This window comes from Actinomadura sp. SCN-SB, assembly GCF_043906805.1.
Lineage (GTDB): Bacteria > Actinomycetota > Actinomycetes > Streptosporangiales > Streptosporangiaceae > Spirillospora.
Map to the genome: position 1 here is coordinate 1 of NZ_JBIMPP010000043.1, position 57424 is coordinate 57424.

Consider the following 57424-nt stretch of genomic DNA (forward strand, 5'->3'; position numbering starts at 1 on the left):
CAGCAGTTGTTCGGCGGCGCCGAGCGGGGCCGGGCGTTCGGCGCGCTGGGCACCACGATCGGGCTGGCGATGGCGGTGGGCCCGCTGCTGGGCGGCGCGCTGATCGCCCTGGGCGGGCAGGAGCACGGCTGGCGGTGGATCTTCTATGTGAACGTCCCGGTGGGCCTGGCCGCGCTGCCGCTGGCCTGGCGGCTGCTGCCCCCGCCGGTGCCCGCCGACCGGCGGAGGCGGGAGAGCCTGGACCCGGTGGGCGTGGTGCTGCTCGGCCTCGGCGTCGTCGCGATCATGCTGCCGTTCCTCCAGGAACGGCAGTGGCACGGCCCCCTGAAATGGGCGCTGGTCCCGGCGGGCGCGGCGGTGCTGGCCGGCTGGGTGGCGTGGGAGCGCCGCCACCCCTCACCGATGGCCGACGTGCGGCTGTTCCGGTTCCGCTCGTACGCGCTGGGCTCCTCGATCGGGCTGCTCTACTTCGCCGGGTTCACCGCGATCTTCTTCATCTTCACCCTCTACCTGCAGAACGGGCTGGACTACAGCGCGCTGGAGGCGGGGCTGGCGATCACGCCGTTCGCGCTGGGCTCGGCGGTGGCGGCCGCGGCGGGCGGGCGGCTGGTGTCGCGCTGGGGCCGCCAGCTGGTCGCCGCGGGACTGGTGGTGGTCCTGGCCGGGCTCGGCGCCGCGTGGCTGGCGGTGGAGGCGCACCCGGGCCGGGGCGTGGCCTGGTACATCGCGGCGCCGCTGCTCCTCGCCGGGGTGGGCAGCGGGTTCGTGATCTCGCCCAACCAGACGATCACGCTGTCGCAGGTGCCGCCCGGCGGGGGCGGCAGCGCGGGCGGCGTGCTCCAGACGGGCCAGCGGATCGGCACCGCCTGCGGCATCGCCGCGGTCGGCGCGATGTTCTTCGCGACCGTCGCCAACAGCGGCGGCGACTGGGCGCTGGCGTTCCGGCACGGCCTGGTGGTCATCCTGGCGTTCGTGCTGTCGGCGCTGGGCGCCGCCGTGGCCGACCTCACGGCCGGGCACCGCCGGAGCCGCGTCACCGGCTCCGGCGGGAGCGGCGGCACAGCGCCCGCCCGAGCAGGGCCGCCGCGCTCCCCGCGATGAGGGTGAGCGCCCCGGCCACCGCCGCGAGGATCAGGTTCTGCTTGCGGACCCTGGCCGGGATCCGCGCGTACGGGACGGTCGTGAACGACACCAGCTCGTACCGGGAGACGTACCGTCCGGCCAGACCGCGCTCCAGGGCGTGCTGCGCGGCGTGGGCGACCTTGTAGACCGGCGAGGAGACCCGGTCGCGCATCTCCACGAAGTTGTCCAGCGCCATCTCGGCGATCGCGTCGGTGTTGGGCTTGCGGCGGTCCTGGTAGAGCGCCAGCGCCAGGTCCCAGCGCCCGCCGGTCTCGGTCAGGCACCGGTCGATCTCGATGCAGTCCTCGAACGCGCAGTTGGCGCCCTGCCCGAAGAACGGCACGATCGCGTGGGCCGCGTCGCCGAGTAACGCGACCAGGGTGCCGTCCACCTCCCGCACCCAGGGCCGGCAACGCACCGTGACCAGCGAGCCGACGGGGTTGTGCTCGAAGTCGTCGGTGAGCGCGGGCATCAGCCCGGCCACGTCCGGATAGTGCCTGGCGAAGTGGGCGCGGACCTTGCCGGGCGTGTCGAGCGCGGCGAAGTCGTCGCGCGGCCAGAACAGCGTGCAGGTGAACGAGCGGTCCAGGTTCGGCAGCGCGATCATCATCGAGTCCCCGCGCGGCCAGATGTGCAGCGCGTCCGGGTCCAGCGCGAACTCGCCATCGCGCGGCGGGACGGTCAGCTCCTTGTAGCCGTGCTCCAGGAAGTCCTGGCCCGCCTCGATGCCGTCCAGCGACCCGCGCACCGCGCTGTAGGCGCCGTCCCCGGCCAGGACCACGTCCGCGGCGTCGCCCGGGACGCCGTCGATCATCAGCCGCCCGCCCGCGACCCCGGTGACCCGCCGGGAGAACCGCAGCGTCACCCCGGGCGTGGACTCGGCGGCGTCCAGCAGCGCGGCGTTCAGCTCGGCCCGGCTGATCGAGTTGATCGCGCGCCTGCCGTCCGCGCTGTACGGCTGGAAGTCCGGTGCCGCGTGCCGTCCGCCCGCCCGGGGGTGCACCATCCGGCCGTGCATCGGCAGCGCCCGCTCCAGGGCCTGCTCACGCAGGCCCACCTCCTCCAGCGCCGCCAGGCCCCGCGCCGAGATCGCCAGGTTGATGGAGCGCCCGCGCTCGGCCCCGGCGATCCGCGGGTCGGGGCGCCGCTCGTACACCGTCACCTCGACGCCGCGCCGTCCCAGCAGCGTGGCCAGCAGGCAGCCGGCCAGCCCCGCGCCGACGACCGCCACCCGCCGCGCGCGAGGCGCCTCAGTCCCGCTCATCGGTCCCGCTCATCCTGGATCACCGTCTCCTCGATCTGCGAGCGGACCTCCCACAGGTCGGGGAACGCGGGCCTGAACAGGGTGGAGCGCAGGTAGTCCGCCCCGGCGGAGCCCCCCGTGCCGATCTTGGCGCCGATCGTCCGCTCGACCATCTTGACGTGCCGGTACCGCCATTCCTGAATGCCCTCGTCCACGTCCACCAGCGCCTCGCACACCTCGGCCGCCGGGCCGCTCTCGTCGGCGTACACCTCCAGCAGCGCGCGCTGGACGCGCGGATCGGGCTCCCACGGCCGCGAGGGGTCACGGTCGAGCGCCGACCGGGGCACCGGGTAGCCGTGCCCGTCCAGGTAGCGCAGCAGCGAGTCGAACATCGACCTGCGCCGCGCCGCCGCCCGCAGCCGCGGGTCGTCGCGCAGGTCCGAGGCGGGGAACCGGCGCCGCCCCAGCACGGCCTCCAGCTCGCGGAACTGGTACGACTCGAAGCCGCTCGACGTGCCGAGCGCGTCCCGGAAGGCGGCGAACTGCCGGGGCGTCATCGTCTCCAGGATGTCCAGCTGCCCGACCACCGTCTTGAGGATCTTGGCGATCCGCCGCGCGGTGTGCAGCGCCCTGGCGCTGCCGCCCTCCTCCAGCAGCCGCTGGAGCAGCGCGGCCTCATGGAGGATCTGCTTGAACCACAGCTCGTACACCTGGTGGATGATCACGAACAGCAGCTCGTCATGCGCCCCGGTGCGCGGCCGCTGGCAGTCCAGCAGCCGGTCGAGCCGGAGATAGCTCCCGTAGGTGAGGGATGCCTCGTCGTCGTGCATTGCCGCGCCCCTGCCGACCCGTCACCGGCACCCCGTCGTGCCGGCCGATCTCCGCAGACTAACCGGACGCGTGGGCGTCCACCAGAAGGGTCTGCAGGCCGCTGCCGAACCAGCCGGAGGGGTCGGCGAGCTCGGCCTCGGCCATGGCGCAGCCGCCCGGATCGGTGTGCACCCGCGCCCGCATGAAGATCCACTCGCCCTCGGGATCGCGGTGCAGCGCCACGGTGAGGTCGGTGTTGATGATCAGCCATTTGGCGAAGTCGAGCTGGCTGCCCACGCCGGACATGCTGTCGGCCAGGGTGAGCGCGCGCACCAGGGGCGTGTCGTCCTCCCCGGCGACCAGCGGGAGCCGCGACCGCGCCCACACCGCCGCCGGTCCCGGGCGGGCGAACGAGCCCTCGACGACCCGCCATTCGATGCACGACAGGTACCCGGCCATGTTCGCGCCGGGCCAGGCGGTGCCGAGGACGGTCGGGACGGCGGGCACCGGGGGAGGGACCGGGGTGTGGGCGGTCGGCTCCAGGTGCGCGGGCGCGGCGGCGATCCGCCAGGCGGTGGCGCGGGCGACGGGACCGTCCTCGGCCGACAGCTCGGCCTCCAGGAGGTTGATCCGGCGTCCCGGCCGCACGGTCCGCACGGTCACCTCCAGCGGCGCCACGGGCACCGGGCGGAGGATCTCCATCGTCAGCCGCGCCACCCGCAGGCCGGGGGACGGCTCGTGCCGTTCGAAGGCGCGGCCGAGCAGCGCCGAGACCGGCCCGGCGTGCTGGAAGCCGCGCGACCAGGGCCCGGCGGTGGCGGCGGTGCTGGCGAAACGCCCGTCGCCGAGCGGTTCGTAGAACGAGGCCGCGACAAGCGGCGGCAGATCCTTGTCCAGGTCCTTGCTCACGGGGGCGCTCACCCGGCTAGGTTACAGAACGACGTTCGGTGAAGGAGGGCCGGGGTGACCGCGATCACGAGGGAGTTCGTCGGCCTGCCGTCCCCGCTGGTCGGACGCGCGGGCGCGGGCGGCCATCCCTGCCAGGGCGTCTACCATCGCCCGGCCGGCGGGCCACCGCCGCGCACCGCCTTCATCGCCACCCACTACAACGTCGACTTCTCCGAGCACTACCTGGCCTCCCATCTGGCCGAGCGCGGGTACGGCTTCCTCGGCTGGAACACCCGGTTCCGCGGCAACGAGGCGTACTTCCTGCTCGACCACGCGCTCGCCGAGATCGGTGTGGGCGTCCGGTGGCTGCGCGAGGAGGCGGGGGCGGAGCGGATCGTCCTGCTCGGCAACTCCGGCGGCGGCTCGCTGATGGCGGCCTACCAGTCGCAGGCCGCCGAGCCCAGCGTCCGCCCGGTCGCGGGCATGCGGCCGGTCGAGGCGATCGAGGACCTGCCCGCGGGCGATCTGTTCGTCGCGCTCGCCGCCCACTCGGGACGTCCCGAGGTCCTGACGGCCTGGATGGACCCTTCGGTGGTCGACGAGAACGACGTGCTGTCGGCCGACCCGGACCTGGACCCGTTCGACCCCGCCAACGGCCCGCCGTTCGGCGCCGACTTCCAGGCCCGGTACAGGCAGGCGCAGCGCGAGCGCAACGAACGCATCACCGACTGGGTGCTCGCCCAGCTCGACGCGCTCGCCGGCACCCGGGCACGCGCCCGCGACAGGCTGTTCAACGTGCACCGGACATGGGCGGACCTGCGGATGATCGACCCGGCGATCGAGCCGTCCGACCGGGTGCCGAACCGCTGCTACCTCGGTGATCCCGCGACCGCCAACTACGGTGTCTTCGGCATCGGCTCGGTGTGCACGCTGCGCACCTGGCTGTCGATGTGGAGCCTGCGGACGTCCCAGTGCGCCGCCGCGCCGCACCTGGCGCGGATCACCGTCCCGTCCCTGGTGGTGCACGCGACCGCCGACACCGGCGTGTACGAGAGCGACGCCCGCGCGATCCACGGCGCCCTCGCCGCCGAGGACAAGCGGCTGGAGTTCATCAAGGACGACCACTACCTGCCCGCGTCCCGTCCCCAGGCCGCCGACCTCATCGACGCCTGGGTGCGCGAGCGCGGCTAGCCCGCCGCGTTCCCTGGCCCGGCACGTTCCTCAGCCCGGCACGTCCCCGGCCGAGACGCGGACGGCGTGCAGGGCGGCGGTGATGGCGGCGGCGTCCTCGGAGCCGAGGCCGGGCAGCCCGAAGTCCGCCTCGTGCAGCGCGGCGGTCGACTCCTCGGCCAGCTCGCGGCCCGCCGGGGTGATCGTGGCCAGCACCACCCGCCGGTCGTCCGGTGACGGGCGCCGCTCGACGAGGCCGCGCCGCTCCAGCCGCCCGATCACGTTGGTGACCGAGGCCGGATGCACCATCAGCCGGGTGCCGATCTTGCCCATCGGCAGCGTGCCGGTGCGGGCGAAGGCCAGCAGCCGCAGCGCCTCGTAGGCGGCGAAGGTCAGCCCGTACGGCTTCAGCGCCGCCTCGATCACGCTGAGCAGCAGCTGCTGGGCCCGCATGACGGAGGTCACGGCCGCCATGCGGTCGGCGTGCTCCGGCCACCGGGCGCTCCACTGGCGGTGCGCCTCGGCGATCGGGTCGAGGGGTTTGACGGGCTCGGTCATGGAAACTATTTTAGCTTCCAAATATTGGATGACAAAGGGCCTGGGAGGGCGGGGGATCGGCATGCACGTTCCCGAGCATCCGGTGCGGTTCGTCACGGCGGCGGCCCTGTTCGACGGGCACGACGCGGCCATCAACATCATGCGGCGCATCCTCCAGTCGCAGGGCGCCGAGGTCGTCCACCTCGGCCACGACCGCTCCGTCCGCGAGGTCGTGGACGCGGTGCTCGAAGAGGACGCCCAGGGCGTGGCGATCTCGTCCTACCAGGGCGGGCACATCGAGTATTTCGAGTTCCTGGCGCGGTCCCTGGCCGAGGCCGGCGCGGGCCACGTGAAGGTCTTCGGCGGGGGCGGCGGCGTGATCGTCGCCGAGGAGATCGAGCGGCTGGCGCGCGCCGGGGTGCGGATCTTCTCCCCGGAGGACGGCCAGCGGCTCGGCCTGCCCGGAATGATCAACGAGCTGGTCCGCGACTGCGACGTGGACCTGGCGGCCGAGCCCGTCCCGGTCGAGGCGGTCCTGGCGGGGGAGCGGCGGGCGCTGGCCCGGGCGATCACCTGCCTCCAGGCCGGCCGGCTCCCCGACGGCGACCGGCGCGCGATCGCGGAGGCCGCGGCGCGCAGGTCCGTTCCCGTGCTCGGCATCACCGGGACCGGCGGCTCGGGCAAGTCGTCCCTCACCGACGAGCTGGTCCGGCGGCTGCGCGTCGACCGGCAGGACAAGCTGCGCGTCGCCGTCCTGGCCGTGGACCCGACCCGGCGCCGCGGCGGCGGCGCCCTCCTCGGCGACCGCATCCGGATGAACTCCCTGGACGGCGACCACGTCTTCTTCCGGTCCCTGGCCACCCGCGGGGCGCGCGAGCTGCCCGAGGGCATCGACGGCGTGATCGAGGCGTGCAAGGCCGCCGGATACGACCTGGTGATCCTGGAGACCCCCGGCATCGGGCAGGGCGACGCGGCGATCGTGCCGCTGGCCGACGTGTCCCTGTACGTGATGACGCCCGAGTTCGGCGCCGCGTCCCAGCTCGAGAAGATCGACATGCTGGACTTCGCCGACGTGGTGGCGATCAACAAGTTCGAGCGGCGGGGCGCGGCCGACGCGCTGCGCGACGTGTCCCGGCAGATGCTGCGCAACCGCGAGGAGTTCAGCCGGTCGCCCGAGGAGATGCCGGTCTTCGGCACCAGCGCCGCCACCTTCAACGACGACGGCGTCACCGCGCTCTACCAGCATCTGACCGGCCTGCTGGGGATCGAGCGCGGCGTGCTGCCCCGGGTGGACACCAGGGTCTCCACGGGCGCCGCGCAGATCGTCCCGCCGAACCGGGTCCGCTACCTGTCGGAGATCGCCGAGACGGTGCGCGGCTACCACGCCGAGACGCAGCGGCAGATCGCGGCGGTACGGCGCGTCCAGCGGCTGGAGCAGGTGCGCGCCGAGCTCTCCGAGACCGGCGCGGGGGACGCCGCGAAGGAGGTCGGCGCGCTGCTGGAGCGGGCGCGCCGGGAGGTGACCCCCGAGTGCGCCGAGCTGATCGCCACCTGGCCCGCCGTCGTCGAGTCGTACTCCGGGGACGAGCAGGTCGTCAGGATCCGCGACAAGGAGCTGCACACGCCGCTGACCCGTGAGTCGCTGTCGGGCACCCGCATCCCGCGCGTCGCGCTGCCCCGCTACGAGGACCACGGCGAGCTGCTGCGCTTCCTGCGCAATGAGAACCTGCCCGGCAGGTTCCCCTTCACCGGCGGCGTGTTCCCGTTCAAGCGCGACAACGAGGACCCGGCCAGGATGTTCGCGGGCGAGGGCGACCCGTTCCGCACCAACCGGCGCTTCAAGCTGCTGTCGGAGGGACAGCCCGCGACCCGCCTGTCCACCGCGTTCGACTCGGTCACCCTGTACGGGCGCGACCCCGGCGAACGTCCCGACGTGTACGGCAAGGTCGGCACGTCCGGCGTGTCGATCGCCACGCTGGACGACATGAAGGCGCTGTACGACGGGTTCGACCTGTCGGCCCCCACCACCTCGGTGTCGATGACGATCAACGGGCCGGCGCCGACCATCCTGGCGTTCTTCCTCAACACCGCGATCGACCAGAGGCTGGACGCCTTCCGCGAGGAGAACGGCCGCGAACCGTCCCCCGAGGAGGCCGAGGAGATCAGGAGGCGGGTGCTGACCACGGTGCGCGGCACCGTCCAGGCCGACATCCTCAAGGAGGACCAGGGCCAGAACACCTGCATCTTCTCCACCGAGTTCTCGCTGCGGATGATGGGCGACATCCAGCAGTGGTTCATCGACAACGGCGTCCGCAACTTCTACTCGGTGTCGATCTCCGGCTACCACATCGCCGAGGCCGGGGCCAACCCCATCAGCCAACTGGCCTTCACCCTGGCCAACGGGTTCACCTACGTGGAGTCCTACCTGGCCAGGGGCATGGACGTGGACGACTTCGCGCCCAACCTGTCCTTCTTCTTCTCCAACGGCATGGACCCCGAGTACTCGGTCCTGGGCCGTGTCGCGCGCCGCATCTGGGCGGTGGCGATGAGGGAGCGGTACGGCGCGGGCGAGCGCAGCCAGAAGCTGAAGTACCACATCCAGACCTCGGGCCGGTCCCTGCACGCCCAGGAGATGCACTTCAACGACATCCGCACCACGTTGCAGGCGCTCATCGCCATCTACGACAACTGCAACAGCCTCCACACCAACGCCTACGACGAGGCCGTGACCACGCCCACCGCCGAGTCGGTGCGCCGCGCCCTGGCCATCCAGATGATCATCAACCGGGAGTGGGGCCTGGCGATGAACGAGAACCCCATGCAGGGCTCGTTCATCACCGACGAGCTGACCGACCTGGTCGAGGAGGCGGTGCTGGCCGAGTTCGACCGGATCAGCGAGCGCGGCGGGGTGCTGGGCGCGATGGAGACCGGCTACCAGCGCGGCCGCATCCAGGACGAGTCGATGCTGTACGAGCGGCGCAAGCACGACGGCTCGCTGCCGATCATCGGGGTCAACACCTTCCGCCCGCCGGAGGGCGCCGGGGACGAGGGCGGCGGCAAGCCGCTGGAGCTCGCCCGCGCGACCGAGGAGGAGAAGAGGTCGCAGCTTGAGCGGGTCCGGGACTTCCAGGCCCGCCACCGCGACGAGGCGCCGGCGGCCCTGGAGGCGCTGAAGGAGGCGGCCCGTTCCGGCGAGAACGTCTTCGCCGTCCTGATGGACGCGGCGCGGGTGTGCAGCCTGCAGCAGATCACCGAGGCGTTCTTCGAGGTGGGCGGCCAGTACCGGCGCAATGTCTGAGCGGTCTCCCCGGGACGACACCGGCGCCGCGGTCCCGCTGCCCGGCCGGGTGCGCCGCGTGGTCTCGCTGGTGCCCTCGCTCACCGAGACGATCGCCGTGTCCGCGCCGGGGCTGCTGGCCGGCGCGACCGACTGGTGCTCGCATCCGCCCGGCCTGGACGTCCCGAGGGTGCGCGGCACCAAGAACCCCGACCTGGAACGGATCGCCGGGCTGCGTCCCGACCTGGTCGTGGGCAACACCGAGGAGAACCGCCCCGCCGACGTCGAGGCGCTGCGGGAGCGCGGGATCCCGGTCTGGATGACCGAGATCCGCACCGTGGACGAGGCGCTCGTGTCGCTGCGGCGGATGCTCACCGAGGCGTGCGGCGTCCCGGCCCCCGCCTGGCTGGACGAGGCCGCGCGCGCCTGGTCGCGGCCCCCCGTGCTCGAACCGCGCCGGAAGGCCGTCATCCCGATCTGGCGGCGTCCCTGGATGGTGGTGGGACGCGCCACCTTCACCGGTGACGTGCTGGACCGGCTCGGGGTCGCCAACGTCCACGCCGGCCACCCCGAGCGCTACCCGAAGATCCCGATCGAGGAGCTGAACGCGGCGGGCGCCGACCTGGTCGTGCTTCCGGACGAGCCGTACCGGTTCACCGCCGGCGACGGGCCGGAGAGCTTCCCCGGCCTTCCGTGCGCCCTGGTCGACGGCCGCCACCTGACCTGGTACGGCCCGTCCCTCGTCGACGCGCCGCGGGTGCTGGCGGGCCGGCTGTCACATCCCCTGCCGCCCGCCGGCCGGCCTCACGCCTTGGGACCGCCCGCGACGTAGATGACCTGCCCCGACACGAACGAGGACTCCTCACCGGCGAAGAACGAGACCATCGCGGCGATGTCCTCGGGCCGGCCGACCCTGCGCACCGGGATCTCCTTGGCCGCGGCCTGCTGGAACACCTCGAAGTCCACGCCGACCCGCTCGGCGGTCGCGGCGGTCATGTCGGTCACGATGAACCCGGGCGCGATCGCGTTCACGGTGACGCCGAACTTGCCGAGCTCGATCGCCAGGGTCTTGGTGAACCCCTGCATGCCGGCCTTGGCCGCCGAGTAGTTCGCCTGACCCCGGTTGCCCAGCGCCGAGGTGGACGACAGGTTCACGATCCGGCCCCAGCCCGCCTTGGTCATGTACGCCTGCGCGGCCCGGCTCATCAGGAAGGCGCCGCGCAGGTGCACCGCCAGGACCGCGTCCCAGTCGTCCTCGGTCATCTTGAACAGCAGGTTGTCGCGGATGATCCCGGCGTTGTTGACCAGCACCAGCGGCGGGCCCAGCTCCGCGGCGACCCGCTCCACCGCCGCCGACACCTTCGCGGAGTCGGCGACGTCCACCCCCACGGCCAGCGCCCGCCCGCCGTCCTTCTCGATGGCCTCCACCGTCCCGGCGCAGGCGGCCTCGTCGAGGTCGCAGACGGCGACCGCGAACCCGTCGCGGGCCAGCCGCACCGCCGTGGCCGCTCCGATCCCGCGCGCCGCGCCCGTGACGATGGCGACCTTGCTCTCGCTCATGGCGTTTCCTCTTTCGTTGCTGCCGTGCGGTCCGTCCGTGCCGTGGTCCCGGCTCAGACCCGCAGGTCCTTGGCGATGATGGTCTTCATGACCTCGTTGGTCCCCCCGTAGATCCGGGTGACCCTGGCGTCGGTGTACAGGCGCGCGATCGGGTACTCCAGGATGTAGCCGTAGCCGCCGTGCAGTTGCAGGCACTTGTCGATGACACGGCCCTCGACCTCGGTGCAGAACAGCTTGCACTTGGCGGCGTCGGCCGGGGTCAGCTCACCGGCGTCCAGCGCCTCCACGCAGCGGTCCACGAGCGCCTGCGCGGCCTCCACCTCGGTGGCGCACTCGGCCAGGACGAACTTGGTGTTCTGGAACGACGACACGGGCTTGCCGAAGACGGTGCGCTCCTGGACGTACCTCTTGGCGAACTCGATCGCCGCCGCGGCGGACGAGTAGGAGGACACGGCGATGCCCAGGCGCTCCTCGGCCAGGTTGTGGGTGAGGTACTCGAACCCGCGGCCCTCTTCGCCCAGCAGGTCCTCGACCGGGACGCGCACGTCGGTGAAGGACAGCTCGGCGGTGTCGGAGGCGCGCAGCCCGATCTTCTCCAGCTTGCGGCCGACCGTGTAGCCCTCGCTCTTGGTGTCGACGGCGAGGATGGACAGGCCTGCGCGGCGGTTCTCGGGGGTGGCGGGGGAGGTGCGGGCCACCACCAGCACGCGGTCGGCCAGCACGCCGCCGGTGATGAAGGTCTTGGCGCCGTTGAGGATGTAGTGGTCGCCGTCCCGCCTGGCGGTGGTCTGGATGCCCGCGAGGTCCGAGCCGGTCCCGGGCTCGGTCATCGCGATGGCCATCATCATGTCGCCGGAGATGAAGTCGGGCAGCCAGCGCTTCTTCTGGTCCTCGCTCGCGTACTTCAGCAGGTACGGGAGCACCAGGTTGACGTGCACGCCGTAGCCGCCGAAGCCCACCGCGGCCCTGGCGCACTCCTCGGAGATCACGAGCTGGTACTTGAAGCTGGTCTCGCCCGCGCCGCCGTACTCCTCGGGGACCTGGATGCCGAACACGCCGAGCTCGCCCAGCTTGTTGTAGAAGTCGCGGGGCGGGTGCCCGGCCTTCTCCCACTCGTCGTAGACGGGAGCCACCTCGGCGGCGATGAAGTCCCGGATCATCGTCCGGAACGCCTCATGGTCCTTGTTGAACACGGTTCGGCGCACGGCCCCGCTCCTCGATCCCGAATGTCCCTTATCTACTGGAACGCCAAGCTACGTTGAACGGGATTCTAGAATCAACCCGGGAACGTCCGGAACGCGGGGTGCGCTCCGGCGGCGGGAACGGGCGCCGTGCCTCTGGTAGCGGGGCGTCTAGCAGGAGGGGGCGCAGATGCGGCGCGAGAGGGACTGCAGGAACAGCTTGCGCACCTCCCCCGGAGTCTGGGCCACCACCACGTCGCCGCGGGTCGCCTGGGTGATCCGGCGGAGCTCGTCGACGTCCACGTCCTTGCCATAGCCGAACATGAACACCTGGACCGGGCGCGCGGGATCGTAGGAGCGGCGCAGCGTGTCCAAGGTCTCCTTCAAGGACGCCCCCTCCCTGTCCAGGTTGCGGCCGTCGGTCCACAGCAGCACCGAGTGGACGAACTCGGGCTTGTAGGTCCGCTGCATGTAGTCGAACGCGGCCAGGGTCGTGTCGTACAGGCCCGTGCCGCCGTTGCGTTTGGCCCGGATCTGGCTGAAGGCCGACAGGATCAGCTGCCGCCGGGTGGAGGAGCCCAGCCGCTCGCCCAGTGGCCCCACGCTGACCAGCTCCCGCCAGTCCTGCTCGCCGACCAGCTCGGTGGAGAACACCCACTGGCCCAGCTCGCTGTCGTCGGGCAGCAGCGACAGCCCGGCCTGGGCGGCCCGCACCGTGGACTGCAACCGGGTGACGCCCGGCTCCACCTCCTCGTTCATCGAGCCGGAGATGTCGATCACGCTGAGCATCCGGATGCCCAGCGACAGCCGCGCCCAGGACTGCATGATCCGCTGCACGTCCGCCGGGGAAGGGGGGCTCAGCAGGCGGGGCGGGCGCGGGTCCAGCCCGGCGCGGTCGCCGAACGACTCGGGCGCGGCGCCCGACGGCGCCCGGAATCCGCGCTCCATCAGGTCATCGCGGGTGTCGTCGCCGGTCAGCTCCTTCTCCAGCAGGCGCGCGGCGGCGGCCTTGGCGGCGGCGTCCCGGTCCCCGGCGCGCCCGACCACGGTGATCCGGTAGTCCATCGCGAGCGTGCCCTCGGACGGGTACACCGCGACGGCCTGCTCCTCCGGCCCGCCCCCGTTGTAGGCGTACACCGCCTGCTCCGGCGCCAGCGCGATCGGGTGGCGGCCCTGGCGGTCCTGCCGGAACGAGGCGAACTCCGCCTGCACCGAGGGCGTCACGGCCTCCCGCAGCGTCCGCACGGCGCCGGTGAACTGCGCGCTGCCCTCGTCCTGCCGTCCCAGCAGGATGTTGGCCAGCATCAGCGCGGCCATCCCGGTCGCGGTGCGGTTGGGGTCGGGGACCCTCAGCTTCACCGAGCCGGGAGGGATCGCGGACCCCGTACCCGGGCCCGTGCCCGCGCCGGCTCCGGCCGCCACGAGAAGGGCCTGCCAGGACGGCCGGGCGCCGCCCCGGCCCTGGAGCCGCCGCGCGACCCCGGCGGGCGTGGCCACCACGACCGGGGTGGACGCGATCGACCGCAGGGTGGTGATCGTGCCGGTGCCCTGCCGGCCACCGGACGCGGTGGACGGCGCACGCGCGAGAACGGTCCACAGCGAGGAGTCGGGGATCCACACGTCCGGCTTCTCGGTGACCCCGGCCACGCCCCGTCCCGACAGCAGGGTGGACACCGCCACCGGGTCGGCGGCGCGCACGCTGACGCGGACGCAGCGGTCCCCGACCTCGTTCCGGTCGTCGTTGAAGCGCCCGGCGGCCTTGGTGACGGCCGGCGCGATCTCGGGCGCCGCCGCCAGGTTCAGCTGGAGCGCGTCCGCCCCCGTACAGGGCCCTCCGGAGGCCAGCGCGTACACGCCCAGGCCCGCCAGGAGGGTCAGGACGGCGGCGCCGGCCATCGGGCCCCAGAACGCGGTGCCGCGCGGAAGGGAGCGGCCCGGGGCGACATGCCGTCCGGGACCGGTGGCGCCCGGCCTGGACGGGACGGTCGGCGACGCCAGGCGGTGGCCGGACGGTCCCGCCTCGCCGAGCGGCGGCCGCGAGGGCCCGCCGCCTTCGGGCGGGTTCCCGGGCGGGTTCTCGGACGACCGGAACCGGGGGACGGCGCCTCCGGCGTCGGAGGCGCCCATGAAACCGCCGTAGCCGCGCGGCGGCCTCGGCTCGGGCGGAGGATCCTGTCCCCGCGGGGGATCCGGAAGCCACTCGGGGACGTCGTCGTGGCCGTTCATGGCCGGTTACCCGTGATCATCACGACTGCCACCTTCGCGGGGCCGATGGGGCGGATCATGAGACACAAACTAGATATGTCTCGACCTGGGGGTAGTGATGCTCACCCCTTCCCGAGCGCTCGTCAAGCGGTATGCGGCAGCGGTTCCATCCAGGGGTACGCAGACGGCGCCCGCCAGGATCGATGGGATTCTCCGACGGGCTTCACACGGTGCGGATCCGCCTCGGATCCGCCTCGGAGGCGGTGCGGTTCCGGGCCGTGGCCGGACAAGGCCAGCGTTGGGCCTTGTCGGCCTGGGATCAGGCGCTAAGTGAGGAGGAGCGGCCCGGCGGGGTGCCCCGCGCGCAAAGTAAAAGCGACGCCGGGTGGATACGGGGGCAATCCACCCGGCGTCGCGTCATCGGTGTTCCGACGGGGGCCCGGAACACCGGCACGGGCGCTCCGACGGGGGACCAGAGCGCCGGTACAAATCGTACACCGAACCCCCCCGCCCTTAGTCAAGAGAAAGTCACGACCCGATTTCCGGACGCCGACCGGAAATACCCTTGTGGTGCGGGCCGCCGACGCCATCAGGCTCGCCGAACCGGGGCTTCGGCTGCGGCTCCCGGCCGCCGTTGGCGTAGATCACACTGAGGTACGGCAGGAACACCGCCCCCACGATCAGCACGCCCGCCACCCACACCGGGGCCCCGGCCGCCGCGGTGATCACCGCGGCGATGAAACAGCCGGTGCGCACCCCCATCGAGATCAGGTACCGCCGCTGCCGGTAGCGGATGTCCTCCGACATCGGCTTCGGCGCGTTGGTCACGGTGTAGACCTCTGGGCCACGGCGGGGAATGAGCTTCACGGTTCCACGGTATGCCCTGGGGCAGACGCACGCGATATGGGGAGGGCCTATGACCGACCGCACCTACCGGGTGACCGAGATCGTCGGCACCTCGCCGGTCTCCGTCGACGAGGCCGTGCGCAACGGGATCAGGCGTGCCGGGCGGACGCTGCGCCATCTGGACTGGTTCGAGGTGACCGAGGTGCGGGGGCAGATCGTGGACGGGGAGGTGGCGCACTACCAGGTCGGCCTGAAGGTCGGCTTCCGCCTTGAGGACGCCTGAACACCCCGAGGGACGCGCGAGGGCCCCGGCTCCCTCCCTTTCACGGCGGGACGGGGCCGGGGCCTCTCCGCGGCGGTCTCAGGACGCCTGCGAGACCGTCGACATGTTGTAGTCGGCGACCCTCAGCGCGGGCATCGCGGCGCGGGTGAAGTAGTCCGACCACTCGCGCGGCAGGGTCGGCACGGTCGCGCCCGCCTCGGTGACACGGCCGAGCAGGTCCACCGGGCTCTCGTTGAACCGGAAGTTGTTCACCGCGCCGACCACCTCCCCGCCCTCCACGAGGTAGACGCCGTCGCGGGTGAGGCCGGTCAGCAGCAGCCGCTGCGGGTCGACCTCCCGGATGTACCACAGGCAGGTCAGCAGCAGCCCCCGCTCCGTGCGCGCCACCATGTCGTCCAGGGACGCGGACGTGTCCCGCCCCGACATCGTCAGGTTGTCGATCACGGGGGTGAGGGGCAGCCCGGTGCGCTCCGCCGACCGCCGGGTCTGGATGAGCGCGTTGAGCGTCCCGCCGGAGATCCACTCGGTGGCGGCCAGCCCCAGCCCGTTGTCGAACACCGACGTGTCCCGGCCGGAGGCGTGCGCGATCACGAACGGGCCGGCCTCCAGCCCCGGCGCCCGGGGATCGCTGGATAGCGTGAGCGGCACCTCGGTCAGCCGCTCGCCCACCCGGGTGCCGCCGCCCGGCGCGCTGAACACCGTCCGCCCGTCGTAGGCGTCCTGCGCGCCCGCCGACCAGTACAGGTAGATCATGAGGTCGGCGACCGCGCTGGGCGGCAGGATCGTCTCGTACCGGCCGGCGGGCAGCTCGACGCGGCGCTCGCCCCACTCCAGCCTGCGCGCCAGCCCGGCGGCCAGGCCCGGCACGTCCACGTCGGTGAAGTCGCGGGTGCCCACGCCCGCCCACGTCGAGCCGCCCGCGCCCTTGGCGTTCAGCTCCAGCAGCCCGGTCGGCTGGTCGTGCCGCAACCGCAGCCCCGCCGACGACCCCAGGAAGGTCGAGGTCAGCACGTGGTTGGCGAACCCGTACAGCTTCCGCCCGCCCGCCTCGGCCTCCTCGAACGCCGCGCCCAGCGCGGGAGCAAACCCCTCGTAGACCCCGATCCCGGTCTCGGCGGGCGGGTCGTCCCACGCGCCCGCGCCCGGCACCGGCTCGCCGAGCAGCGGCGCGGCGTCCTCGGCCGGCTCGTTCCCGGCCGCGTCCGCCTCGGCCGCGCGCACCAGGTCCTCCAGGTCGTCCGCGCCCACGGCGGTGCGCGACACCACCCCGGCCGCGACCCGGTCCCCCTTGCCGCGCAGCGCGATCACGGTGAGCCGGTTGGACCGGGTCACCCCGTTGGTGGTCAGCGTGTTGCCGGCCCAGCGCAGGTTGGCGGTGCTGGACTCGTCGGCGATCACGATGCAGTCGTCGGCGCGGGACAGCTCCAGCACCCGCTCGACGGCCTCCTGCGGGCGCAGCACGCTCACTGGCCGGCCTCCTTCAGCGCGTTGAGGATGTTGACGCCGCGGAACAGCGCGGACGGGCAGCCGTGGCTGACCGGGGCGACCTGCCCCGGCTGGCCCTTGCCGCAGTTGAACGCGCCGCCCAGCACGTAGGTCTGCGGGCCGCCCACCGCCTCCATCGAGTTCCAGAAGTCGGTGGTGGTGGCCTGGTAGGCCACGTCCCGCAGCTGCCCGGCCAGCCGGCCGTTCTCGATCCGGTAGAAGCGCTGGCCGGTGAACTGGAAGTTGTACCGCTGCATGTCGATCGACCAGCTCTTGTCGCCGACGATGTAGATCCCGCGGTCCACCCCGGAGATCAGCTCGTCGGTGGACGGGCCGCCGGGCAGCGGCTGCAGCGACACGTTCGCCATCCGCTGCAGCGGCATGCTGGACGCCGAGTCGGCGAACGCGCACCCGTTGGAGCGGTCGGCGCCGGTGAGCCGGGCGATCCGGCGGTCGAGCTGGTAGCCGGTGAACATCCCGGCGCTGATGATCTCGAACGCCTGGGTCTGCACGCCCTCGTCGTCGAAGCCGATGGTCGCCAGGCCGTGCTCCGCGGTGCGGTCGCCGGTGACGTTCATGACCTTCGAGCCGTACTGCAGCGTGCCCAGCTTGTCGGGCGTGGCGAACGAGGTGCCCGCGTACGCCGCCTCGTACCCCAGGGCGCGGTCCAGCTCGGTGGCGTGCCCGATCGACTCGTGGATGGTCAGCCACAGGTTGGACGGGTCGATGACCACGTCGTAGGACCCGGGCTCCACCGACGGCGCGGCCAGCTTCTCGGCCAGCAGCTCGGGGATGCGGGCCAGCTCGCCCTCCCAGTCCCAGTGGGAGCCGGTCAGCCACTCCCAGCCGCGGCCGACGGGCGGCGCGAGGGTGCGCATCGTCTCGAAGCCGTTCTCACCGATCGCGACCGAGTTCAGCACCGAGTGCAGGCGCACCCGCTGCTGCGTGGTGACCGTCCCGGCCAGGTCGGCGAAGAACTTGTTCTCCTTGACCTGGAGCAGCGTGGCGTCGGCGTGGTCGACGCGGTCGTCGTCCAGCAGCAGCCGGCTGCGCTCGGCGAGCAGGGCGACCTTCTCGGCGGTCGGCACGGTGAACGGGTCGACCTCGTACTCGGAGACCCAGACGCGCTCGCCGTGCATCGGCTCGGGCGCCAGCTCGATCGGCTCGCGGTTGACCGCGGCGGCGACCGCGGCGACCTCGACGGCCTGCGCGGCGACACGCGCGGCCCCGTCCGGCGTCAGGTCGATTCCGGCGGCGAACCCCCAGGTGCCGTTCTTCACGACGCGGACCGACAGGCCCACGTCGTCGGCGTCCAGCGCCGTCTCCAGCGCGGCGTCGTGCAGCCGCAGCGTCTGGCTGCGGATCCGTTCGAGCCGGAAGTCGGCGTGCTCGGCGCCCAGCTCCCTGGCCTTGCTCAGCGCCGCGTCGGCGAGCGCGCGCAGCGGCAGCGCGGTGAATGCGGGATCGATGTCATGCACCCTTCGCAACCTACCCCGCGGCGCCTCCCTCAGGTGCTCTCAGGCGGGCGTGCCCGGGGAACAAAGCCCGGTCGGCGGATCTTGTCGGAACGGCACATCTGGTTACCACCGCGTAGGCCGTTACGCTCCTCGTCAGTTGCGGGGGGCCCGGGCAGCGCGTCCCCGCGGTCAGTCACAGCGGAACGGCACGACGAGGGGTACGACGATGAGTCGCTCAGTCCTGGTGACCGGCGGTAACCGGGGCATCGGCCTCGCCATCGCCCGCGAGCTCGCGGAGGCGGGCGACGCGGTCGCGGTCACCTACCGTTCGGGGGAGCCGCCCGAGGGCCTGTTCGGCGTCCGCTGCGACGTGACCAGCGCCGAGGACGTGGACGCCGCGTTCGGCAAGGTCGAGGCCGAGCAGGGCCCGGTGGAGGTGGTGGTGGCCAACGCCGGCATCACCAAGGACACGCTCCTGGCCATCATGAAGGAGGAGGAGTTCACCTCCGTCCTCGACACCAACCTCACCGGGTCGTTCCGCGTCGCCAAGCGCGCCGTGAAGGGCATGATGCGCAAGCGCACCGGCCGGATCGTCCTGGTGTCGTCGGTGGTGGGGCTGCTCGGCTCGCCCGGCCAGTCCAACTACGCCGCGTCGAAGGCGGGCATGGTCGGCTTCGCCCGGTCGCTGGCCCGCGAGCTGGCCTCCCGCAACATCACCGTGAACGTGGTGGCGCCCGGGTTCGTGGACACCGAGATGACGCGGGTGCTCACCGAGGACCAGCAGGCCGCGATCCGGAAGCAGATCCCGCTGGGCCGGGTGGCGCGTCCCGAGGAGGTCGCCAAGGCCGTGCGGTTCCTGGCGAGCGAGGACGCCGCCTACATCACCGGGGCCGTGATCCCGGTGGACGGCGGACTGGGCATGGGGCACTGAGGGGGCGTGGCGATGGGAATCCTGGAAGGCAAGCGGATCCTGGTCACCGGCGTCCTGACCGACGCCTCGATCGGCTTCCACGTCGCGCGGGTCGCGCAGCAGGAGGGCGCCGAGGTCGCCCTGACCGCCTACCCGCGGCCGACGCTGACCGCCCGCACCGCCAAGCGCCTGCCGTCCGGCCCGGACGACCCGCCGCCGGTGCTGCCGCTGGACGTGACCAGCACCGAGCAACTGGACGGCCTGGCCGACGCCCTGCGCGACGTCGGGTTCGACAGCCTGGACGGGGTGATGCACGCGATCGCCTTCGCGCCGCAGACCGCGCTGGGCGGGACCTTCCTGGAGACGCCGTGGGAGGACGTGGCGACCGCCGTGCACGCCTCGGCGTACTCGCTGAAGTCCCTCACCATGGCGTGCCTGCCGCTCATGAAGGGCGGCGGCTCGGTGGTCGGCCTCGACTTCGACGCGTCCGTGGCATGGCCGGTCTACGACTGGATGGGCGTGGCCAAGGCCGGTCTGGAGTCGTGCTCCCGCTACCTGGCCAAGTACCTGGGCCCGCAGGGCATCCGCGTCAACCTGGTCTCCGCCGGCCCGCTGGCGACCATGGCGGCCAAGAGCATCCCCGGCTTCGAGGGCATGACCGAGATGTGGCCGCAGGCCGCCCCGCTCGGATGGGACATCAAGGACAGCGAGCCCACCGCGCGCGCCTGTGTCGCCCTCCTGTCCGACTGGTTCCCCGCCACCACGGGCGAGATCGTCCACGTGGACGGCGGCCTCCACGCCATCGGCGCTCCCAGCACCACCTGAGCCGCTACTGGACCACCAGGCGGGCCAGTCGGGTCCGCCGTGGGGGCGCTTGGCGTTCGCGGACGGCCCTCGCCAGCGCCGGGCCCGCCCCTTGAACGACCGACAGGTGGTCCAGGGCGAGTCCGAAGGCGGTCGCGACCAGGGGCCGTGACAGGGCGGCGGCGTCGTCGGGCCCGCCGGGCGGGAAGACGGCGACGACGGCCCGGCTGCGCGTTCCGCGTCCCAGCGCGGGCGTGACCGCCCAGCCGGGACGCAGGCGCGCGGTGAGAGCGGGCGGGATCACGGCGTCCCCTCCGGCGAACCGCACGTGCAGACCGGTGGCGTCGGCGCCGGTGACGGTGCCGTTCTCGCCCACCGCGGCCTGGGGGAGCGGGGCGGCGACCAGGACCCGGTCGCCGGGGTCGAAGCCGCCGAACCGGCCCGGACCGGGGTTGAGGCGTTCCTTCAGCGCGGAGTTGAGCGCCGCCGCCCCCGCCTCGCCCGCCGCCGACGGCACCACGACCCGCACGTCGTCCACCGGGATCTCCAGGGCGCGCGGGATCGAGTCGGTGACCAGTTGCACGGTCCGGTGCACGGCCTCGCCGGGGCTCGCCGCCGGGACGATCACGACCTCCTTGCCGGGCGCCTCGACCGCCACCAGCTCCCCGCCCCGCACGGCCGCGGTGAGCGCCGCCAGGGGACCCGTCCCGGACGGCTCCAGCGCGATCACCGGGACGGTCTCGGACGCCTCCAGGTCGTCCAGGACGCGGCCGGGACCGGCGGGCGGCAGCGCGCCGGGCTCCCCGCACAGCACCAGGTGCGCGCCGTCCGGGCAGGCTTCGACGAGGACGGCGGCCAGCTCGACGTCCAGGCCCGCCGCGTCGGTGACGATCACCAGGTCCAGGTCGAGGGGACGCCGCTCGCCGCGTCCGTACACGACGGTGCCCGGAGGCGCCCCGGGGGCGGGCTCGGCGTCCGGCCGGGGCTCCAGCAGCGCGTGCAGGCCGCCGATCGGATACGCGGCGCCCGCGCCCCGCAGACGGGCCGCCGCGCGGTCGGTCGGGGCCGCGACGGCCGCGCGGACACCGTGGGCCGAGGCGGCCCCGGCGATCGCGCGGGCCGCGTCCTCCAGGTCGTCCGCCGCGCCCCGCAGGACGGTCACCCCGGTACGGAGCGCGGCGGTCAGGGCCAGCGAGCGGTCCTGCGGCAGCCCGGACCGCAGCGTTCTGATCGTCGCGTCGTCCAGCAGCGGCCCGGCGGTGGCCGTCAGCCGGGCCAGGCCCTCGGCGGCGGCCTCCTCGGCCATCGCCCAGCGCGCCAGGCCCAGCGTCTCCTCGGGCTCGGGCAGGTCGCCGTCCTCAAGCGCGGCCTCGTCGAAGTCGGGCTCCTCGGTGAGCGCGATGACCTCGGCGGTGTCGAGCGCGTCCTCCACCGCCCGGCGCGCATCGGGGACGCGCAGCCGTTCCAGGGCGGTCAGCACATCGGCGGGCGGGGTGACGGTGTGACCCTGCCGGGCCGCCTCGTCCAGCAGGTAGCCGACCAGGGACCGGCCGCGGCGGCGGTCGTCCGGGCGCGCCCGCTCGCCCAGCACCTCGCGGGCGAAGTGGTCGGCCTGCCTCGGCCCCACGCCGGGGACGCGCAGCAGCCGCCACGGGTCCTCGCGCAGCCGCGCGCCCGCGTCGGGTCCGAGCCGGGCCAGCGCCCTGGTCACCATGGACGGCGGGACGCCCGTCTCGGCGAACAGCGCGGCGAGATCTCCCGGCGGGGCCTTGGGACGAGTATCGGTCACGGGCTCCGGATCGTAGCCGATGAGGCGGGGGACGCCCCCCGCGTCACGCCGACCCGGAGGTCATGTCGGACACGTCGTCCAGCGCGGCGCGGATCTCCTGCGGCAGGGTGAGGTCCTCGCTGAGCAGCGCCTGCCCGAGCTGAGCGGCCGTGCGGGCCCCGACGATCGGCGCCGTGACGCCGGGCCTGTCGCGCACCCAGGCCAGTGCCACGCTCAGCGGGGTCACGCCCAGTCCCTCGGCGGCGGTCACCACGGACTCCACGATCCGCGCGCACTCCTCGTCCAGGTACGGCTGGACGAAGTCGGCGAAGTGCGGCGCGGCGGCGCGCGACCCGGCCGGGATGCCGCTCCGGTACTTGCCGGTCAGCACCCCGCGGCCCAGCGGGGACGAGGCGAGCAGGCCGATGCCGGCGTCCTGCGCGGCGGGCGCCGCCTCCCGCTCGACGTCACGGCTCAGCAGCGAGTACTCCATCTGCGCCGAGATGATCGGCTCCCGTCCCGGCCAGGCCCGCTGCCACGCGCCCGCCTTGGCGATCTGCCAGCCGGCGTAGTTGGACACGCCGACATAGCGGGTCCGGCCCGAGGCGACCGCCTCGTCCAGCGCCGAGAGCGTCTCCTCAAGGGGCGTGGACGGGTCGTAGGCGTGTAGCTGCCACAGGTCCACGTACTCCAGTCCCAGGCGCTCCAGGGAGCCGTCCAGGGCGGCGAGCAGGTGCCTCCGGGAGGCGTCGTAGCGGCCGTTGGACCGGATCGCGGCCTTGGTGGCGATGACCAGTCCGTCCCGGTCGGCCACCTCGTGCAGGAGATGGCCGAGGATGCGCTCGCTGCGGCCGTCGGCGTAGACGTCGGCGGTGTCCACGAGGGTGCCCCCGGCGTCCACGAACGCCCGTAGCTGCGCGGCCGCCTCATCGGGGTCGGTGTCCTGCCCCCAGGTCATCGTGCCCAGCCCCAGCCGGGAGACCGTCAGGCCGCTCCGCCCGAGGTGACGCTCTTCCATGGGCGGAACAGTAGCGGGACGTGCCGCCGGACCGGTCCGGTGAGGTCGCCTCGGGTCACGCCCGATGGCGGTGCGCCACCGGCCTCCGGGGAGCCGTCAAGCGCGGAACGACGGAGCGTAACTCCCGGAGTAATGCCTATCGCTCGTACTTTTCTGGCACTACCCACCAAACAGACCAGAGGTCAGAGAACCCACTGATCATCATGAATGGTCGCGCCGATCAAGAACGCACAACACTGTGATCGTGCGATAACGACCCGCCGCCGCCGTTTGGTTGCGGCCCGGGGGAGTCGTTGTTCTTGGCCTCCAAAACCACGCGAGGGCAATTGAAGACGGCGGCGAGTTTGTTGAGCATCGCGTCGGTCGCGTTGCGGGTGCCCTTCTCGATCTCGCTGATCAGGCTGAAGGCGACCCCGCATTGCTCGGCGACCTGGGCCTGGGTCAGTCCCGCCTGTTTGCGTGCGTATCTGATCGCCGCGGGCTCGTGATTGAGCCGCCGGGGAGGTCTGCGCGGTGGCATGACCAGGACGGTAACGCGCAGTGTAGCGAAGTGCAAGGAGAAAAGAAATTGCACTGCGCAGCACTTCGCGAATTGCCACCCGAAAGGCGCGGCTAATCTGCAGAAAGGCAACGCAGTGTTGCGCAGTCATGCGAAGCTGTTGCGCATGGACGATGACCCCATGGACGAGAGGCCACCGCAACAGCCCGAGGGCAAGCTGATCGAACAGACCCTTAGGCAAGCGGGACTCACCCGCCGCAAGGCCGCTGAAATCATCAACCGCAGTGAGTCGCACCTACGACAGGTCATCAACGGCTACACGACGCCACGCGCGGGCCGCCACATCCCCGTGCGAGCCCGCGCCGACGCCCTGGCATGGATCGCCTGGAACCTGGAGATCGCCCCCGGCGAGCTGGAGGAGGCCGGTCGTCCCGACGCCGCGGCGCTGTTGCGGGAGTACCGCGGGAAGCCGCCGCTCCGCGCGACCGCAGCCGCCGCCGGGGACCCGCCCGGACCGGCCTGGGACATCGCCGAGGTCCGCGCCGACCTGCTGGAGATCGCCGAGGACTTCGAGCGGGTCGGCGCGCGGATGCAGCAGATGGTCAGGCGCCTGGAAGAGCTCGAACGGCTGGCGGGAGGCGGGACGGTGTCACCGGGCTAGAGCCAGTGGTTCTTGTGCAGGCGCCGGTAGAGGACCACGCACAGCGTCACCATCACCACGAGGACCAGCCCGTATCCGTAGCGCCATCGCAGCTCGGGCATGTGCTGGAAGTTCATGCCGTAGATCCCGGCCAGGGCCGTGGGGACGGCGATGATGGCCGCCCATGAGGAGATCTTGCGCATGTCCTCGTTCTGCTGCTTGCCCATCAGCGCCAGGTGCGCGGTCAGGACGCTGTTGAGCAGCTCGTTGTGCGCGTCCACCTGACCGTCCACGCGCAGCAGGTGGTCCAGGATGTCGCGGAAGTACTCGCGGGCCCCGGCGAACTCGGGCACCCGCCCGCGGACGATCTCCTGAAGCACGGGCACCAGCGGGTCCTGCGCGCTGCGGAACTCCAGCACCTCGCGCTTGAGGGAGTAGATGCTCTCGGTCACGTCGGGGCCGCCGGGCCGGAACACGGCCCGCTCCAGCTCGATGATGTCGACCTCGACCTCGTGCGACACCACGCCGTAGTGGTCGACGACCTCGTCGCACACCGCGTACAGGACACCCGCGGGCCCGTGGTCGAGCAGCGCGGGATCGCTCTCCAGCCGCTTGCGGACGGGCCCGAGCGGGTTGCCCTCCCCGTGCCGGACGGTCACCACGAAGTCGGGGCCGACGAACATCATGATCTCACCGACCTCGATGTCGGAGGTGCCGTCCTTGTAGACCAGGGTCTTCAGGACGATGAACAGCGTGTCGTCGTACCGTTCGAGCTTGGGCCGCTGGTGCGCGGACACGGCGTCCTCGGCGGCCAGGGGATGCAGGCCCAGCTCGTCGCGGACGAGGCCGAACTCCTCCACGGTGGGCTCGTGCAGCCCGATCCACACGAAGCAGCCGCCCGGCTCGCCGGCCGCGCCGGTCCTGGCGGCCTCGGCGCGGGCGGCGTCGAACGCGTCGCTGATGTCACCCTCGATGGTGTGCCGGACCCCACGCGAGTAGATGGCCTTGTCAACGATCACGGTTCGTCATCCTTGCGCATTATGCCGAGCTTAGAGCGATACCTGCGATCGTGAGGTGGTCCCGGTCATCTCGTAGAGTGCCAGGCGTGACGACGCTTCTGCTGGTGCGGCACGGCCTCACCGCGATGACGGGCCCGGTGCTGGCCGGGTGGACGCCGGGCGTGGATCTGGACGAGCGGGGCCGGGCCCAGGTCCGCGATCTGGGGGCGCGGCTGGCGCCGGTCCCGGTGGCGGCGGTGGTGTCCAGCCCCCTGGACCGCTGCGTGCGGACCGCCGAGGCCGTGGCGGCGGGACGGCCGGGCACGGCCGGGAAGGTGGAGCTGGACGAGCGGTTCGGCGAGGTCAGGTACGGCGACTGGACGGGCAGGCCGCTGAAGGAACTGGCCGAGGAACCGCTGTGGAAGGTCGTCCAGGCCCATCCGAGCGCGGCCCGGTTCCCCGGCGAGGACGGCGAGGCCCTGGCCGACGCCGCGCACCGCGCCGTCACCGCCGTCCGGGACTGGAACGCCAGGATCGCCGCCGAGCACGGGAAGGACGCCGCCTACGTGGTGTGCAGCCACGGCGACATCATCAAGGCGATCGTGGCCGACGCGATGGGCCTGCACCTGGACCAGTTCCAGCGCATCCAGGTGGCGCCCGCGTCCCTCACGGTGATCCGCTACACGGAGCTGCGCCCGTTCCTGTCCCGCCTGAACGACATCGGCGGGAACGTCCAGGACCTGCTGCCGCCCCCGCCCGAGGAGAAGGACGGGGACGACGGGGACGCGGCCATCGGCGGCGGCGCGTAGGGTCGTTGTCATGCCGGTCATCTCCTATGAACTTCCCGAAAGGTTCGTCGCCGGGGCGGTGGGCCAGCCGGGGGATCGTGCCTTCTACCTGCAGGCCCGTTCGGGCCGCAGGGTCACCAGCGTGGGGTTGGAGAAGTTCCAGGTGACGTTGCTGGCGGAACGCCTGGAGGAGCTGCTGGACGAGGTGCTGCGCCGCAGCGGCGGCGACGCGCCCGTACCCGCCGTGACCCCCGCCGAGCTGCGCGACGACGGCCCGCTGGAGCAGCCGGTGGAGGAGGAGTTCCGGGTCGGCACGATGGCGCTGGCCTGGGACCCCGAGGACGAGCAGGTCGTGATCGAGGCCCAGGAGGTCACCGAGGGCGAGGAGGACGCCGAGGTCGGCGAGGACGACCCGGCCATCGCGGTGCTGCGGGTGCGCATCACCGCGGCGCAGGCCCGCGCGTTCGCCGAGCGCGCGCTGAAGGTGGTGGCGGCGGGCCGGCCGCCGTGCCCGCTGTGCGGGTTGCCTTTGAACGCGGCCGGGCATGTCTGTCCACGCCAGAACGGGTATCTGGGCTAGGGACGAGGGACCCAGGGGAACGGGAGTGACTTGGATCATGGACGGGGCGGCCGGAAGAATGAACGCATGACGCAGTCCTCCCGGGATCGCACCCCCGCGGGCGACGGGCCCGTGGTCTCCCCCCGAGACACCGAGACCGCCGAGCGGCTGCTGAGCCTCGGGCGGCTCACCGTCGAGGGCCGGCTCGTCCAGGCGTCCAACGCCACGCTGTACTGCTCCATCGAGTGGGAGGGCCTGACCGCCGCCTGCGTCTACAAGCCGGTGGCGGGGGAGCGCCCGCTGTGGGACTTCCCCGACGGCACGCTGGCCGAGCGCGAGGTCGCCGCGTACGCGGTATCGGAGACGATGGGCCTGCGGGTGGTGCCGCCCACGGTGCACCGCGACGGCCCGTACGGTCCCGGCATGGTGCAGCTGTGGGTGGAGCCCGACCCGGAGGTCGACCTGGTCGCGCTGTCACGCTCCGAGGACGAGGCGATCCGCCGCATGGCGGTGTTCGACGCCGTGGTCAACAACGCCGACCGCAAGATCGGGCACCTGCTGCCCGTGAGCGACGGCCACGTGTACGGCTGCGACCACGGGGTGTGCTTCTCCGCCGAGTACAAGCTGCGCACCGTCCTGTGGCAGTGGCGCGGCCAGCGCCTGACCGCCGAGGCCGTGGAGGCCCTGCGCCGCGTCGACAAGGCCCTGAGGAACGGTCCGCTGCGCGAGAACCTGCTGCGCCTCCTGACGGCCGAGGAGGTCGAGGCCACCGTCCGCCGGGTCGAGCTGATGCTCAAGCACAAGATCCACCCGTTCCCCCCAGAAGACTGGCCCGCCATCCCCTGGCCCCCCATGTGACAACCACGACGACCCAGCCCCGAACGGCCCCCAGACGCCGCGATCGCGCCCAGAGGCAGATTCGAGCGAAGCAAGAATCTGATCGCGCAGTCGAGCCGCCAAGGCGAGTCGCAGCGATCGCACACGGTACCGGAACACACACGGCAACGACCTCAGCCCCCAACCCCAGCCCCGAACGGTCGCCCAGGCGTTGCGATCGCGTCCGAAGGCAGGTCCGAGCCTGCGAGGACCTGATCGCGTAGCGAGCCCTGGGCGAGTCGGAGCGATGCAGCGATCGCCGCGAGCACGACAAGCGAGGAGCGCCAGCGACGAGCGCAGCTCGTGCTCGCAATAAACACGGCGTTGCGATCGCGTCCGAAGGCAGGTCCGAGCCTGCGAGGACCTGATCGCGTAGCGAGCCCCCTAGGGCGAGTCGGAGCGATGCAGCGATCGCCGCGAGCACGACAAGCGAGGAGCGCCAGCGACGAGCGCAGCTCGTGCTCGCAATAAACACGGCGTTGCGATCGCGTCCGAAGGCAGGTCCGAGCTTGCGAGGACCTGATCGCGTAGCGAGCCCCCTAGGGCGAGTCGGAGCGATGCAGCGATCGCCGCAAGCACGACAAGCGAGGAGCGCCAGCGACGAGCGCAGCTCGTGCTTGCAATAGTAGACAGATGTGCACGGCGATCTTGAGTGTGGATCCCGCCTCCCCGGTGCCGGTTCTTCTGGTGGGTGTGCGTGACGAGTTCGTGGAGCGGCCTTGGGCGCCGCCGGGGCGGCATTGGCCTGATCGGCCTGGTCTGATCGGCGGTCTTGATCTGCGTGCCGGGGGTACGTGGCTGGCGGCCGACACGGATGCGCCGCGTGTTTCGACTGTGCTGAACGCGCGTGGTGTGATGGCGCCGGAGGATGGCCGGTTGTCGCGTGGTGAGCTTCCGTTGCGTGTCGCCGCCGAGGGCAAGCTGGCGCCGGAGGATCTGGAGCTGCCGCGGTACGACCCCTTCCTGCTGATCGGTGCCGAGCCGGATCGTGTGCGGTTGTGGCATTGGAACGGGGTGGACCTGGACGAGCGCGATCTGGGGCCTGGCCTGCACATGGTCCTGAACAGTGGGCTTGAGGGGGAGGGGCGTCGGGCGGGCGCGATCGAGGACGCCCACATGGAGGCGCGCAAGGCGCATTTCCGCCCGTTGTTCGCGGAGGCCCGGCGTCCGGTGCCGCGCGCCGATGACTCCGGTGTCGAGGAGGCGTGGGGTGAGTGGTTACCGCTGGCGGCGGGCGGCGGCCTGGCCCGTACCGACCAGGCGTCGCTGCTGCCGATGGTGAACCTGGACGATGGCCGCGTCTGGGGCACCACCTCGGTCTCCTTGATCGGCTTGGCCCGCGACGGGGTCCGCTACGACTTCGCCGCCGTCGGCGCGGCGGGCGCCGAGTGGACGCGCGTGGCCTGAGAACGTCCGAGAATCCCGCCGAAATTCTCTGAACGCCTTTTCTGGATCACGCTAAGTGCTACCTTGACTACTTCGTGCGATCTTTGTGGTGTCCGCGAGGGGGCCGGGCACCGGTCAAGGGAGGGCGCATGACCGGTAGGGCGACGGGTGCGGCCATGGCGGCCATGGGGGCCGCGTGATGCTGTTCACCAGGACCCCCGTGCGGGACGCCCCGCGTCCGGAGGCGGAGCCGCCCCTGGGGGCGCGCGACATCCTGGACGGCGGCGCGCCGGTGGACGTCCTGGCCCGCTCCCCGTTCGTGCTGGCGTGGCTGCGGCTGCGCCGTGACCGGACCGCGATGGCCGCGCTGGCGGTGCTGGCGGCGATCGTCGTGTTCGCGCTGCTGGCGCCGTTGTGGGCGTCCCTGACGGGGCATCCCTACGACGCGACGTTTCCCGGGACGGGCCTGGACGCCTACGGGCAGCCGGTGGGCCCCGGCCGGGAGTTCTGGCTGGGCGCCGACCAGCTGGGCCGTGACGTGCTGGTCCGTGCCGCCTACGGCGCGCGCGTGTCGCTGCTGGTGGGCGTGGGGTCGGCGGCGCTGGCCGCGCTGGCGGGCGTGGCGGCGGGGCTGGTCGCGGGGTTCGCGGGCGGGGTGCTGGACGCGCTGCTGGCCCGGCTGATGGACATCACGCTGGCGCTGCCCTACCTGCTGGTGGCGATCACGCTGGCGACCACGTTCCAGCTGTCCTCGACCGGCGCGGGCCTGGCCATGACCATGCTGGTGATCGCGTTCTTCTCGTTCGCCGCGCTGGGGCGGGTGGTGCGCGCCGAGGTGCTGTCGCTGAAACGGCAAGGGTTCGTGGAGGCGGCGCGCGCGCTCGGCGCCGGCCCGGCCCGGATCATGTACGGGGAGATCCTGCCGAACCTGGCGGGGCCCGTGATCGTCCTGACCGCGCTGATGATCCCGACCGCGATCGTGTTCGAGGCGACGCTGTCGTTCCTCGGCGTGGGGGTGCGGGCGCCGGTGCCGAGCTGGGGCGGGATGCTGGGGGAGGGCGGTGAGGCGTTCCGGTCCGCCTGGTGGCTGCTGGCCGTGCCCGGGGCGCTGCTGCTGGCGACCACGCTGTCGTTCAACCTGCTGGGCGACGGCGTCCGCGACGCGCTGGGCCCGGACGGCGGCACGTCCGTCCGGAAGGGGTGAGCGGCGCCGTGCGCGGGTCGGAGGGCCTGGCCTCGCTCGCCGTGCGGCGCCTGCTGCACGCGGTCGTCGTGCTGTGGCTGGTGTCGACGCTGGTGTTCGCGTTCCTGCACCTGTCGCCCCTCCCCGTGGAACGCGTGCTCGGGGGGCCGCGCGCCGACGCCACCGCCCTCAGATGCATCCGCCGGAACCTGGGGCTGGACCGCCCGCTGCTGGTGCAGTACGGGGAGTTCATGCTGCGCCTGATGCGCGGCGATCTGGGCAAGTCCTATGTCAACGGCACCCCCGTGGCGAGCCTCATCGCCGAGCGGCTCCCGACCACGCTGTGGCTCGTGTCCGGCGCCGCGGTGCTGTGGCTGGCCGGTGGCGTCGCGATCGGCGTGCTGTGCGCCACCCGCGCCCGCGGCCTGTGGGACCGCGCGTCCACCGTCGTCGTGCTGGCCGGGATGTCCACCCCGGCCTTCGTGATGGCGCTGGTCATGCTGTACGTGTTCTCCACCAAGGCCGGTGAGGCGGGGCTGGGTTTCTTCGAGGCCGGTCCGCCGCTGCGGGAGCATTTCTGGCAGCGGATGGTGCTGCCGTGGGTGTCGCTGGCGTTCCTGCTGCTGGCCGCCTACGCCCGCCTCACCCGTGGCGCGTTGCTGGACGTGCTGGGCGAGGACTACGTCCGCACGGCCCGCTCCAAGGGCCTGCGCGAACGCCGCGTGATCTACCGGCACGGGCTGCGGGCCGCCCTGGCCCCGGTGGTCACCCAGTTCGGCATCGACGTGGGGACGCTGGTGGGCTCGACGATCGTGACCGAGAAGGTGTTCGGCCTCCAGGGGGTGGGCCAGTTGGTCTACCAGTCGGTCGCGGCGGGCGACACGCCCGTGATCATCGGGGTGACGCTGCTGGTCACGGTGTTCGTGGTCGCCGCGAACCTGGTGGTGGACGTGGGGCACCGCCGGCTCGACCCGCGGATCGCCCGCGCCTGAGAACGATCTCGGCGTGGGGGCAGGAAACGGGCATGGCTAAGCTTTCGGGTATGCGATCGTGGCCCGCTCCCCCTGTGCCCAGCCTCCCCGCGGCGGGACTGCCCGCCGCCGACCATCAGGGGGATGGTGCCCTGCGCCTTTACGACACCGCCTCCGGTTCGGTCCGGCCCACGGCGCCCGGTGAGACGGCCCGGATGTACGTGTGCGGCATCACGCCCTACGACGCGACGCACATGGGGCACGCCAACACCTACCTCGCCTTCGATCTGGTGAACCGGGTGTGGCGGGATCTGGGGCACACGGTGCGCTATGTCCAGAACGCCACCGATGTCGACGACCCGCTGCTGGAACGCGCCAGAGAGACCGGCCAGGACTGGCGGGAGCTGGCCGACCGGGAGATCGAGCTGTTCCGGCAGGACATGGTCGCGCTGCGGATCCTGCCGCCCGACGTGTACGTCGGCGCGGTCGAGTCGATCCCGCTGGTCGTGGAGATGGTGGAGAGGCTGCGCGGCAAGGGCGCCGCCTACGAGGTGGGCGGCGACGTCTACTTCCCCGTCGCGGCCGACCCGGCGTTCGGCACGGTGAGCCGGCTGTCCCGGGAGGAGATGGGGCCGCTGTTCGCCGAGCGCGGCGGCGACCCGGACCGGGACGGCAAGAAGGACCCCCTGGACGCCCTCCTGTGGTCGGCCCGCCGCCCGGGCGAGCCGTACTGGGACTCCCCGTTCGGCGAGGGCCGGCCGGGCTGGCACGTGGAATGCTCGGCGATCTCCATCGAGTACCTGGGGATGGGCTTCGACGTCGAGGGCGGCGGGTCGGACCTGGTGTTCCCGCACCACGAGATGAGCGCGTCCCACGCCCAGGTCGCGACGGGAAAGCGGCCCCACGCCAAGGTCTACGTGCACGCGGGCATGGTCGGGCTGGACGGCGAGAAGATGTCCAAGTCCAAGGGCAACCTGGTGTTCGTCTCCAAGCTGCGGCGCGGCGGGACCGACCCGATGGCGATCCGCCTGGCCCTGCTGGCCCACCATTACCGTTCCGACTGGGAGTGGACGGACTCGGGGCTGGAGGCCGCCGGAGCCCGCCTGGACCGCTGGCGCGCCGCCGTCGCCCGTCCCTCGGGTCCCGCGGCCGCCCCCGTCGCGGCCGAGGTCCGCGGCCACCTGACCGACGACCTGGACGCGCCGTCCGCCCTGGCGGCCATCGACCGGTGGGCCGCCACCCCGGGCGACGACCCGGACGCCCCCGCCCGGATCCGTGCCCTGGCCGACGCCCTCCTCGGGGTCGCCCTGTAGCGGGCGCGGGTCAGCGCAGGACGTAGCAGTCCCAGTCGGCGGGGACGCCCGCGTCGCCGCCGAGGTGGGACTCGGCGGCCGGGTCGTACTGCGACCGGCACACCTGCGTCATCGTGATCGGGGTGTCGATGCCCACGCCGTCCCCCGTGTACACGCAGTACCACCGGCCGGAGCGGAAGGACGCCTTGCGGTCCCCGCCCGCGGCGCAGTACCGCTGCGGGTCGGGGGCTCCCAGCACCACGGGCTTGGGCGGCGGGTCGGACGGCTCGTCCTCGTGCCCGCCCGCCCCGCCGGTCGGGGCCGGTCCGCCGCCGGGCCTGGACGGGGCCGTGCCGGGGCTCCGCGGGCCGTGCCGGGACGGGGTGGCGCGCGAGGGGTCGCCCGGGGCGCGGCTCGCGCGGCCGGTGCCGGTGCGCGCGTCCGAGGCCGCGGGGGAGGTGCCGGACGGCCCGGACGCCGAGGTGCCCCGGCCCTCGCCGGAGGCGGCCAGGGCCATGACGCCGTAGGTGCCTCCACCGGCGGCCGCCGCGATGCCCAGCGCCGCCAGCGCGGCGGGCAGCCTGCTGCCCCTTCTGCGCCTGCCGCGGCCACGGGGACCGCGGGGACCGGACGGGCCGGGCGGCGGGACGGGTGCCGCGCCGTCACCGCCGTTCCCGACGGTGGTCTCCGGCTCCACGGGCGCGGTCGGCGCCGTGCCGTGCCGGTCCGGAGGAGGAGGGTCGGCCCTGGTGGCGTCCGGTGGGGCCGCGGCGGCCTGCGCGGCGAACGCCTCGTCGTGGCCGACCAGCCGCAGCAGGACCTGCGCGGCGGTGGGGCGCCGCGCCGGGTCCTTGTCGAGGGCGGCGACCAGGTCGCGCAGCTCGCCGCCGAGGTCGCCCAGGTCGGGCTCCTCGTGCAGCACGCGGTAGATCACGGCGGTGATCGAGTCCGAGCCGAACGGGGGACGCCCGGTGGCCGCGAAGGTCATCGTGGCGCCCCAGGCGAACACGTCGGCGGGCGGCCCGGCATCTCCGCCGGTGACCTGTTCGGGCGCCATGTAGGCGGGGGTGCCGACGGGACGGCCGCCGGCGGCGCTGGCCGCGTCCAGCACGCGGGACAGGCCGAAGTCGATCACCCGTGGCCCGTCGGGTCCCAGCAGCACGTTGTGCGGCTTGAGGTCGCGGTGGACGATCCCGGCGCGGTGGATGGCGGCCAGCGCGCTGGCGGTGTTGACCGCGAGCCGCTCCAGCGCGCCGCCGGTGATCGGGCCCTCCTGGGCGACCCGCCGGCTCAGCGAGGGGCCGGGGACGTACTCGCTGACCAGATAGGGGTTGTCCCCGGCCATGTCGGCGTCCAGGACCTGCGCGGTGCAGAACCGGGCGACCTGCCGCGCCACGGCCGCCTCGCGGATGAACCGGGCGCGCGCGGTGTCGTCCTCCTCGAAGCTGACCCGCAGCAGCTTGACCGCCACCCGTTCCCCGCCGGGCCCGGTGGCCAGGAAGACCGTGCCCTGGCCGCCGGAGCCGAGCCGCCCGACCAGTTCGTAGGCACCCAGACGCCTGGGATCCTGAGGCTGCAGCGGCTGGGCCTCCGGCACAGGCCCTCCTTTTCGTTCACGGCTTTTCGGGGGCATGGGGAGCTGTCGCATTATCCCGTCCAAAGCGCACCCTCGCAGCGGTCGCCCGCCGTCCGCAAGGGAAACGCCTCACCTCGCGGACGGCTCCGGCGCACGCGGAGGCCCGGATCGCCGCCGGGGCGGGCGATCCGGGCCTCCGCCGAAAGCGAAACGGGCCTCAGCCCGCGTCGCGGCGTCTCAGGTAACGCTCGAACTCGCGGGCGATGGCGTCGCCGCTGGCCTCGGGCAGCTCGGTGGCGTCCTTCTGCTCCTCCAGCGTCCGCACGTACTCGGCGACCTCGGAGTCCTCCTCGGCGAGCTCGTTGACGCCGTTCTCCCAGGCCCGCGCCTCCTCGGGCAGCTCCCCGAGCGGGACGGTGACGTCCAGCAGGTCCTCGACGCGGCGCAGCAGGGCGAGGGTGGCCTTGGGGGAGGGCGGCTGGGCGACGTAGTGGGGGACCGCCGCCCACAGCGACACGGTGCTCAGCCCGGCCTTGGCGCAGGCGTCCTGGAGGACGCCCAGGATGCCGGTGGGCCCCTCGTACCGGGTCGGCTCCAGGTGCAGGGTGGTGACCAGCCCCGCCTCCGACGCCGCCCCGGTCACCGGGACGGGGCGGGTGTGCGGCGCGTCGGCCAGGAGGGCGCCCAGCAGGACGACGTTCTGCACGTTCAGCTCCAGCATCAGCCCGACCAGCTCGCGGCAGAACGACCGCCACCGCATGTTGGGCTCGATGCCGTGGACCAGGACCACGTCCCGCCCGGACGGCAGGCGGCTCCAGGAGACCCGGGTGGTCGGCCAGATGATCCCGCGGCTCTCGCCGTCGCTCATCTCGATGATCGGACGGGTGACCTGGAAGTCGTAGTAGTCGTCCGGGTCGAGTTCGGCGATCGGGACGGCCTCCCAGGTCGACTCCAGGTGCTGGATGACCCCGCTGGCGGCCTCTCCGGCGTCGTTCCACCCCTCAAAGGCCGCCACGAGCACCGGATCGACGAGTTCGGGCACGCTTTCGAGCTCGACCACGCGCTGCCTCCTTCCGACGTCGGGTACAGCGTCACCGTGGGGGCCGTCATTCCCGGGGCAGGGGTCCCGGGCCATGATCGGTGCCTGTCAGCCTACGTCCTGAGCGGGCGCCTCCCCTACCGTTGCGGCGCCCCGATCTCGCCGGGGCGCTCGCCGGGACGGCCTGCCGGGGGCCCGCCGGGGCTCACCGCCTCCCGTCGGTGGTGTGGACGATCAGCACGTCGCACGGCGCCCGGTGGGAGAGGTTGGCGGGCACCGACCCCAGGATCCGCCCGGCCAGGCTGTTGAGGCCGCGGTTGCCCACCACGACCAGGTCGGCGGCGCGGTCCTTGGCCAGCTTGCTGATCACATCGACGGCGTCGCCCTCGCGGGCCTCCTGCTCGATGTCACCGGCGCCGGCGGCGACGGCCCGTTCCCTCGCGGCGCGCAGCGCGTCCTCGGCGGGGGTGGAGCCCTGCACCTTGTAGGCCAGGTCGCCCAGGCGGTCGGCGGCCTCCAGCCGTTCCCGCTCGGGCATCGGGTTGTAGGCGGTGGCGAGCAGCAGCGTGGCGCCGGTGGCGGCGGCCAGCTGGGCGGCCCGGTCGACCGCGCGGAAGGAGGAGTCCGAGCCATCGGTGCCGACGAGGATGGTGCGGTACGCGCTCATTGCTGGTTCCTTGGGTGCCGGGGGGTTACGGGGGTGTGTGGGTCTAGGGTGTGCTTACCGGGGAGTAGCTCCGGTGGCAACTTATCCTCCCGGCGGCCCATCCGTCACGGGCATACGGGGGGACGCCCGCGGGACGCCGCCCGCCCGCTTCCGAGGCGGCGCACGGGCGCTTTACCGTCCCGGCTAGGCTGGGGCACCATGAGCATTCCCACTCCGCAGTCATTGCGTCAGGCTCTCAGGCAACGCGTCGTCGTGGCCGATGGGGGCATGGGGACGATGCTCCAGGACGCCGGCCCCACGCTGGACGACTACGAGGGTCACGAGGGCTGCAACGAGATCCTGAACGTCAGCCGCCCCGACATCGTCCGCGACGTCCACGCGGCCTACCTGGACGCCGGAGTGGACTGCGTCGAGACCAACACCTTCGGCGCCAACCTCGGGAACCTCGGCGAGTACGGCATCACCGACCGCATCCACGAGCTGGCCGAGGCGGGGGCCCGGCTGGCGCGGGAGGTCACCGACCGCTACTCCACCCCGGACCGGCCCCGCTGGGTGATCGGGTCGATCGGGCCGGGCACCAAGCTGCCCACGCTGGGCCATGTGACCTTCGCCGAGCTGCGCGACGCCTACCGGCGCACCGCCGAGGGGCTGCTCGCGGGCGGGGCGCACGCGCTGCTGGTGGAGACCTGCCAGGATCTGCTGCAGGCCAAGGCCGCGCTGATCGGCGCCAAGCGCGCCATCGCCGCCGCGGGCTCGGACACGGTGCTGATCGCGCAGGTCACCATCGAGCAGAACGGCGCGATGCTGATGGGCTCGGAGATCGGCGCGGCGCTGACCGCGCTGGAGCCCCTGGAGCTGGACCTGATCGGCCTGAACTGCGCCACCGGCCCGGCGGAGATGAGCGAGCACCTGCGCTACCTGGCCCGGCACGCCCGGATCGGGCTGTCGTGCATGCCGAACGCGGGCCTGCCCGAGCTGACCGCCGACGGCGCCCACTACCCGCTGACCCCGCGCGAGCTGGCCGACGCGCACGACGCCTTCACCCGCGACTTCGGGCTGTCCCTGGTGGGCGGCTGCTGCGGGACGACGCCCGAGCACATGCGGCAGGTCGTGGAGCGGGTCGGCGGACGTGAGCTCACTGAGCGCAAAAGCCGGCCCGAGCACGGCGCCGCCTCCCTCTACCAGCACGTCCCGTTCCGGCAGGACACCTCCTACCTGGCCATCGGCGAGCGCACCAACGCCAACGGCTCCAAGGCGTTCCGGGAGGCGATGCTGGAGGAGCGCTGGGACGACTGCGTCAAGATCGCCCGGGACCAGGCGCGGGACGGCGCGCACATGATCGACCTGTGCGTGGACTACGTCGGCCGCGACGGCGTCCGCGACATGAAGGAGCTGGCGTTCCGGTTCGCCACCGCCGCGACGCTGCCGATCGTCCTGGACTCCACCGAGACCCCCGTGATCGAGGCGGGCCTGGAGATGCTCGGCGGCCGCGCCGTGGTCAACTCGGTCAGCTTCGAGGACGGCGACGGCGAGGGCTCCAAGCTGCGGCGGCTGATGCCGATCGTCCGCGAGCACGGCGCCGCGATCGTGGTGATGTGCATCGACGAGGAGGGGCAGGCCCGCACCGCCGAGTGGAAGGTCCGGGTCGCCGACCGGATGATCCGGGAGCTGACCGGCAACTGGGGCATGCGGGTCGAGGACATCATCGTCGACTGCCTCACCTTCACCATCGGCACCGGCCAGGAGGAGTCGCGCCGCGACGCGCTGGAGACGATCGAGGCGATCCGCGAGCTCAAGCGGCTGCACCCGAACGTGCAGACGACGCTGGGCCTGTCCAACGTGTCGTTCGGGCTGAACCCGGCCGCCCGCATCGTGCTGAACTCGGTGTTCCTGCACGAGTGCGTGGACGCCGGCCTGGACTCGGCGATCGTGCACGCGTCCAAGATCCTGCCGATGGCGCGGATCCCCGAGGAGCAGCGCAAGGTCGCCCTCGACCTGGTCTACGACCGGCGCTCGGAGGGTTACGACCCGCTGCACCGGTTCATGGAGCTGTTCGAGGGCGTGGACACCAAGGCGCTGAAGGCCGGCCGCGCCGCCGAGCTGGCCGCGCTGCCGCTGTGGGAGCGGCTCAAGCGCCGCATCGTGGATGGCGAGCTGGACGGCCTGCCCGCCGACCTGGACGAGGCCCTCACCCAGCGGCCCGCCCTGGAGATCGTCAACGACGTCCTGCTGGACGGCATGAAGACGGTCGGCGAGCTGTTCGGCTCCGGGCAGATGCAGCTGCCGTTCGTCCTGCAGTCCGCCGAGGTGATGAAGACCGCGGTGGCCTACCTCGAGCCGCACATGGAGAAGTCCGAGGACGGCGGCAAGGGCCGGATCGTGCTGGCCACCGTCAAGGGCGACGTGCACGACATCGGCAAGAACCTGGTCGACATCATCCTGTCGAACAACGGCTACGAGGTGATCAACCTCGGCATCAAGCAGCCGATGTCGGCGATCGTGCAGGCCGCCGAGAACGAGCGCGCCGACGTGATCGGCATGTCCGGGCTGCTGGTGAAGTCCACGGTGATCATGAAGGAGAACCTGGAGGAGCTGAACTCCCGCGGCGTGGCCGGCCGGTGGCCGGTGCTGCTGGGCGGCGCCGCCCTCACCCGCGCCTACGTCGAGCAGGACCTGGCCGAGCTGTTCGACGGCGAGGTCCGCTACGCCCGCGACGCGTTCGAGGGCCTGCGGCTGATGGACGCGTTCATGGCCGTCAAGCGCGGCGAGGAGGGCGCGAGCCTGCCGCCGCTGCGCGAGCGCCGCGTCAAGCGCCGCGGCCCCAGGTTCGAGATCACCGAGCCGGAGGACCTGCCGTCCCGCTCGGACGTGGCCGCCGACAACCCGGTGCCCGAGCCGCCGTTCTGGGGCGACCGGATCGTCAAGGGCATCCCGCTGAACGACTACGCGGCGTTCCTGGACGAGCGGGCCACGTTCATGGGCCAGTGGGGCCTCAAGCCCGCCCGCGGCGGCGACGGCCCCTCCTACGAGGAGCTGGTGGAGACCGAGGGCCGTCCCCGGCTGCGGATGTGGCTCGACCGCGTCCAGACCGAGGGGCTGATCGAGGCCGCCGTCGTGTACGGGTACTTCCCGGCCGTCGGCGAGGGCGATGATCTGGTGCTGCTGAACGAGGACGGGTCGGAGCGGGAGCGGTTCACCTTCCCCCGGCAGCGCCGCGACCGGCACCTGTGCCTGGCCGACTTCTTCCGCCCGCGCGAGTCGGGCGAGGTGGACGTGGCCGCGTTCCAGCTCGTCACGGTCGGGTCGAAGATCAGCGAGGCCACCGCCGAGCTGTTCGCCAAGAACGCCTACCGCGACTACCTGGAGCTGCACGGCCTGTCGGTGCAGCTGACCGAGGCGCTGATGGAGTACTGGCACGCGCGGATCCGCGCCGAGCTGGGCTTCGGCGCGGAGGACCCGGCCGACGTGGAGGACTTCTTCAAGCTCGGCTACCGCGGCGCCCGGTTCTCCTTCGGCTACGCCGCCTGCCCCGACCTGGAGGACCGCGCCACCCTGGTGCGGCTGCTGGCCCCCGAGCGGGTGGGCGTGAGCCTGTCGGAGGAGCTCCAGCTGGTCCCCGAGCAGTCGGCGGACGCGCTGGTCGTCCACCATCCCGAGGCCAAGTACTTCAACACCTGAGACGTCGGGCACCTGAGACGTCGGACCCCGGATACGTCGGAGGAGGAACGCGCGCGTGGGGGACATCGGGGGGCTGCGGGCCGTCCTGTTCGACATGGACGGCCTGCTGATCGACTCCGAGCGGCTGTGGCTGGAGGTGGAGACCGAGACCATGGCCTGGCTCGGCGGCGCCTGGGGGCCCGAGCAGCAGAAGCTCCTGGTCGGCTCGTCGCTGGACCGGGCGTCGGCCTACATGGTGGAGCTGACGGGCGCGGACGTGCCGGCCGCCGAGGTGGGCCGGCGGATGGTGGACGGCATGGTGGAGCGGCTGAGCTCCTGCGTGCCGATGATGCCGGGCGCCAAGGACCTGCTCGTCCAGGTCCGGGACGCGGGCGTGCCCGCCGCCCTGGTCTCCTCCAGCCACCGCGTGCTGGTCGACCCGGTCCTGGACGCGGTCGGCCGGGAGTTCTTCGCCCTCAGCGTCGCCGGTGACGAGGTGTCCCGCACCAAGCCCGACCCGGAGCCGTACCTGACCGCGGTGGCGCGGCTGGGCGCCGTCCCGGGCCGCTGTGTGGTGCTGGAGGACTCGCCTACCGGTGTCCGGGCGGCGGAAGCGGCGGGCTGCGCCGTGGTGGCGGTGCCCTGCCTGCTGCCGGTGCAACCCGGCCCCGGCCGTACCGTCGTCGAATCGTTGCGAGAGGTTGACCTGGCATTGCTGCGTTCCCTTGTGGCCTGATACTTCTTCCTGTCCTGATACCGGGGCGGGTGCCGGTCCCTGATACCGCGGTGGGCGTCCCTAGGGGATGGATCACGCGAAGGGAGGAGCCGGGGCCCGCGGAAACCGTTCCCGCGGAGGAGCGCATTCGGCGCGTACCGTGTGAGCATGGGGGAAAGGACGACCGCGGGAGAGTGAGGGGGCGGTCATGACGGACACCGCCGTTGACGCGATCTGTTTCGGCGTCACGCTGCTGGGCCTGATCATCAGCTGGGGCGTGTACCGGCGGCGCGGCGCCGCGCCGGCGCTGCGCGGGGCCGCCCTGTCGCTGGTGCCGCTGGCCGCCGCCATGACGGGCGTGACCGAGTTCTTCGTCGAGCTGACCTTCAGCCCGTCCCGGTGGGCGGGCGTGGGCGTGGCGGGCCTGGCCGCCGTGCTCTACCTGACCTCCGGTGTGATGCTCAGCCGCCGCGCGGGCGCCGTGGGCGGCGGGTCCGCCCGGGGCGAGGCGGGCGGCCGTACGGAGCGCAAGGCCGCGGGCCGGGGCTCCAAGGCGCCCAAGGCCGTCGAGCCGGCCGCCGATCCGGAGATGGCGGAGATCGAGGAGATTCTCCGTAATCGCGGCATCAAATGATCACACGGATTGGGTAAAGGCGGCCCGTCAGGGGTCGTGATCGAAATCACAAACGAACGCCGACCGGCGCGACGCCGGTCGGCGTTCGCGTTCCCGGGGGCGGCGCTCCCCCGGGAGGTCGTCACATGGGCCCCACGGGCCCCGTTCGCCTCACCCGAAGCCTTGCGTCCATTTTGTCCACCGCAGACGCCCTGACCTGCGCACGAACGGTATCGAATCGGACTCAGAACGGTAAAGCTTCCTGGTCTAGACCGGTCCGGTGTTGCGGTGCACTCGCCGGGCGCGCGTACTATTCGTGCGCTTTGCCAATGCATTGTGCGGATCGCGTGTGCCCGAGATGACGACGAGATCACAAATCTGAAACGGGTACTGGCCGAGGCCGCCGCAACGGATGGACAGTCGTCCTCGAAGGACTAGGTTTCCCTCCAGCAAACGCGGCGTAACGGGCATGAGCGGCGGACGATCTCCGCCGCCGGGTCCCGTTAGGCGGCGCGGCGTCGCGAGGGTAGGAGGTACGGAGCGTGACCGCACCGATCGAGGTGTCCGGGTCGGACCAGCAGGCCCAGCCCGACGCCGTGCTCACCGGTGTCGAGCGCAAGGCCATCCAGGGACGCTCCCTCGGGCAGATCGCCTGGATGCGGTTGCGCCGCGACAAGGTGGCGATGGCGGGAGGCGTCTTCGTCCTGCTGCTGATCGTGGTGGCACTGCCCGGGGTGACCGACCTGCTGGTGCGCCTGGGCGGCTCCCCGCCCAACGAGTTCCACCAGAACCTGGTGGACCCCACGCTGGGCAGCCCGAACGGGTCGTTCGGCGGCATCAGCGCCGACCACATCTTCGGCATCGAGCCGGTCAACGGGCGCGACCTGTTCAGCCGCATCCTCTACGGCGCCCGGGTGTCGATCCTGATCGGCGTGCTGGCGACCCTCCTGTCGGTGGCGCTCGGCACGATCGCCGGCATCCTGGCCGGCTACTTCGGCGGCTGGATCGACACCCTCATCGCCCGGCTGATGGACATCTTCCTGGCCTTCCCGCTGGTGCTGTTCGCGATCTCGCTGGTCGGGGTGATCCCCAACCAGATGGACATCCTGCCGTTCGGCCCGGATCTCCTGCACGTGATCACGCTGGAGGGCAACGGCCTGCGGATGGCCGTGCTGGTGTTCATCATCGGGTTCTTCAACTGGCCCTACATCGGGCGCATCATCCGCGGGCAGACGCTCTCCCTGCGGGAGCGGGAGTTCGTGGACGCGGCGCGCAGCCTGGGCGCCCGCAACTCCCACATCCTGTTCAAGGAGATCCTGCCGAACCTGGTCGCGCCGATCCTGGTCTACTCGACCCTGCTGATCCCGACCAACATCCTGTTCGAGGCCGCGCTGTCCTTCCTGGGCGTCGGTATCAACCCGCCCGACCCCTCCTGGGGAGGGATGCTGTCGGCCGCCACGGAGCTGTACACGGTAGCCCCCCACTTCGTGATCGTCCCGGGCCTCGCGATCTTCGTCACCGTGCTGGCCTTCAACCTCTTCGGTGACGGGCTGCGCGACGCCCTGGACCCACGCGCCCGATGATCCCGGCCAAGAACCGGTATAGCGAAAGGGAAGCAATGAAATCTCCCAAGGTCGTGACCAGCATGGCGGCCACAGCCGTCGTGCTGAGTCTCGGACTGTCCGCCTGCGGCGGCGACTCCGGCGATGATGGGGACGGCGGAACCGGTCAGTTCAACGCCGCCGCCACGCAGGTCGTGAACCCGTCCGACCGCAAGGGCGGGGTTCTGAAGATGGCCCAGCCGGACGACTTCGAGTCCCTGGACCCCGCCAACATCTACTACGCCTACGGCAACAACTTCCTGCGCCTGTACTCCCGGACGCTGATCACCTACGCGTCCAAGCCGGGCCAGGAGGGCGCCACGTTCTCGCCGGACCTGGCGCAGTCGATGGGCACGCCCAGCGACGGCGGCCGCACCTGGACCTACAAGCTCAAGCGCGGCATCAAGTACGAAGACGGCACCGAGATCAAGGCCAAGGACATCAAGTACGCGGTCGCGCGCACCTTCGACCGCAGCGTGATCCGCAACGGCCCGTCGTACTTCACCCAGCTGCTGGACGCCGAGGGCTACGAGGGTCCGTTCAAGGACAAGAACCTCGACAACTTCAAGGGCGTCGAGACCCCCGACGACTACACGGTCGTGTTCAAGCTGAAGGACCCGTTCGCCGAGTTCGACCAGCTCGTCGGGTTCAGCGGGCAGACCGCCCCGCTGCCGCAGGCCAAGGACACCGGTGTGAAGTACACCGAGCGCCCGTTCTCCAGCGGCCCCTACAAGTGGGAGGGCAACTACCGGCCCAAGCAGGGTGGCGTGCTGGTGCGCAACACCTTCTGGGACCAGTCGACCGACCCCAACCGCAAGCAGCTGCCGGACCGTATCGAGATCCAGTCCGGCCTGAAGGCCGAGGAGATCGACAACCGGCTGCTGGCGGGGACGTTGCACATCGACCTGCCGGGCTCCGGTGTGCAGACCGCCGCGCGGCAGAAGATCCTCACCGACCCCAAGCTGAAGGGGAACGCCGACAACCCGCTGGCCGGCTTCCACTGGTTCGTGCCGATCAACCGCAAGTCCATCCCGAACATCGAGTGCCGCAAGGCGATCGTGTACGCGGCCGACCGGGCGGCGATGTACCGGGCCTACGGCGGTGACGTCGGTGGCGAACCGGCCACCTCGATCCAGCCCCCGAACGTGGTCGGCCGCCAGAAGGGCACCGACTACTACACCAAGGCGGACCCGAACTTCACCGGTGACGTGAACCAGGCCAAGGCCGCCCTCGCCAAGTGCGGGCAGCCCAACGGCTTCTCCACGACGATGGTGTACCGCAGCGACCGCCCGAAGGAGAAGGCGGTGGCCGAGGCGCTGCAGCAGTCGCTCGCCAAGGCCGGCATCCAGCTGACGCTGAAGGGCTTCCCGTCGGGCACCTACACCAACGAGCAGTTCGGCGCGCCGGCGTTCGTGGCCCGCGAGAAGATCGGCCTGGGCACCTACGGGTGGGCCCCCGACTGGAACACCGGCTACGGCTACCTGCAGCCCATCACCGACGGCAAGGCGATCGTGCCGACCGGCAACGCCAACATGTCGGAGCTGGACCTGCCTGAGATCAACAAGATGTGGAACGACGTGGTCAAGCTGACCGACGCCAACGCCCGCGCCCAGATCTACAACCAGGTGGACGACATCTGGCGCAAGGACGCGTCGGTGATCCCGAACGTGTACGCCAAGTCGCTGCTGTACCGGCCGGCCAACGTGACGAACGTCTACTTCCACGCGGGCTTCGGGATGTACGACTACGCCAACCTGGGCGTGGCCGGCTGACGCTCGCACCAACCCCGTACTACCTGAGAGAAGGCAGGTGAAGGCAGCGGGCGGCCGGCGGGGCCAACCCCCGCCGGCCGCCCACGCCGGACACTGTGGTCACATTCATCGTTCGCCGTCTCATCGGCTCGATCGGCCTGCTGCTGGTCATCAGCGCGGTGGTGTTCGGCATCTTCTTCCTCGTGCCCAGGGCCGCCGGTGTGACCACCGACCAGCTCGCGGCGCGCTACGCCGGCAAGACCCCGGACGCGGCGACGCTTGAGGCGATCAAGGACAGGTTCGGCCTGGACGACCCGGTGGCCGTCCAGTACGGCAAGTTCATCAAGGCCATCGTGGTGGGCGACACCTACGACACCGGCACCCAGACCATCCGCTGCCCGGCGCCCTGCCTGGGCTACTCGTTCCGCACCAACCAGTCGGTGCTGAGCGAGATCGTCCACCGGCTGCCGGTGACGCTGTCGATCACCTTCGGCGCGGCGGTGCTGTGGCTGGCCGGCGGCATCTCGATCGGCGTGCTGTCGGCGCTGCGCCGCGGGACGATCTTCGACCGGGCCGCGATGGCGCTGGCGCTGGCCGGGGTCTCCCTTCCGATCTTCTTCACCGGGCTGCTGGGCCTGGCGTTCGTGGTGCACCAATGGGGGTTGCTCCCTGAGGTGAACTATGTCGCGCTGACCGCCAATCCGGCGAAGTGGTTCACGGCGTTGCTCTTGCCGTGGATCTGCCTGGCGTTCCTCTATGCGGCGCTGTACGCCAGGCTCACCCGCGCCGGGATGCTCGAGACGATGAACGAGGACTTCGTCCGCACGGCGCGCGCCAAGGGGCTGCCGGAGCGGACCGTGGTGGTCAAGCACGGGCTGCGCGCCACGCTGACCCCGATCATGACGGTGTTCGGCCTGGATCTGGGCCTGCTGCTCGGCGGTGCGATCATCACCGAGCGCACGTTCTCGCTGCCCGGTCTGGGCCAGCTCGCGCTGGACGGGATCTTCCAGAGCGACCTGCCGGTCGTACTGGGTGCGACGATGGCGGCCGCGTTGTTCATCGTGCTGGCTAACCTGGTCGTGGACGTTCTGTACGGGGTCGTCGACCCGAGGGTGAGGCACAGCTGATGGGGGACACTGCGGAGGCCGCGGGCAAGGACACCGCCGCGAGCCCGGCGGAGGCCGCGGGCGCGGCGCCCGACGCCTTTCTCGAGGTCCGCGACCTGCGGATCCACTTCCCGACCGACGACGGCCTGGTGAAGTCGGTCGACGGGCTGTCGTTCCGCCTGGACCGCGGCCGCACGCTGGGCATCGTGGGCGAGTCCGGGTCGGGCAAGTCCGTCACGAGCCTGGGCATCCTGGGCCTGCACAACCGGCGCAACGCCCGCATGTCGGGGGAGATCTGGCTGGACGGCCAGGAGCTGGTGTCGGCCTCGCCCGAGCAGGTCCGGCGGCTGCGCGGCCGCGCCATGGCGATGATCTTCCAGGACCCGCTGTCGGCGATGCACCCGTTCTACACGGTGGGCCACCAGATCATCGAGGCGTACCGGGTGCACAACGACGTGTCCAAGCAGGTGGCGCGCAAGCACGCCATCGACATGCTGGGCCGGGTGGGGATCCCGCGGCCGGACCGGCGGGTGGACGACTACCCGCACCAGTTCTCCGGCGGCATGCGGCAGCGCGCGATGATCGCGATGGCGCTGTCGTGCGACCCGGAGCTGCTGATCGCCGACGAGCCCACCACGGCGCTGGACGTGACCGTGCAGGCGCAGATCCTGGACCTGATCCGGGACCTGCAGCAGGAGTTCAACTCCGCCATCATCATGATCACCCACGATCTCGGGGTGGTCGCGGAGCTGTCGGACGACATCCTGGTGATGTACGGCGGCCGGTGCGTGGAGTACGGCAGCGTCGGCGACGTGTTCCACCGTCCCGAGCACCCCTACACCTGGGGGCTGCTGGGGTCGGTGCCGCGGCTGGACCGGCCGCCGCAGGAGCGGCTGATGCCGATCAAGGGCACCCCGCCGAGCCTGATCAACCTGCCGCCGGGCTGCGCGTTCAACCCGCGCTGCGCCTACGCGCAGGAGAACGGCGGCAAGTCGACCACCGAGCGTCCCGAGCTGGTGGAGGCGGCGCCCGGGCACAGCGTGGCCTGCCACCTGCCCGTCGAGCGGCGCCGCCAGATCTGGACCGACGAGATCGCCCCGCACCTGTGACCGGGGGCACTGGAGACATCGTGAGCACTTCCGACGACGGCCGTCCCGCGGACGCGGCGACCCCGCAGCCCGAGGCCGACGGCACCGCCACCACCGGGGCGACCACCGGAGTGACGACCAAGGAGTCCCCCGCCGCGTCCGGTGGCGGGGCGGGCGGGGACGTGCTGCTGGAGGTCGACGGCCTCGGCAAGCACTTCCCGGTGACGGCGGGGCTGCTGCGCCGCCAGGTCGCCGCGGTGAAGGCCGTGGACGGGGTGTCGTTCTCGGTGCGCAGGGGCCAGACGCTGGGCCTGGTGGGCGAGTCGGGCTGCGGCAAGACCACCACCGGCCGGATGATCATGCGGCTGCTGGATCCCAGCTTCGGGACGATCACCTTCGACGGCCATGACATCACGTCGATGTCGCAGAAGCGGATGCGCCCGCTGCGCCGCGACATCCAGATGATCTTCCAGGATCCGTACTCGTCGCTGAACCCGCGGCAGACGGTCGGCGCGATCGTCGGCGCCGCGTTCCGGCTGCAGAAGATCGACACCCCGCAGGGGGTGAAGAAGGCCGTCCAGGAGCTGCTGGAGCTGGTGGGCCTCAACCCCGAGCACTACAACCGGTACCCGCACGAGTTCTCCGGCGGGCAACGGCAGCGCATCGGCATCGCCCGCACGCTGGCGCTCAAGCCGAAGCTGATCGTGGCGGACGAGCCGGTGTCGGCGCTGGACGTGTCGGTGCAGGCGCAGGTGGTGAACCTGCTGGAGGACCTGCAGAACGAGCTGGACCTGACCTACGTGGTGATCGCGCACGACCTGTCGGTGGTGCGGCACATCTCCGACCGGGTCGCGGTGATGTACCTCGGCAAGATCGTGGAGATCGCGGACCGGGACGACCTGTACGGCCGGCCGATGCACCCGTACACCAACGCGCTGCTGTCGGCGGTGCCGATCCCCGACCCGTCGCAGCGCGAGGGCCGGGAGCGGATCCGGCTGCAGGGCGACGTGCCCAGCCCGCTGGACCCGCCGCCCGCGTGCCGGTTCCACACCCGCTGCTGGAAGGCGCAGGACATCTGCAAGCAGGTGGAGCCGCCGCTGGTGGAGCTGAGCCCCGGGCACCAGGCGGCCTGCCACTTCCCGGAGAACACCACGATCAGCGCGACCGACCTGGTCGCCGCGCAGTCCGCCGCGACCGCCAAGACCGACCAGGCCGCTCCGCAGGACGGGGCGGTCCCGAAGCCGGCCGAGGGCGACGACTAGTCACGTCCCGTCGCGGCGGCCGGCGCGCGGTGGGCGGTGAACCAGGTGCGGCCGTCGTCGAGGAACCGGCCGAACCGCAGCCCGGCCCGCGCGAGGGTGCCGTCCAGGTCGTGGTCGGCGAGCCGCCGCGAGGTGAAGGTGTGCACCCAGGTCCGGTCGCCGGTGGAGTACTCGATGCTCGCGGTGAGCAGGTCGGCGGCGGGGCGGCGCACGTCGAACAGGCGGTAGCGGACGCCGTCGCGTTCCCACCGTGAGGGCGCGGCGGCGTCGAACCACGCGGGGCTCTCCCGCTGGACGATCAGCACGCCGTCGTCGCCGAGGTGGCGGTGGCAGGCGCGCAGCAGGTCCTCGCGCGGGCCGTAGCAGATCAGGAACGACATCAGCAGCACGCCGCCGAACCGCTCGCCCAGGTCCAGGTCCTGGATGCGGGACCGCACGGTCCGCACCCCGGCGGCGCCCGCCGCGTCGATCCGCGCCAGCATGCCGGGGGACTCGTCGACGGCGACGACGGGATGCCCCAGCGCGGCCAGCGGCAGGGTGACCCGTCCGGCGCCGGAGCCCAGCTCCAGGACGGCCGCGCCCGGCCGCAGCGCGCCGTGGACGAGGGCGGCCTCCCCGTCTCCCGGTGGCAGCGCGGCGTAGAACTCGACCGCCGACCCGTCCGGCGCGATGGCGCCGGGCCCCGTGCCGTGCGCTCCCGGTGTGCCCATGGTGTCGTCCATGCGCCGATTGTGGGCGACCCCGAGGCCCCGCGCCAGATCACCGTCCCGGGTCGGCGGGGTGGGCGGCGCGGGCGAGGGCGTCGCCGAGGGGCGTGCGCCGGTACAGGACGGCGCGTCCGGCGCGGGCCCGGTCGAGCAGCCCGGCGCGGCGCAGGACGGCCAGATGGTCCCCGGCGGCGCCGACGGCGATGCCGAGCGCGCGGGCGATCTGGGTGGTGCCCGCGGGTTCGTCCAGGGCGAGCAGGACGCGGGCGCGGGTGCGGCCGAGCAGCCCGGCGAGCGCGCCGGGTTCGGTGCGCGCGGGCGTCTCCCACAGGGCGGCGATGCCGCGCGCCGGGTAGATCAGCGCGTGCGGCCAGGGGTCGTCGGTGTGCGCGGCGACCCGCGGCCACACGAACACCGAGGGGATGAGCAGCAGCCCGCGGCCGCCGAGCGCGACGGTCTCGTGCGAAGCTGTCCGCAGGATCTCGATGCCGCGGTCGCGCCAGCGGACGCGGGGGTGCAGGTCGGCCAGCGCGGCCTCCCAGCCGCCCTGGCCGAGCCGTCCCGCGCGGTGCAGCACGTCGCGTTCGCAGATGGCGCGCAACTGCGGCCAGGACGGTGCCACCAGCTCCTGCCAGGCGGTCTCCAGCGCGTCGGCGATCAGTTCGGTGACGTCGTCGCGGCGCAGCAGCGCGGCGGCGCGGTCACCGGCGGGACGGTGCCGCAGGCACAGGCCGATCTCGCGGCGGGCCAGGGCGAGGGGGGTGGCGCGGACCTGCGCGAGGTCGTCCTCGATGGTCTGGGCGAGACCGAGCCGGGGCGGCGGCGCGGCGAACGCGGCGCCGTAGGAGGGGGTGTGCAGGGCCAGCACCGCGTCCAGGGCGGTGCCGGCGCGCAGCCGCCGGAACGCGGGCCGCAGCCGGTCGGCCCACGGTGGCCGCCCGGAATGCCCGGCCAGCCCCCGCAGCAGACCGTTGAGCTCGAACAGCGGTGAGAGCGCGAACCGGCTGTGCAGGAGGTCCTCGGTCTCCGCCTCGAAACGGATCATGCCGTGACCCTACGTCCCGGAGCTTACGTCCCAGGACGTAACGATGGCGGCGGCGGGCCGGGCGGCGGCAGGCTCCGCCGCATGACGACACGGGACCGGGACGCGCCGCGGGCGTCCTACCGGGAGGTGCTGGCCGAGCCGCGGTTCCGGGTGCTGTTCGGCACCCGGTCACTGGTGATCGCGGCGGACACGCTGCGGATGGTGGCGCTGTCGGTGCTGGTGTACGGGCGGACGGGATCGCCGCTGCTGGCGTCGGTGGCGTTCGCGGCGGGGTTCGCCCCGCAGGTGGCGGGCGGCGCGCTGCTGGGGGCGCTGGCCGACCGGATGCGCCCGCGTCCCCTGGTGGCGGGCGTGTACGCGATGGAGGCGGGGGCCGCGGCGGCGCTGGCGCTGCTGGACCTTCCGGTGGCGGGGTGCCTGCTGCTGGTGGCGGCGGTGGCGTGCGCGACGCCCGTGGTGTCGGGCGCGGTGAGCAGGGTGGCGGTGCAGGCGCTGCCGGGCGACCGGTACGTGCTGGGCCGGTCCCTGATGGTGGTGGCGTCGTCGGTGGCGCAGTTGGCCGGGCTGGCGTTCGGCGGGGCGGCGGTGGCGGCGCTGGGCCCGCGCGGCGCGCTTCTGGGCACCTGCGCGGTGTACGCGGTCGCGGCGGCACTGGTCGTGCTGTTCCTGGACGACCTGCCCGCCGCCACGAGGCGGGATCCGGCGGGGCCACGGCGGGGGCTGGTGGGGGAGAGCGGCGCGGTGAACCGGCGGCTGCTGGCCGACCCGGCGGTGCGGGCGCTGCTGCTGGCGCAGTGGCTTCCCGCGGCGTTCGTCGCGGGAGCGGAGAGCCTGCTGATCCCGTTCGCGCACGACCGGGGCCTGCCCGCCGCGATGGGCGCGGTGCTGATGGCGTGCCCGCCGGCGGGGATGATCGCGGGGAACCTGGCGTGCGGGCGGCTGCTGCGCCCGTCCGCCAGGGAACGTCTGGTGGTGCCGCTGATGGCGCTGGTGGGGCTGCCGCTGCTGCCGCTGGCGGCCGGGCCGCCGGCCACGGTGGCGGCGGCGCTGCTGGCCGTCGCGGGCGCCGCGTTCGCCTACGAGCTGGGGATCCAGCGCCGGTTCGTGGACGCGGTGCCCGAGGCCGAGCGGGGGCAGGCGTTCGGGCTGCTGTCGACCGGGATGATGACCTTGCAGGGTGTCGGCCCGGTGCTGTCCGGCGCGCTGGCCGAGGCCGCCGGTCCCGGCACGGCCATCGGCGCGGCGGGCGCCGCGGCCGTCCTGGCGGCGGTGTGGCTGCGCCCCCTCCTCGGCCGGGTCTGAACAAGGCGAGAGGCGCCCCGGCCGCTGCGCGGGGCGCCCCTCTGTGCGGGGTCGAGCGGGGTCCTCCTTCGATCCCTCTTCGGTTTCTATTCGGTCGCGATGGCCTTCAGGACGTCCATGCGCCCGGCCCGCCACGCCGGCCACAGCGCGGCCAGCACGCCGATCACGGCGGCGATCACCACGTAGATCGCCAGGGTGACGTACGGGATGCTGAGCCGGGTCAGGCCCTCGCCCTCCAGCGCGTGCTGCACCGCGGCGCCGAACGACACCCCGATCGCGATGCCGAGGACGGCGCCGAACAGCGCGATCACGATGGACTCCAGCCGGATCATGCGGCGCAGCTGGCGGCGGCTGATGCCGATCGCGCGCAGCAGCCCGATCTCCCGGGTCCGCTCGATCACCGACAGCGCCAGCGTGTTGATCACCCCGACCGCCGCGATGATCACGGACATGATCAGCAGCGCGGTGAGGAAGGAGACCAGCCCGTCGATCTCCTGCCGGGCCTCGTCCTTGATCGCGGCCTGGTCCTGCACCTCGACGTTGGGGTGGTCCTTCAAGGCGCTTTCCAGCGCGGTCTTGGTGGCGGGACCGGTGGACGCGGCGTCGACGACGACCAGGCTGAGGGTGGGCCGCGCGGCGTGCGCCCGGTGCGCCGCCTCCGCGATCACCCGAGAGCCGACCAGGTCGCTCTTGGCGTAGATCCCGGTGATCCGCAGCCGCTCGGTGGCGCCGTCGGGGAACTGCACGGGGACGACCGAGCCGACCGCCCAGCCCTGCGAGCGCGCGGTCTCCTCGTTCACGAGCATCCCGTCCCGCCCGGTGTCCAGCGTCCCGGACGTCGCCTTCACCCGGGCGCCCTTCTCCAGCGCGTGGGCGTCGGCGACGGTGTAGCCGCCCCGCTTCCCGGCGAAGTTGGCCGTGCCGTCGTAGATCGCCGACACCCGCGTCACCCCGGGGACCGCCTGGACCCTCCCGAGTACGTCGGGGCCCATGGTCACGCCGAACGCGACGGGAGCGACGACGTAGTCCGCGCCCAACTGCTTGTCGATCTGCGCGTCCACCGAGGACCGCATGGACGCGCCCAGCACGTTCACCGTCGTGATCAGCGCGAGGCCGATCATCAGGGCGGCGGCGGTGGCGGCGGTGCGGCGCGGGTTGCGCAGCGCGTTCTGCCTCGCCAGCCGCCCGGGGGCGCCCATCAGGCGCGCGGCGGGAGCGCCCAGCACCCGCACGATCGGCACGCTGATCACGGGCGCCAGCATCGCCACGCCCAGCAGCACCGCGAACGCGCCCACGCCGACCGGCACGATCGGGTTGCCGGCGGTGTCGTCACCGGTCAGTCCCAGCGCGATCAGGGCCGCGCCGACCAGGGTGAGCAGCGACCCCAGCGCGACGCGGACCCGCAGGGACCGCTGCGGCAGCGCCACGTCGTCCCGCATCGCCGCCACCGGCGGGATCTTGGCGGCGCGGCGGGCCGGGAAGTACGCCGCCACCACGGTCACCACGATCCCGACCAGGTACGACCACACGAACATCATCGGCGTGAACACCAGCCCGCCGCCGCCGTCCCCGCCGATCATCTGCGAGTACAGCAGCGCGGCCAGGCCCGTGCCGACGCCCAGCCCCAGCGTGGACCCCAGGAACCCGACGGCGACCGCCTCGCCCAGCACCGCCCGCGTGACCTGCGGGCGGCCGGCGCCGATCGCGCGCAGCAGCGCCAGCTCCCTGGTGCGCTGCGCCACCAGCATCGAGAAGGTGTTCACGATGATGAACGCCCCGACGAAGATCGAGATCAGCGCGAACACCAGCAGGAACGTCCGGAAGAAGTTCATGATCTGCGCGACGTCGCTCTGCGCCTCGTCGCGCATCTGCGTGCCGGTGATCGCCTCGAGCTGGCCCGGGAGCACCGCCGCGACCCGGTCGCGCAGCTCCTCCTCGCTCACGCCCGACGACTCCATCTGGATGTCGGTGAAGAACCCGGGCTTGAGCATCAGCCGCTGAGCGGTCGGGGTGTCGAACGCGGTGACCGTGGCGCCCATCAGCGCGCCGGTGTCGATCGTCCCGCTGAGCCGCATCCTCTGCGGCGGGCCGGCCGTCACCACGGACACGGTGTCGCCGACCTTCAGCCCGCCCTTCTCGGCGGTCCGGTCGTCCACGGCGACCTCACCGGGCCCGGACGGGGGCCGCCCGGTCGTCATCGTGTACCCGCCGGTGCCCGTCCAGTTCACGCCGAGCTGCGGCGCGCCCTCCTGGCCCGACACGAGCTTGCCGTCGCGGCCGGTGACGGCGGCGTACCCGGTGATGTTCCCGACCGGGTTCCGCACGCCCTCGACCTGCTTCAGCCGTTCCAGCACCGACGCCGGCACCGGCTGCGCCGACATCCCGTCCTGGTCGGCGCCCTCCACGACCTTCTTGGCACGCACGTCCACCGCGATGCCCTTGCCGATCCGGTCGAACAGGTCGTCGAACTGCCGGCCCATGGTGTCGGTGAAGATCAGCGTCCCGGACACGAACGCCACACCGAGGATGACCGCGACCGCGGTCAGCATCAGGCGGATCTTGTGCGCCGCCAGATTGCGGAGCGTGACCTTGGCCATCATCGGGCGACGGCTCCCTGCTGCCGGGTCTGCCGCTCGGCCTGCTGGTCGGCCTCGTCGGCGTGCGCCGCGGGCGCGTCCAGGCCCTTCATCCGCTCCAGCACCCGCTCGGCGGTCGGCTCGGCCATGGTGTCGACGATCCGCCCGTCGGACAGGAACACCACCTGGTCGGCGTACGCGGCCGCCGACGGGTCATGGGTGACCATCACGATCGTCTGGCCCATCGACCGCACCGACTCGCGCAGGAACCCCAGCACCTCCGCGCCGGAGCGGGAGTCGAGGTTGCCGGTCGGCTCGTCCGCGAAGATGATCTCCGGGCGGGACGCCAGCGCACGCGCGCACGCCACCCGCTGCTGCTGCCCGCCCGACAGCTCGCCGGGACGGTGCTTGAGCCGCGGCCGCAGCCCCACCGTGTCGATGACGTGGTCCAGCCACTCCTTGTCCTGCTTGCGCCCCGCGATGTCCATCGGCAGGGTGATGTTCTCCAGCGCCGTCAGCGTCGGCACCAGGTTGAACGCCTGGAAGATGAAGCCGACCTTGTCGCGGCGCAGCCGGGTCAGCTGCTTGTCCTTCAGCCGCGTCAGGTCGGTGTCGCCGATGAACACCTGCCCCGAGTCCACCGAGTCCAGGCCCGCCATGCAGTGCATCAGCGTGGACTTGCCGGACCCGGACGGGCCCATGATCGCGGTGAAGCGGCCGCGCGGCACGCCCAGCGTCACCGTGTCCAGCGCGATGACCTTGGCGTCGCCCGAACCGTAGACCTTGGCGATCCCCTGGGCCCGTGCGGCGAAGTCGCCCTCCTCCGGTGCCAGGTGTGCGCCGGAGGCCGTCTGGGCGGATTCCGTCACAGTGAACTCCCTGCCTGTCGTGAAGCGCACGCCATGCGGCGCCTGTCGTCTCTGGGAACCGGTGCCGGACACGGCCGGAACCGGGTGGAACGGGCGGGACGCGCGCCGGCCGCCCCCGGGCACCGGCGCGCCGCGGATCGCTCCCCGTCGTGATCCCCGCATCTAGAACATTAAGGGCATCCACGTGGTGGGCGGATGAGCCGCAGGAAGGGACTTGCGGCTCCGCCTAGTGCAGGAGGGACAATCCGCCTGTCGTCCTTCCGGAGTAGGGGAGACCCTACGGCCAACCCCTCCGGCGACCCTGAGGCGGGCCATAAAAGCCCAGGTGAGATCCCGTGAATCAGGTTGGAGCCGCTCAGCCTGCGGGACGAGGGGTCAGGGCGGGCTCAGGGGTGGGGGCCAGGGCACGGGGTCAGCTCTGGCCGGGACGGCTCAGGCCGGTCTCGTACGCGTACACCACCGCCTGGACGCGGTCGCGCAGGCCGAGTTTGGCCAGCACGTTGCCCACGTGCGTCTTCACCGTGGTCTCGCTGACCACCAGCTCCGCGGCGATCTCCGCGTTGGACTGCCCCCGCGCCACATGCGTCAGCACTTCGCGCTCCCGCTCGGTCAGAGTGTCCAGGCCCGGCGGCGGCGTGGCGTCCCGCACGGCGGGCAGCCGCGTGGCGAACTTGTCCAGCAGCCGCCTGGTCACGCTCGGCGCGACGATCGCGTCCCCCGCCGCCACGATCCGGATGGCCTGCACCAGGTCCTCCGGCGGCGAGTCCTTCAGCAGGAACCCGCTGGCGCCCGCCCGCACCGCCTCGATCACGTACTCGTCCAGGTCGAACGTGGTCAGGATCAGCACCTTCGGATCGTGCGAGGCCGCGCCCTCCCGGATGATCCGCCGGGTCGCCTCGATGCCGTCCACCCCGGGCATCCGGATGTCCATCAGCACCACGTCCGGCAGCATCGCCCGCGTCATCTCCACCGCGACCGCGCCGTCCCCGGCCTCGCCGACCACCGCGATGTCCGGCTCGGCCTCCAGGATCAGCCGGAACCCCGTCCGCAGCAGCGGCTGGTCGTCCACCAGCAGCACCCGCACCGTGCCCGATTCCGTGCCGCCCGCCGTGTTCATCTCGCCGCCCATCTCCGAAGCCTCCCGGCCGATCCCAGTGTCCCGTACATCCAGCGCCCCCCGGTCCCGCCTACGCCTGCAACGGGAACCTGGCCCGTACCCCGAAGCCGCCGCCGACCCGCGGGCCGATCCGCAGCTCGCCCCCGTACAGCGCGACCCTCTCGTACATGCCGACCAGGCCGTGCCCGGGACGGTCCCCGTTGTCCGCCATGATCGTCGCGGTGCCGCGCCCGTCGTCCTCGATCTCCACCGTGAGGTCCTGATCGGTGTAGTGCAGCCGCACCCAGGCGCGCGCCTGCGGTCCCGCGTGCTTGAGCGTATTCGTCAGCGCCTCCTGGATCAGCCGGAACGCCGCCACGTCCACGCCCGGCGACGGCGTCCGCGCCTCGCCCTCGATCCACAGCTGCACCGACAGGCCCGTGTCGCGCACGTGGTCCAGCAGCTCGCCCAGATCGCCCAGGCCCGGCTGCGGCGCCAGCTCACCGCCCGCCGTCTCCGGATCCCGCTCGGTCCGCAGCACCCCCACGATCCGCCGCATCTCGCTCAGCGCCGTCCGCCCGACCTCCTCGATCGTGCTCATCGCCTCCCGGGCCCCCGCCGGATGCTTGTCCATGATCCGCCGTGCCGCGCCCGCCTGCACCGTCATCACGCTCACATGGTGCGCGACCACGTCGTGCAGCTCCCGCGCGATCCGCGAACGCTCCTCCACCCGCGCGGCGCGCGCGTCCGTGCCGCGCGCACGCTCCAGCCGCGCCGCCCGGTCCTCCAGCTCGGTGAAGTACGCCCGCCGCAGCCTCAGGTTGCGGCCCAGCGCCCACACGCCGATGCCCAGCGCGTTGTTGGTCAGGTACGACAGCAGCCCCATGTTCTCCGGGAACGCCACCATGTACAGGTTCATCCCGATCAGCGCCAGCACCCCGCCGAGGGCCCCCACCGCCAGCCCGCGGAACGCCGCCACGCTGTACACCGCCAGCAGGAACGCCACCAGTTCGGGAACGGTCGGGGGATAGTTCGCCGCGACGATCAGCGCCTCGCCCACCAGCACCGCGCACAGCGTCAGCAGCGGCCGCGTCCGGCGGAAGGTGAGCGTCATCGTCAACGCCACCACCAGCAGCAGATGCCGTATGTCGGTGGAGGCGAACTCCCGGCTCAGGTGCCGGGGCATCTCCTCCAAGTACAACTGCGGCAGTCCCACCGCCAGCACCAACAGCGCCAGGGCGGCGTCAGACGCCTGCGGGTGCGCCTGAAGCCAGGCACGGCAGGTGGCGAGACCACGGATGCGGGGTGACACAATCCTCACCCTAGGAGTTCGGGCCTGGTCGCAACCCCTCCTGTACGCCGAACCACGATCCTCCGCAAGGAGGATCCTGGCACAACCTCGCCTCCCCGGCCACCCCACCGGCGCTTGATCAGCGGCTTTGATCAGGCACGGGAACGGGGCGGCGTCCCGATCTCGCGCTGGATCTCGCGCCGGATCTCGCGCCGGGTCCGGGCAGGGGCGCGTTCCGCGTGCCCCGGCTGATCGGGGTCAGAGGTCGTCGCGTTCGCGCGCCACGGGCTCCAGATCGGCCGGGGAGGGACGGTCCACGGGCGTCTCGGGCAGCGGCGGCGGGGTGCCGCCGAACGCCGGGCAGCGCTGCTTGTGGTCGCACCAGTCGCACAGCCTGCTGGTGCGGTGCCGCCACTCACCGGTCTCGGTGGCCCGCCGGATCGCCTGCCACAGCGCCTCCACCTTGCGCTGGGTGGCGCGCAGGTCGGCCTCGTCCGGCGCGTACCGCAGCACCTCACCGTTGCCCAGGTACATCAGCTGGAGCAGCTTCGGCACCCGGCCGCGCAGCCGCCACAGGACCAGCGCGTAGAACTTCATCTGGAACAGCGCCCGCGCCTCGAAGTCGGCGCGCGGCGCCGTGCCGGTCTTGTAGTCCACGATCCGCACGTCACCGGCGGGCGCCACGTCGAGCCGGTCGATGTAGCCGCGCAGCTTCAGGCCCGACTCCAGCACCGTCTCCACGAACAGCTCCCGCTCGGCCGGCTCCAGCCGCCTCGGGTCCTCCAGGGTGAAGTACCGCTCCACCATCGCCCGCGCCTGCTCCAGCCACGCCTCCTCGCCCGTGCCGCCGCGCGGCGTGCGATCGGCGGGGGCGCCGTTCCCGGGGGCGCCGTCCTCGGGGTCGTCGAACAGCGAGGCCAGCTCGGGCTCGGCGGCCAGCAGCCGCTCCCATTCCGGGCCCAGCAGCGCCACCGCCTCCTCCGCGGTGCGCCGCTGCGCCGGCAGGTCGTACAGCCGTTCCAGCACCGCGTGCACCAGCGTCCCCCGCACCTGCGCCTGGCTGGGACGCTCGGGGATCCGGTCGATCACCCGGAACCGGTACAGCAGCGGGCAGGTCATGAAGTCGCCCGCCCGCGAGGGCGACAGCGATCCGATCACCGCCGGGCCCGGGGTGGTCTGCGCGCTCGCCGCGGGGCCCGTTCCGGTGCTCGTCATGGCACAGCAGGGTAGGGGACGCCACCGACGAAATCCCGTACCCGCCGCGGGGCCGTAGCATCATGGGCGTGGCAGACACCGCACCACCGGCGCAGGACAAGAGCGGGAACGGCACCGGCGAGACCGGAGGGGACGGACCCGGCCGTCCCGGGCAGGGCCGTCCCACCGGCCCCGGCCTGTTCATCGGGCGTCCCTTCGGGGTGCCCGTGTTCGTCTCACCCAGCTGGTTCCTGGTCGCGATCCTCGTCACCGTCGTGTTCGAGGGACAGGTGGACGGCGTCGTCCCCCCTCCCGGCAGCTTCGTCGTCGCGTTCCTGTACGCGGTGCTGCTCTACGGGTCGGTGTTCGTGCACGAGCTCAGCCACGCCGTGACCGCCCGCGCCATGGGACTGCCCGTGCGGTCGGTCGTCCTGCACGTCCTGGGCGGCGAGACCGCCATCGAACGCGAGGCGCCCACCCCGGGCCGCGAATTCCTCATCGCCTTCGCCGGCC

Annotated in this window: 49 protein-coding genes (1 of these 49 cut by a window edge); 25 read left to right on the forward strand and 24 right to left on the reverse strand. The window is 72.5% G+C overall.

Features of this window, described 5'->3' with window-relative positions; all coding sequences use genetic code 11:
- The coding region (locus ACGWYJ_RS24960; protein WP_395108755.1) for an MFS transporter at positions 1–1101 on the forward strand (1101 nt) is incomplete at its 5' end.
- Here the strand turns inward: ACGWYJ_RS24960 and ACGWYJ_RS24965 are convergent.
- The 3 genes from ACGWYJ_RS24965 to ACGWYJ_RS24975 are packed head-to-tail and all read right to left on the reverse strand — an operon-like array spanning position 1034 to position 4096.
- Positions 1034–2386: an FAD-dependent oxidoreductase gene (locus ACGWYJ_RS24965; RefSeq protein ID WP_395108756.1), complete on the reverse strand. Its 1353-nt coding sequence runs from the start codon at positions 2384–2386 to the stop codon at positions 1034–1036. The two genes, ACGWYJ_RS24960 and ACGWYJ_RS24965, sit on opposite strands and share 68 nt — an antisense overlap.
- On the reverse strand, positions 2383–3195 hold the full coding sequence (locus tag ACGWYJ_RS24970) for a tryptophan 2,3-dioxygenase (RefSeq protein ID WP_395108757.1): 813 nt from the start codon (positions 3193–3195) through the stop codon (positions 2383–2385). The genes ACGWYJ_RS24965 and ACGWYJ_RS24970 overlap by 4 nt, the downstream gene beginning before the upstream one ends.
- Positions 3196–3253: 58 nt before the next feature.
- On the reverse strand, positions 3254–4096 hold the full coding sequence (locus tag ACGWYJ_RS24975) for a thioesterase family protein (RefSeq protein WP_395108758.1): 843 nt from the start codon (positions 4094–4096) through the stop codon (positions 3254–3256).
- Between the two features lie 42 nt (positions 4097–4138).
- On the opposite strand from ACGWYJ_RS24975, the gene ACGWYJ_RS24980 reads away from it, so the two are divergent.
- A complete protein-coding gene (locus ACGWYJ_RS24980) occupies positions 4139–5254 on the forward strand; it encodes an alpha/beta hydrolase (protein WP_395108759.1) in 1116 nt (371 codons plus the stop codon).
- A 30-nt stretch (positions 5255–5284) separates the two neighbouring features.
- On the opposite strand, the gene ACGWYJ_RS24985 is transcribed toward ACGWYJ_RS24980, so the two are convergent.
- A complete protein-coding gene (locus ACGWYJ_RS24985) occupies positions 5285–5791 on the reverse strand; it encodes a MarR family transcriptional regulator (protein WP_395108760.1) in 507 nt (168 codons plus the stop codon).
- A 61-nt stretch (positions 5792–5852) separates the two neighbouring features.
- Here ACGWYJ_RS24985 and icmF point away from each other — a divergent pair, with 61 nt between their 5' ends.
- Both icmF and ACGWYJ_RS24995 read left to right on the forward strand, forming a co-directional pair.
- Positions 5853–9068 carry a fused isobutyryl-CoA mutase/GTPase IcmF gene (gene icmF, locus ACGWYJ_RS24990; protein ID WP_395108761.1) on the forward strand — a complete coding sequence of 1072 codons (3216 nt, stop codon included), beginning with the start codon at positions 5853–5855 and terminating at the stop codon, positions 9066–9068.
- Positions 9061–9879 (forward strand): helical backbone metal receptor, encoded by an 819-nt coding sequence (locus tag ACGWYJ_RS24995; RefSeq protein ID WP_395108762.1) that lies wholly within the window; start codon positions 9061–9063, stop codon positions 9877–9879. The genes icmF and ACGWYJ_RS24995 overlap by 8 nt, the downstream gene beginning before the upstream one ends.
- Here ACGWYJ_RS24995 and fabG (ACGWYJ_RS25000) read toward each other — a convergent pair.
- From fabG (ACGWYJ_RS25000) to ACGWYJ_RS25015, 4 genes are all read right to left on the reverse strand, one after another.
- On the reverse strand, positions 9852–10607 hold the full coding sequence (fabG, locus tag ACGWYJ_RS25000) for a 3-oxoacyl-ACP reductase FabG (protein WP_395108763.1): 756 nt from the start codon (positions 10605–10607) through the stop codon (positions 9852–9854). The genes ACGWYJ_RS24995 and fabG (ACGWYJ_RS25000) overlap by 28 nt on opposite strands.
- Positions 10608–10660: 53 nt before the next feature.
- Positions 10661–11812 carry an acyl-CoA dehydrogenase family protein gene (locus tag ACGWYJ_RS25005; protein ID WP_395108764.1) on the reverse strand — a complete coding sequence of 384 codons (1152 nt, stop codon included), beginning with the start codon at positions 11810–11812 and terminating at the stop codon, positions 10661–10663.
- A 147-nt stretch (positions 11813–11959) separates the two neighbouring features.
- On the reverse strand, positions 11960–14014 hold the full coding sequence (locus ACGWYJ_RS25010) for a hypothetical protein (protein WP_395108765.1): 2055 nt from the start codon (positions 14012–14014) through the stop codon (positions 11960–11962).
- Between the two features lie 507 nt (positions 14015–14521).
- Complete coding sequence (locus tag ACGWYJ_RS25015; RefSeq protein WP_395108766.1) at positions 14522–14860, reverse strand: DUF3099 domain-containing protein; 339 nt, start codon at positions 14858–14860, stop codon at positions 14522–14524.
- 49 nt (positions 14861–14909) lie between these two features.
- On the opposite strand from ACGWYJ_RS25015, the gene ACGWYJ_RS25020 reads away from it, so the two are divergent.
- The gene (locus ACGWYJ_RS25020; RefSeq protein WP_285697997.1) at positions 14910–15122 is read left to right on the forward strand and encodes a dodecin; all 213 of its coding nucleotides are present in this window, start codon (positions 14910–14912) and stop codon (positions 15120–15122) included.
- A gap of 78 nt (positions 15123–15200) precedes the next feature.
- Here ACGWYJ_RS25020 and ACGWYJ_RS25025 read toward each other — a convergent pair whose 3' ends face one another.
- Together ACGWYJ_RS25025 and ACGWYJ_RS25030 are read right to left on the reverse strand one after the other, a co-directional pair.
- Positions 15201–16580: a metallopeptidase TldD-related protein gene (locus ACGWYJ_RS25025; RefSeq protein ID WP_395108804.1), complete on the reverse strand. Its 1380-nt coding sequence runs from the start codon at positions 16578–16580 to the stop codon at positions 15201–15203.
- Positions 16581–16585: 5 nt separating this feature from the next.
- Complete coding sequence (locus tag ACGWYJ_RS25030) at positions 16586–18085, reverse strand: TldD/PmbA family protein (RefSeq protein ID WP_395108767.1); 1500 nt, start codon at positions 18083–18085, stop codon at positions 16586–16588.
- A 205-nt stretch (positions 18086–18290) separates the two neighbouring features.
- Between ACGWYJ_RS25030 and fabG (ACGWYJ_RS25035) the strand changes: the two genes are divergently transcribed.
- Together fabG (ACGWYJ_RS25035) and fabI are read left to right on the forward strand one after the other, a co-directional pair.
- Complete coding sequence (gene fabG, locus ACGWYJ_RS25035) at positions 18291–18995, forward strand: 3-oxoacyl-[acyl-carrier-protein] reductase (protein ID WP_395108768.1); 705 nt, start codon at positions 18291–18293, stop codon at positions 18993–18995.
- A 12-nt stretch (positions 18996–19007) separates the two neighbouring features.
- On the forward strand, positions 19008–19799 hold the full coding sequence (gene fabI / locus ACGWYJ_RS25040) for an enoyl-ACP reductase FabI (RefSeq protein ID WP_395108769.1): 792 nt from the start codon (positions 19008–19010) through the stop codon (positions 19797–19799).
- Positions 19800–19803: 4 nt separating this feature from the next.
- Here fabI and ACGWYJ_RS25045 read toward each other — a convergent pair whose 3' ends face one another.
- From ACGWYJ_RS25045 to ACGWYJ_RS25055, 3 genes are all read right to left on the reverse strand, one after another.
- Positions 19804–21567 (reverse strand): helix-hairpin-helix domain-containing protein, encoded by a 1764-nt coding sequence (locus ACGWYJ_RS25045; RefSeq protein ID WP_395108770.1) that lies wholly within the window; start codon positions 21565–21567, stop codon positions 19804–19806.
- A gap of 43 nt (positions 21568–21610) precedes the next feature.
- Complete coding sequence (locus ACGWYJ_RS25050) at positions 21611–22564, reverse strand: aldo/keto reductase (protein ID WP_395108771.1); 954 nt, start codon at positions 22562–22564, stop codon at positions 21611–21613.
- Between the two features lie 220 nt (positions 22565–22784).
- Positions 22785–23084 (reverse strand): helix-turn-helix domain-containing protein, encoded by a 300-nt coding sequence (locus tag ACGWYJ_RS25055; RefSeq protein WP_395108772.1) that lies wholly within the window; start codon positions 23082–23084, stop codon positions 22785–22787.
- A gap of 145 nt (positions 23085–23229) precedes the next feature.
- On the opposite strand from ACGWYJ_RS25055, the gene ACGWYJ_RS25060 reads away from it, so the two are divergent.
- The gene (locus tag ACGWYJ_RS25060) at positions 23230–23724 is read left to right on the forward strand and encodes a hypothetical protein (RefSeq protein ID WP_395108773.1); all 495 of its coding nucleotides are present in this window, start codon (positions 23230–23232) and stop codon (positions 23722–23724) included.
- Here the strand turns inward: ACGWYJ_RS25060 and ACGWYJ_RS25065 are convergent.
- Entirely contained in the window at positions 23721–24722 is a 1002-nt protein-coding gene (locus tag ACGWYJ_RS25065; protein ID WP_395108774.1) for a magnesium and cobalt transport protein CorA, read from the reverse strand. The genes ACGWYJ_RS25060 and ACGWYJ_RS25065 overlap by 4 nt on opposite strands.
- Positions 24723–24808: 86 nt before the next feature.
- Here ACGWYJ_RS25065 and ACGWYJ_RS25070 point away from each other — a divergent pair, with 86 nt between their 5' ends.
- The 7 genes from ACGWYJ_RS25070 (at position 24809) to mshC (ending at position 31777) form a co-directional block, all read left to right on the forward strand.
- Entirely contained in the window at positions 24809–25510 is a 702-nt protein-coding gene (locus tag ACGWYJ_RS25070; protein ID WP_395108775.1) for a histidine phosphatase family protein, read from the forward strand.
- Positions 25511–25520: 10 nt separating this feature from the next.
- Positions 25521–26069: a DUF3090 domain-containing protein gene (locus tag ACGWYJ_RS25075; protein WP_395108776.1), complete on the forward strand. Its 549-nt coding sequence runs from the start codon at positions 25521–25523 to the stop codon at positions 26067–26069.
- Positions 26070–26135: 66 nt separating this feature from the next.
- Positions 26136–26906, forward strand: a complete 771-nt coding sequence (locus tag ACGWYJ_RS25080) for an SCO1664 family protein (RefSeq protein WP_395108777.1) — start codon at positions 26136–26138, stop codon at positions 26904–26906.
- Between the two features lie 651 nt (positions 26907–27557).
- Positions 27558–28331, forward strand: a complete 774-nt coding sequence (locus ACGWYJ_RS25085) for an NRDE family protein (protein WP_395108778.1) — start codon at positions 27558–27560, stop codon at positions 28329–28331.
- A 178-nt stretch (positions 28332–28509) separates the two neighbouring features.
- Entirely contained in the window at positions 28510–29514 is a 1005-nt protein-coding gene (locus tag ACGWYJ_RS25090; protein ID WP_395108779.1) for an ABC transporter permease, read from the forward strand.
- A gap of 8 nt (positions 29515–29522) precedes the next feature.
- Complete coding sequence (locus tag ACGWYJ_RS25095) at positions 29523–30485, forward strand: ABC transporter permease (protein WP_395108780.1); 963 nt, start codon at positions 29523–29525, stop codon at positions 30483–30485.
- Positions 30486–30535: 50 nt separating this feature from the next.
- The gene (gene mshC, locus ACGWYJ_RS25100; protein ID WP_395108781.1) at positions 30536–31777 is read left to right on the forward strand and encodes a cysteine--1-D-myo-inosityl 2-amino-2-deoxy-alpha-D-glucopyranoside ligase; all 1242 of its coding nucleotides are present in this window, start codon (positions 30536–30538) and stop codon (positions 31775–31777) included.
- Positions 31778–31787: 10 nt separating this feature from the next.
- Here the strand turns inward: mshC and ACGWYJ_RS25105 are convergent, their stop codons facing one another.
- The 3 genes from ACGWYJ_RS25105 to ACGWYJ_RS25115 all read right to left on the reverse strand — a co-directional run bounded on the left by ACGWYJ_RS25105 (position 31788) and on the right by ACGWYJ_RS25115 (position 35038).
- Positions 31788–33353 carry a serine/threonine-protein kinase gene (locus ACGWYJ_RS25105; protein WP_395108782.1) on the reverse strand — a complete coding sequence of 522 codons (1566 nt, stop codon included), beginning with the start codon at positions 33351–33353 and terminating at the stop codon, positions 31788–31790.
- Positions 33354–33549: 196 nt separating this feature from the next.
- Positions 33550–34392 carry a PAC2 family protein gene (locus tag ACGWYJ_RS25110; RefSeq protein WP_285701698.1) on the reverse strand — a complete coding sequence of 281 codons (843 nt, stop codon included), beginning with the start codon at positions 34390–34392 and terminating at the stop codon, positions 33550–33552.
- A gap of 184 nt (positions 34393–34576) precedes the next feature.
- Positions 34577–35038 carry a universal stress protein gene (locus ACGWYJ_RS25115; protein ID WP_395108783.1) on the reverse strand — a complete coding sequence of 154 codons (462 nt, stop codon included), beginning with the start codon at positions 35036–35038 and terminating at the stop codon, positions 34577–34579.
- 198 nt (positions 35039–35236) lie between these two features.
- Between ACGWYJ_RS25115 and metH the strand changes: the two genes are divergently transcribed.
- The 8 genes from metH (at position 35237) to ACGWYJ_RS25155 (ending at position 46831) form a co-directional block, all read left to right on the forward strand.
- Positions 35237–38716 (forward strand): methionine synthase, encoded by a 3480-nt coding sequence (gene metH / locus ACGWYJ_RS25120; protein ID WP_395108784.1) that lies wholly within the window; start codon positions 35237–35239, stop codon positions 38714–38716.
- 55 nt (positions 38717–38771) lie between these two features.
- Positions 38772–39431 (forward strand): HAD family hydrolase, encoded by a 660-nt coding sequence (locus ACGWYJ_RS25125; RefSeq protein ID WP_395108785.1) that lies wholly within the window; start codon positions 38772–38774, stop codon positions 39429–39431.
- A gap of 187 nt (positions 39432–39618) precedes the next feature.
- Positions 39619–40044 carry a hypothetical protein gene (locus ACGWYJ_RS25130; RefSeq protein WP_395108786.1) on the forward strand — a complete coding sequence of 142 codons (426 nt, stop codon included), beginning with the start codon at positions 39619–39621 and terminating at the stop codon, positions 40042–40044.
- A gap of 521 nt (positions 40045–40565) precedes the next feature.
- Positions 40566–41606, forward strand: a complete 1041-nt coding sequence (locus ACGWYJ_RS25135) for an ABC transporter permease (RefSeq protein WP_395108787.1) — start codon at positions 40566–40568, stop codon at positions 41604–41606.
- 62 nt (positions 41607–41668) lie between these two features.
- Positions 41669–43396, forward strand: a complete 1728-nt coding sequence (locus ACGWYJ_RS25140; protein ID WP_395108788.1) for an ABC transporter substrate-binding protein — start codon at positions 41669–41671, stop codon at positions 43394–43396.
- Positions 43397–43491: 95 nt separating this feature from the next.
- Positions 43492–44502, forward strand: coding sequence for an ABC transporter permease (locus ACGWYJ_RS25145; RefSeq protein ID WP_395108789.1), 1011 nt, complete (start codon positions 43492–43494; stop codon positions 44500–44502).
- Positions 44502–45590 carry an ABC transporter ATP-binding protein gene (locus ACGWYJ_RS25150; protein WP_395108790.1) on the forward strand — a complete coding sequence of 363 codons (1089 nt, stop codon included), beginning with the start codon at positions 44502–44504 and terminating at the stop codon, positions 45588–45590. Before ACGWYJ_RS25145 ends, ACGWYJ_RS25150 begins: the two co-directional genes overlap by 1 nt.
- Before the next feature lie 110 nt (positions 45591–45700).
- Positions 45701–46831, forward strand: coding sequence for an ABC transporter ATP-binding protein (locus ACGWYJ_RS25155; protein WP_395108805.1), 1131 nt, complete (start codon positions 45701–45703; stop codon positions 46829–46831).
- Here ACGWYJ_RS25155 and ACGWYJ_RS25160 read toward each other — a convergent pair.
- Positions 46828–47553 carry a class I SAM-dependent methyltransferase gene (locus ACGWYJ_RS25160; RefSeq protein ID WP_395108791.1) on the reverse strand — a complete coding sequence of 242 codons (726 nt, stop codon included), beginning with the start codon at positions 47551–47553 and terminating at the stop codon, positions 46828–46830. The two genes, ACGWYJ_RS25155 and ACGWYJ_RS25160, sit on opposite strands and share 4 nt — an antisense overlap.
- A gap of 37 nt (positions 47554–47590) precedes the next feature.
- Positions 47591–48583, reverse strand: coding sequence for a DUF5937 family protein (locus tag ACGWYJ_RS25165; protein ID WP_395108792.1), 993 nt, complete (start codon positions 48581–48583; stop codon positions 47591–47593).
- A gap of 81 nt (positions 48584–48664) precedes the next feature.
- Between ACGWYJ_RS25165 and ACGWYJ_RS25170 the strand changes: the two genes are divergently transcribed.
- Positions 48665–49885 (forward strand): MFS transporter, encoded by a 1221-nt coding sequence (locus ACGWYJ_RS25170; RefSeq protein WP_395108793.1) that lies wholly within the window; start codon positions 48665–48667, stop codon positions 49883–49885.
- 86 nt (positions 49886–49971) lie between these two features.
- Here the strand turns inward: ACGWYJ_RS25170 and ACGWYJ_RS25175 are convergent, their stop codons facing one another.
- From ACGWYJ_RS25175 to ACGWYJ_RS25195, 5 genes are all read right to left on the reverse strand, one after another.
- Positions 49972–52485 carry an ABC transporter permease gene (locus ACGWYJ_RS25175; protein WP_395108794.1) on the reverse strand — a complete coding sequence of 838 codons (2514 nt, stop codon included), beginning with the start codon at positions 52483–52485 and terminating at the stop codon, positions 49972–49974.
- On the reverse strand, positions 52482–53330 hold the full coding sequence (locus ACGWYJ_RS25180; protein ID WP_395108795.1) for an ABC transporter ATP-binding protein: 849 nt from the start codon (positions 53328–53330) through the stop codon (positions 52482–52484). The genes ACGWYJ_RS25175 and ACGWYJ_RS25180 overlap by 4 nt, the downstream gene beginning before the upstream one ends.
- A gap of 412 nt (positions 53331–53742) precedes the next feature.
- Entirely contained in the window at positions 53743–54459 is a 717-nt protein-coding gene (locus ACGWYJ_RS25185; RefSeq protein ID WP_285701681.1) for a response regulator transcription factor, read from the reverse strand.
- Between the two features lie 58 nt (positions 54460–54517).
- On the reverse strand, positions 54518–55738 hold the full coding sequence (locus ACGWYJ_RS25190) for a sensor histidine kinase (RefSeq protein ID WP_395108796.1): 1221 nt from the start codon (positions 55736–55738) through the stop codon (positions 54518–54520).
- Positions 55739–55975: 237 nt separating this feature from the next.
- Positions 55976–56932: a RecB family exonuclease gene (locus ACGWYJ_RS25195; protein WP_395108797.1), complete on the reverse strand. Its 957-nt coding sequence runs from the start codon at positions 56930–56932 to the stop codon at positions 55976–55978.
- A gap of 62 nt (positions 56933–56994) precedes the next feature.
- Here ACGWYJ_RS25195 and ACGWYJ_RS25200 point away from each other — a divergent pair, with 62 nt between their 5' ends.
- On the forward strand, positions 56995–57424 hold the start of the coding sequence (locus ACGWYJ_RS25200; RefSeq protein ID WP_395108798.1) for a site-2 protease family protein. It continues 785 nt past the right edge of the window; only the first 430 of its 1215 coding nucleotides appear in the window; the start codon lies at positions 56995–56997; the stop codon falls past the right edge of the window.

Bases quoted from the DNA above. Each gene is read 5' to 3' on its own strand.
- ACGWYJ_RS24965 (WP_395108756.1), bottom strand. From the start codon at position 2,386: ATGAGCGGGACTGAGGCGCCTCGCGCGCGGCGGGTGGCGGTCGTCGGC.
- ACGWYJ_RS24970 (WP_395108757.1), bottom strand. From the start codon at position 3,195: ATGCACGACGACGAGGCATCCCTCACCTACGGGAGCTATCTCCGGCTC.
- ACGWYJ_RS24985 (WP_395108760.1), bottom strand. From the start codon at position 5,791: ATGACCGAGCCCGTCAAACCCCTCGACCCGATCGCCGAGGCGCACCGC.
- icmF (WP_395108761.1), top strand. From the start codon at position 5,853: ATGCACGTTCCCGAGCATCCGGTGCGGTTCGTCACGGCGGCGGCCCTG.
- ACGWYJ_RS24995 (WP_395108762.1), top strand. From the start codon at position 9,061: ATGTCTGAGCGGTCTCCCCGGGACGACACCGGCGCCGCGGTCCCGCTG.
- fabG (WP_395108763.1), bottom strand. From the start codon at position 10,607: ATGAGCGAGAGCAAGGTCGCCATCGTCACGGGCGCGGCGCGCGGGATC.
- ACGWYJ_RS25010 (WP_395108765.1), bottom strand. From the start codon at position 14,014: ATGAACGGCCACGACGACGTCCCCGAGTGGCTTCCGGATCCCCCGCGG.
- ACGWYJ_RS25020 (WP_285697997.1), top strand. From the start codon at position 14,910: ATGACCGACCGCACCTACCGGGTGACCGAGATCGTCGGCACCTCGCCG.
- fabG (WP_395108768.1), top strand. From the start codon at position 18,291: ATGAGTCGCTCAGTCCTGGTGACCGGCGGTAACCGGGGCATCGGCCTC.
- fabI (WP_395108769.1), top strand. From the start codon at position 19,008: ATGGGAATCCTGGAAGGCAAGCGGATCCTGGTCACCGGCGTCCTGACC.
- ACGWYJ_RS25050 (WP_395108771.1), bottom strand. From the start codon at position 22,564: ATGGAAGAGCGTCACCTCGGGCGGAGCGGCCTGACGGTCTCCCGGCTG.
- ACGWYJ_RS25055 (WP_395108772.1), bottom strand. From the start codon at position 23,084: ATGCCACCGCGCAGACCTCCCCGGCGGCTCAATCACGAGCCCGCGGCG.
- ACGWYJ_RS25060 (WP_395108773.1), top strand. From the start codon at position 23,230: ATGGACGATGACCCCATGGACGAGAGGCCACCGCAACAGCCCGAGGGC.
- ACGWYJ_RS25075 (WP_395108776.1), top strand. From the start codon at position 25,521: ATGCCGGTCATCTCCTATGAACTTCCCGAAAGGTTCGTCGCCGGGGCG.
- ACGWYJ_RS25080 (WP_395108777.1), top strand. From the start codon at position 26,136: ATGACGCAGTCCTCCCGGGATCGCACCCCCGCGGGCGACGGGCCCGTG.
- ACGWYJ_RS25085 (WP_395108778.1), top strand. From the start codon at position 27,558: ATGTGCACGGCGATCTTGAGTGTGGATCCCGCCTCCCCGGTGCCGGTT.
- ACGWYJ_RS25090 (WP_395108779.1), top strand. From the start codon at position 28,510: ATGCTGTTCACCAGGACCCCCGTGCGGGACGCCCCGCGTCCGGAGGCG.
- mshC (WP_395108781.1), top strand. From the start codon at position 30,536: ATGCGATCGTGGCCCGCTCCCCCTGTGCCCAGCCTCCCCGCGGCGGGA.
- ACGWYJ_RS25115 (WP_395108783.1), bottom strand. From the start codon at position 35,038: ATGAGCGCGTACCGCACCATCCTCGTCGGCACCGATGGCTCGGACTCC.
- metH (WP_395108784.1), top strand. From the start codon at position 35,237: ATGAGCATTCCCACTCCGCAGTCATTGCGTCAGGCTCTCAGGCAACGC.
- ACGWYJ_RS25130 (WP_395108786.1), top strand. From the start codon at position 39,619: ATGACGGACACCGCCGTTGACGCGATCTGTTTCGGCGTCACGCTGCTG.
- ACGWYJ_RS25140 (WP_395108788.1), top strand. From the start codon at position 41,669: ATGGCGGCCACAGCCGTCGTGCTGAGTCTCGGACTGTCCGCCTGCGGC.
- ACGWYJ_RS25150 (WP_395108790.1), top strand. From the start codon at position 44,502: ATGGGGGACACTGCGGAGGCCGCGGGCAAGGACACCGCCGCGAGCCCG.
- ACGWYJ_RS25160 (WP_395108791.1), bottom strand. From the start codon at position 47,553: ATGGACGACACCATGGGCACACCGGGAGCGCACGGCACGGGGCCCGGC.
- ACGWYJ_RS25165 (WP_395108792.1), bottom strand. From the start codon at position 48,583: ATGATCCGTTTCGAGGCGGAGACCGAGGACCTCCTGCACAGCCGGTTC.
- ACGWYJ_RS25170 (WP_395108793.1), top strand. From the start codon at position 48,665: ATGACGACACGGGACCGGGACGCGCCGCGGGCGTCCTACCGGGAGGTG.
- ACGWYJ_RS25175 (WP_395108794.1), bottom strand. From the start codon at position 52,485: ATGATGGCCAAGGTCACGCTCCGCAATCTGGCGGCGCACAAGATCCGC.
- ACGWYJ_RS25185 (WP_285701681.1), bottom strand. From the start codon at position 54,459: ATGGGCGGCGAGATGAACACGGCGGGCGGCACGGAATCGGGCACGGTG.
- ACGWYJ_RS25195 (WP_395108797.1), bottom strand. From the start codon at position 56,932: ATGACGAGCACCGGAACGGGCCCCGCGGCGAGCGCGCAGACCACCCCG.